The organism is uncultured Schumannella sp., assembly GCF_905479755.1.
Taxonomy (GTDB): Bacteria; Actinomycetota; Actinomycetes; order Actinomycetales; family Microbacteriaceae; genus DCRR01.
This window is the reverse complement of sequence record NZ_CAJQNT010000003.1, coordinates 57,672-113,443: the sequence shown is the minus strand read 5'-3', so window position 1 is coordinate 113,443 and position 55,772 is coordinate 57,672. Positions and strand designations below refer to the sequence as shown.

Genomic DNA, 55,772 nt, shown 5'->3' with positions numbered 1-55,772 from the left:
GGCGGGCACTTCGCGCTCGACGGCGAGCCCGACTTCGTGACCACCTGGCCGGCGCACTGCGTCGCCGGCACGCCCGGCGCCGAATACCACCCGGCGCTCGACGTGTCGCTCATCGACGCGCACATCAAAAAGGGGCAGGGGGTGCCCGCCTACTCGATCTTCGAAGGCACCACCGACGACGGGCAGACCGTGCCGCAGCTGCTCGACGCACACCAGGTGACCGACATCGACGTCGTCGGGATCGCCACCGACTACTGCGTGCGCGCCTCCGCGCTCGACGCGATCGGCGGCGGCTGGCGGGTGCGCGTGCTGACCGACCTGGTGGCGGGGGTCGCGCTCGCGTCCAGTGCCGCCGCGTTGGAGGAGCTGGAGGCCGCGGGCGCCGAGCTGGCGGTCGTGCGGTGAGTCGCGCATCCGTGGTGCGGGGTGGGATGCTGGAAGCATGATCGCCCGCATCCTGCTTCCCCTTGCCGTGCTCGGCGCGCTCGCGCTCGCTGTCGCCTTCGTGTTCGTCGTCTTCCTCTGACGTGCCGGTTGTTGAGCTCGCCGAGCTCACCGACCCGCGGCTGAACGACTTCGCGCGCCACACCGACGTCGAGCTGCGCGGGGCGCGCGGCACCGAGAACGGGATCTTCCTCGTCGAGTCGCTGCTCGTGCTGGAGCGGGCGCTGCGGGCGGGGCACACGCCGCGGGCGGTGCTGTCGCTCGCGTCGTCGGTCGATGACGCGCTGACCTTGCTCGGCTCGCACGCGGCGACGGTGCCGGTGTTCACCGGCCCGCCGGAGCTGCTCGCCGAGCTGACCGGGTATCAGGTGCACCGCGGGGTGGTGGCGTCGCTCGAGCGTCCGGTGCTGCCGACCCCCGAGTCACTGCTGGCGGGCGCGCGCCGCGTGGTCGTGATCGAAGACGTCGTCGACCCGACCAATGTGGGGGCGATCTTCCGTTCGGTGGCGGGCATCGGCGCGGATGCGGTGTTCGTCACGCCCCGCTGTGCCGACCCGTTCTACCGGCGCTCGTTGCGCGTCAGCATGGGGACGGTGCTGCAGGTGCCGTGGACGCGGTTGCCGTCGTGGGAGCTCGCGGCGCCCGTGCTGCGCGAGGCCGGGTTCGAGATCGCGGCGCTCGCGCTGACGCCCGAGGCGGTGGCGCTGCGCGACTACGCCGCCCGCGCGCCCGAGCGGGTGGCGCTGCTGCTCGGTACCGAGGGCGCGGGCCTGAGCCCCGAGGCCCTCGCGCACGCCGACGCCCACGTGCAGATCCCGATGCACCACGGCATCGACTCGCTCAACGTGGCCGCCGCCTCCGCCGTAGCCCTCTACGCCCTCGTCTGAAGGGCGCGCGGGATGCATCCCCGACGCCAGCGCGTGACGCACGCGGCACTCGGTTGGGCGCGGGATGCATCCCTGCCGGTCTGCCGGTCTAGACCAGGAGTTGGTGGTGGGCTAGTTCGCGGTACAACGGGGTGGAATTCACCAGCTCGGTGTGGGTGCCGGTGCCGATGACGCGGCCGTGGTCGAGCACCACGATCACGTCCGAGTCGACCACCGTCGACAGGCGGTGCGCGATCACCAGCAGCGTGCGACTCGTTGCCGCCGCCTCGATCGCATCACGCAGCAACTGCTCGTTGGCACCGTCGAGGGATGCGGTCGCCTCATCCAGCAACAGGATCGGCGCCTTGGTCAGCAGCGCCCGCGCGATCGCGAGCCGCTGTCGTTCGCCGCCGGAGAGCATCACGCCGTCCTCGCCGACCGCCGCATCGAGCCCCGCCGGGTCGCGGTCGAGCACCTCGCCGAGGTTGACGGTGCGCAGCACCTCGATGCAGTCCTCGTCGCTCGCCTCCGGGGAGGCCAATGTCAGGTTGTCGCGCAGGCTCCCGGCGAGCACCGGCGCGTCCTGCTCGACGTAGCCGATCTGAGCGCGCAGCTCAAGCCGGTCGAGCGCCCGCACGTCGACGCCGCCGAGGCGCACCACGCCGCCGGTCGGGTCGTAGAAGCGCTCGATGAGTGACAGGATCGTGCTCTTGCCCGCCCCCGAGGGCCCGACGAGCGCCACCCGCGCCCCGCGCGGCACCGCGAACGACACCCCGCGCAGCACCTCACGGTCGGCCTCGGCGCCCTCCAGCTCGGCGAGGGCGTCCTCCCCGATCACTTCGGCGATCGCCTTCTCGCGCTCCGACTTGTGCGCCTGCTCCGGGTAGCGGAACCGCACCTCCTCGAACGAGATCGCGGGCGCGGCGGCGAGGTCGGCGAGCGGCGCAGCGGGGGTGAGCGCCGCATCCCCCTCGTCCTCGCTCGGCAGCGCGATGACCTCCTGGATGCGTCCGAGCGCGCCGAGCGCCTGGTTGACCGAGTTGATCGCCCCGAAGGCCTGCCCGAGCGGCATGATCATCAAAAACAGGAACAGGATGAACGCCACCAGGTTCGCCACCGTCAGGTCGCCGCTCGCGACGCGGAAACCGCCGACGCCGAGCACCACCAGGAACGACACCTGCATCGCGATGCCCGCGACCGGCACGACGAGCGCCGAGATCTTGGCCAGCTTGACGCCCGCGCGGTAGGCGCCACGCGCATCCTCCTCGACGGTCACCATCTCGCGGTCGGTCGCGTTGGAGGCCCGCACCGTGCGAATCGCGCTGATCGCGCGCTCCACCGCCGAGGCCAGATCGCCCACCTTCTCCTGCTGCTGCTTGCTGGCGGTGCGGATGCGCTTGCCGAGCAGCGTGACCGTCGTCACCGCGACCGCGACGACGAGCACCGTCAACCCCAACAGCACCGGATCGATGAGCAGCATCGCGATGAGCGCGCCGAGGAACAGCACGGCGCCGCCGACCGCATCCAGGAGTCCCTGCGTCATGACCGCGTACAGCAGGGTGGTGTCGCTGCCGACGCGTGAGACGAGGTCGCCGGTGCGGCGCTGGTCGAATTCGCTGATCGGCAGGCGCAGCATGCGGCGCACCAACTGGCGCCGGGCCGAGAACACGACGCTCGTGCCGGTGCGCTGCAGCAGGTAGTGCTGGAAGCCGTTGATGAGCCCCGAGGCGACGACGAGGGCGACGAGCGCCCAGACCAGGGTTCCGAGGCCGCCGCCCGATTCGACGACGCCGATCACCTGGCTCACCAGCAGCGGCTGCGCGAGCGAGGCGCCGGCGCCGAGCAGGCTCAGCACGACGACGACCGCGAGCACCGCGCGATGCTCACTCAGGTACGGCAGCAGCTGGCGGAAGCTCGCGCGCGGCCCGGCGTCCTGGGCGGCGGGGCGGCGCAGGAGTCCGCGGCGTTCTGAAGCGGGGGAGGACATGGTGACTTCTTCCGAGAGGGGGGCGTGCCGGAGGCGGGCCGAGGTGCGCCGGAACGAGCTTAACCCGCAGGCACGGCGCTGCGCCGCGTCGACGGGGGCGCCACGTATGCTCAGGTTTCATGTCGGCTCCCGTGATTCGCGCCTCCCAGCTCGTCAAGAGGTACGGCGACCTCGCCGCCGTCGACGGCATCGATTTCGAGGTCGCGCCGGGCGAGAGTTTCGGCCTGCTCGGCCCGAACGGCGCCGGCAAGTCGACGACGATGCGGATGGTCGGGGCGGTTTCGACGCGCACCGGCGGCGAGCTGGAGATCCTGGGCCTCGACCCGAACGAGCACGGCCCCGAGATCCGCGCGCGGCTCGGCGTGGTGCCGCAGCAGGACAACCTCGACACGGATCTGCGGGTGCGCGACAACCTGCTCGTCTACGGCCGCTATTTCGGGCTCCCGCGCGCGCAGGTGGCGAAGCGCGCCGACGAGCTGCTCGCCTTCGCCCAGCTCACCGAGAAGGTGACGGCGAAGGTCGACGACCTCTCCGGAGGCATGAAGCGGCGCCTCACCATCGCGCGCTCGCTCATCAACGACCCGTCGATCCTGCTGCTGGATGAGCCGACCACGGGGCTCGACCCGCAGGCCCGCCACATCCTCTGGGATCGGCTGTTCCAGTTGAAGGAGCGCGGCACCACGCTCGTTGTGACCACCCACTACATGGATGAGGCGGAGCAGCTCTGCGACCGTCTCGTCGTGGTCGACCACGGCCGCATCATGGCCGAGGGGAGCCCGGCGGCGCTCATCCGCCAGCACTCCAGCCGCGAGGTGCTGGAGGTGCGTTTCGGTTCGCAGCGGAACGCCGAGGCGGCCCAGAAGCTTGCGGGCATCGGCGACCGGCTGGAGGTGCTGCCGGATCGCATCCTGATCTACTCCGCCAACGGCGAGGAGGCACTCGTCGAGCTGACGAGCCGGGGGCTGGCGCCGATCACGAGCCTGGTGCGCCGTTCGAGTCTCGAGGACGTGTTCTTGCGTCTCACCGGGCGGAGCCTGATCGAATGACGACCGCGACCGAGCAGGCGATCGCCGCCGCCGTGAAGCCCCGGCGCTTCGGCGCCTGGTACATCGCCGAGCACAAGCTGCGCGCGATGCGCGCCTACCGCTGGACGATCCTGGCGACCGGCATCGGCACGCCCCTGTTCTACGTGTTCGCGTTCGGGGTCGGCCTGGCCGTGCTGGTGGGCGCGAACGCGGGCCCGAGCGGGATCGACGGCGTCTCCTACCTGGTCTTCGTCGCGCCCGCGCTCATGGCGATGGCCGCGGTTCCGGTGGCGCTCGAGGAATTCATGTTCGGCATCTTCCTCGGCTTCAAATGGAACCCGATCTTCGCCGGCATGAACGCCGCGCCGATCACGGGGCGCCAGATCATCGACGGCATGTTCATCTTCGTGACGATCCGGCTCGCGATGACGAGCACGCTCTACTACCTCGTGCTGCTGCTCTTCGGGGCGGTGCAGCTCGGCTGGAGCGTGCTGATCATCCCGGTGGCGATGCTGACCGGGCTCGCCTTCAGCCCGATCGCGGCCCTCACCGCGTCGTTCCGCGAGGATCGCAGCCAGTTCGCGATCATCCAGCGGGTCGTCATCATGCCGCTCACCTTGTTCAGCGGCACGGTGTTTCCGTTGACCCAGTTGCCGATCTTCCTGCAGTGGATCGGGTGGCTCTCGCCGCTCTGGCACGGTTCGGAGCTCGGCCGCGAGCTCAGCTACGGCCCCAACGAGCCGATCTGGCTGACCGTCACGCACGTGACGTTCCTGGCTGCCGTCGCGATCGCCGGCTGGCAGGCCTGCGTGCGGATCTCGGTGCGGAGGCTCGACCGGTGAGCGCGCCGATGACGAGCTCCACCGGCCCGGGCATCCGGGCCCTGTACGCGGGTAACGCGCGCTCGGTGATGGCGCGCGGTCTGCTCGCCACCCGCTCCACCAACTGGGTGATCGTGCTCTCGGGCGTGTTCGAGCCGATCTTCTACCTGCTGGCGCTCGGCATCGGGCTGGGCTCCTACATCGGCGACGTCACGGATGCCCAGGGCACCCCGATCTCCTACGCCGCGTTCATCGCCCCCGCCCTGCTGGCCGTCGCGGCGATGAACGGCGCGGTGTACGACTCCACCTGGAACGTGTTCTTCAAAATGCACTTCGGCAAGCTCTACCAGGGGATGCTCGCCACCAGCCTCGGCCCGCTCGATGTGGCGCTCGGCGAGGTGGCGCTGGCGCTACTGCGCGGGGCCGCCTACGGCACGGCGTTCCTGCTGGTGATGCAGGTGCTGGGGCTGAACCTCGCCTGGACCGCGATCCTCGCCCTGCCCGCGCTGCTGCTGATCGCTTTCGGCTTCGCGAGCCTCGGGATGGCGATCACGAGCTACCTGAAAACGTTCCAGCAGATGGATTGGGTGCAGTTCTTCCTGCTGCCGATGTTCCTGTTCTCGGCGACGTTCTTCCCGATCACGGTCTACCCGGAGGTGGTGCAGTGGTTCATCATGGCGCTGCCGCTCTGGCACGGGGTGGAACTGGTGCGCGGGCTCACCACCGGCGCGCTCGGGCCGGAGATGCTCATCCACGTCGGGTACTACCTCGGCATGGTGGCGATCGGGTTGGTGTTCACGACGCGGCGGCTACGGGCCCTGTTCCTGGACTGAGGACGTCCGGAGTGAGCGAGCAGGCAGCCGCCGCGTCGTGAGCGCAACCTACGGGAGCGGCAGCGGCTCCTGGGCTGGGGCCTTCTCGCCGACCTCGTCGAGCGAGATGTCCTTCGTCTCGCGGGTGAGCAGCAGCGCGATGAGCGTCAGCGTCGCGGCCCCGCTCAGGTAGACGCCGACCCAGAACGGGCTGCCACCGCCCGCGGTCCACAGGGCCACAGCGACGAAGGGGGCGAGCGCGGCGCCGATGATCGAGGCCACGTTGTAGGAGATCCCGGATCCGGTGTAGCGCACGCTCGTCGGGAACAGCTCCGGCAGCAGTGCGCCCATCGGTCCGAAGGTGGCGCCCATCAGGATGAAGCCGACGATGAGCCAGACCTGCACGCCGACGAAACCGGCCGCCAGGAACGGAACCCACACCAGACCGAACACGATGATCGCGACCGTCACGACGATGAGGGTGCGGCGACGACCGAAACGGTCGGCCCAGGGCCCCGAGACGAGCGTGAAGATGCCGAAGAACACGACGCCGACGATCATCATCAGCACGAAGCTCGTGTAGTCGTAGCCGAGGCCCGGAAGGCCCGACTCGGGGGCGATCGGCGCGCGGCCGTAGCTGAGCGAGAACGTGGTCATCAGATAGAAGAGCACGTAGGTGGCGAGCATGATGAAGGTGCCGAGCAGCAGTTCGCGCCAGTTCGAGCGGAACACCGCCACGAGCGGCAGGCGCTGCAGCGTGCCGGCCTCCTTGCTGCGCGAGAACACGGCGCTCTCCACCAGGCGCAGGCGCACCCAGAGGCCCACGATCACCATGACCGCCGAAAACAGGAACGGGATGCGCCACCCCCAGTCGAGGAATGCCTCAGACGGCATGCTCGGGTCGCTGGAGGGCAGCAGCGCGGCGATGATCAGGAACAGCCCGTTGGCGAGGATGAAGCCGAGCGGCGCGCCCAGCTGCGGGAAGGTGCCGTACCAGGCGCGCTTGCCGGCCGGGGCGTTCTCGGTGGCGACGAGCGCCGCCCCGCTCCACTCGCCGCCGAGGGCGAAGCCCTGGCCGATGCGCAGGATGACCAGCAGCAGCGGGGCGATCCAGCCGACGACCGCGTAGGTCGGCAGCACGCCGATCAGGAAGGTCGCGATTCCCATCGTCAGCAGCGCGCCGACGAGGGTCGCCTTGCGGCCGTGGCGGTCGCCCAGGTGGCCGAACACGATCGAGCCGAGCGGGCGCGCCACCATCGCGGCGCCGAAGACGGCGAACGACGCCAGCAGCGACGTGGTCGGGTCTTCCGAGGGGAAGAACAGGTGCGGGAAGACGAGAACCGCCGCGGTGGCGTAGACGTAGAAGTCGTAGAACTCGATCGTGGTGCCGATGAGGCTGGCGAAGATGACGCGCGAACGCGGGTTGGCGGGCGCGGACGCCGCCGTGGTGCTGGTCACTGAAATGCTCCGAAACTGAGGGCGGGCGCGGTCGACCGATTCGGAGTTCGCGGGGTGCGGCGGTGACTCCAGAGGTCGCACCGTCGCGGGGTAGGTGGGGGCCGCTTCTGGCGGCCCCGTCGAGTGTACGCCGTTCGGCGGGGAGGGCTAGCCGCGCAGCTCGCGCAAGGTGAGCGCCGTCGTCACGGCGGCATGGGCGGCCTCGGCGCCCTTGTCCTCCTTCGAGCCTTTGAGCCCGGCGCGGTCGAGGCCCTGCTGCTCGTCGTCGAGGGTGAGCACGCCGAAACCGACCGGCTTGCCGGTGTCCAGCGCCACCCGGGTGAGTCCGTCCGTGGCGGCGGCGCTCACGTACTCGAAGTGCGGGGTGCCGCCGCGGATGATCACGCCGAGGGCGACCACCGCATCCGCTCCCGCATCGAGGGCGACCTTCGCCGCCACCGGCAGCTCGAAGCTGCCGGGAACCCGCACCTCAGAGACCTCCGCGTTCGCGGCGGCCAGCACGCGGTGCGCGCCCGCGAGCAGTCCGTCGGCGATCGCGTGATGCCACAAGCCCGAGACGATCGTCACCTTGAGGCCGGTCGCGTCGGGGATCGCGGAGGTTTCGAGGGAGGGGGCGCCGTGTCCGGCCATGGGTCAGTCCAATCCGTTCGTGAGGTGGGGGGGCAGCGCGTGGCCCATGCGGTCGCGCTTCGCGTCGAGGTAGCCCTCGTTGAACTCGCCGACACCGACGACGAGCGGCACCAGATCGGTGACCTCGACGCCGCGCTCGGTGAGCTGGCGAGCCTTCTCGGGGTTGTTGCTGAGCAGGCGCACGGAGTCGATGCCGAGGTCGTGCAAAATCGCGGTCGCGGCGCCGTAGTCGCGCGCATCCGCCGGGAGGCCGAGGGCCAGATTCGCGTCGAGCGTGTCGAGGCCGCCCTCCTGCAGGCGGTAGGCCTTCAGCTTGTTGATGAGACCGATCCCGCGGCCCTCGTGACCGCGCAGGTAGACGACGACGCCGCCCTCGGCGTCGATGCGCTCGAGCGCCTCCTGCAGCTGCGGGCCGCACTCGCACTTCAGCGAACCGAAGGCCTCACCCGTCAGGCACTCCGAGTGCAGACGCACGAGCGGCGGGGTGGTGCGGGCGGCCGGGTCGCCCGAAATCCAGGCCACATGATCGGCGCCCGTCGAGCGGTCGCGATAGGCGCGCACCCGGAACGAACCGTGGCGCGTCGGGATCGTGGTCTCCACCTCGAACTCGACGCGTGAGGTCTCGGGGATCTCGGGGATCGCCTCCGGGTCGCCCTCGCAGCGCCGCTCCTCCAGGAACCGGATCAGCTCCTCGATCGTGATGACCGGCACCCCGTCGCGCTCGCCGAGGCGGATCAGATTCGGCAGACGCATCATCTCGCCGTCCTCGTCGACGATCTCCGCGATCGCGCCCACCGGCCGCAGCCCGGCCAGCTTCATCAGGTCGACCGCCGCCTCGGTATGTCCGTCGCGCTCGCGCACGCCGCCCTCGACGGCGCGCAGCGGCAGGATGTGGCCGGGGCGCAGCACGCTCGCCGGCGTCGAATCCGGGTTTGCCAGGACGCGCAGCGTGTGGGCGCGGTCGCCCGCGCTGATGCCGGTGCTCAGGCGATCCGCCGCATCCACACTCACCGTGTAGGCGGTGCCGCGGGGATCCTCGTTCATGCTCACCATCGGCGGCAGGTTGAGCGCGTCGGCGATCTCGTTCGTCATCGGCGCGCAGATGAAGCCCGAGGAGTTCTTCACCATCCAGGCCACCCACTCCTGGCTGGCGCTTTCGGCGGCGAGGATCACGTCGCCCTCGTTCTCGCGGCCCTCATCGTCGGCGACGATGATCGGACGGCCCGCGCGGAGCGCCGCGACGGCCTCGGGGATGGTGGAGAGGCTCATGCCTGCACCTTCGATCGGAGGGATTCCACGGCGAGCAGGCGCTCGACGTGGCGAGCGAGAATGTCGCTCTCGAGATTGACGGGGGTGCCGGGGGCGGCGGCGCCGAGCGTCGTGGCGCTGAGCGTTTCCGGAATCAGACTGACCTCAAACCACGGGGATGCCTCCCCGGCGTCGCTGACCGCGCTGACCGTGAGCGAGATGCCGTCGATCGCGATCGAACCCTTGCGGGTGACGAGCGCCTCAAGTTCGGCCGGCAGCGCGACGCGCACGACGCTCCACCGTTCGCCCGGGGTGACGCTCACCACGTGGCTGGTGGCATCCACGTGGCCCTGCACGATGTGGCCGCCGAGGCGCGAGTCGACGGCCGCGGCGCGCTCCAGGTTGACGCGCGAGCCGGGGGCGATCAGCGCCAGCGTGGTCTGCGCGATCGACTCCGCCATGACGTCGGCGGTGAACCAGTCGGGGCCCTGATCGATCACCGTCAGGCAGACCCCGCTGACCGCGATCGAATCGCCGTGGCGCGCGTCGGAGGCGGCGAGCGGGGCCCTCACGGTGATCCGGGCGGCGTCGGCGCTCGGCTCCCAGGCGAGAACTTCGCCCTGTTCTTCGATGATTCCGGTGAACATGTCAGTGCTCCTGGGGGGTTGCGGTCGGGGTGGTCGGCGCGTGCGGCGTCGCCGCGATGAACAGGTCATCGCCGAGTTGTTCGACGGTGGTGATGTGCAGGCGGCGCGCGTCGCCGATGGTCGTGATGCCCAGGTCGCCGAGGGCGAGCTTCTCGCCGCCGAGCAGCGCGGGCGCCAGGTAGATCGAGAACTCGTCGGCGAGGCCCTCCGCGATGAGCGCGCTCGCGAGAGTCGGACCGCCCTCGACGTAGACGCGCCGGATCTCGCGCTCGTGCAGCTGGCTGAGCGCGGCACCCAGGTCGCGGGTGCCGGTCTCCAGCACGCCCGCCGGATGCTGATGCAGCTTCGCCGTTTTCGGGATTCGGCGCTCGCCGACCACCACCGGCAGCGGCTGGTGTGCGAGCAGTTCGCCGCCGTCACCGCGCGCCGTCAGGCTCGGGTCGTCGGCGAACACCGTGCCCGTGCCGACCAAGATCGCATCGGCCGCGGCTCGCTCCTCGTGCACGCGCTGGCGGGCGGCGGTGCCGGTGATCCACTGGCTGGTACCGTCGGCCGCCGCGGCGCGCCCGTCGAGCGTGGAAGCCCACTTGACCGTCACCCAGGGGCGCCCGCGGCGCACCGCGGAAAGCCACGGATGCAGCAGCGCCTCACCCTCGACCGTGAGCGGTCCGAGGGTCGCCGGCACCCCCGCGGCGGTCAGGCGCGCGGCGCCGCCGCTCGAGGCGTCGCCCGGATCGGCGACGGCGTAGTGCACGGCGCCGATGCCGGCCGCCAGCAGCGCCTCGCTGCACGGGCCGGTGCGGCCCGTGTGGTTGCACGGCTCCAGGGTGACGACCGCGGTCAGCCCGGCGGTCTCGACGCCGCGCGCCGCGGCGTCGGCCAGTGCGGCCACTTCGGCGTGCGGCGTGCCGGCACCGCGGTGCCAGCCTTCGGCGGCGATCTGGCCGCGGTCATCCAGCAGCACGCAGCCGACCTGCGGGTTGGGGCCGGTCGCGGGGCCGCGCCGGGCGAGCTCGAAGGCGCGCCGCATGGCGGCGTCGAGTGTTTCGCTGGGGGCGCTCTCGGTGTTCCGCATCCGGTCCTCGGTCTGTGTTCAGACGGTTCCGGGGGTGCCGAGAGTCGGCGGTTCGCGGGCGCGACGGGTGCGCTCGTGAACTCGTGCATCCTCCCATCCGGACTTTCACCGTCGGTACTGGAGTTTCACCAGTTCGGCCCGCCGAGTTGCCTCGGCAGGTTCGCGGACTTTGACCGCCGGCGCGGAATTTCACCGCCCCCGGAGCACGTGCTTCGTGTCCACAGCCTACAACGCGGCCCTCGCGCCCCGCATTCCCGCGCGTTCGCCGCCCCGCCCCGCGCCCGCCCCGTTGCGCACGTTTTTCCGGAGGTTTCGCGCGGCCCGCCCTCGCCCCGTGCACGTTTCTCCGGAGGTTTCGCGCGCCAGGCCCCTATTTCACGGTGCACCTGCATCCGGATGCGTCATAACCTCCGGAGAAACGACACACTCGCGCGCGGGTGGCTCCGGAGAAACGACACACTGGCGGCCGGGGGCGGCGAGTTTCGGTAGCAGCGCGCTACGGCAAGAGTGCGGGCAGCTCCGCGAGCGAGCGGATGACCGGAACACCCGCGCTCGCCGCCTCGGCCCGCTGCTCCGCCGTCGCGATGCCGGGGCGATCCAGCCACACGCCGAGGAGCCCGGCCCGCGCCGCGCCGATCGCGTCGGTGTGCAGTCGATCGCCGATGTAGGCCGCCTGCGAAGGCTCGACCTCGAACAGCTCGCACGCCCGCTCGAAGATCCGCGCGTCGGGCTTGGCCACCCCGAGCTCGCCGCTCGCGATGAACTGCTCGAACGCGCCCTCGAGCCCGATGGCCCGCAGCTTCGCCAGCTGGAAGGCGAGTTCGCCGTTCGTGATGATGCCGAGGTGCCGGTCGGCGAGGGCGGTGAGGCAGGCATCCACGTCGTCGTGGCGCGTCCACGAGCGTTCATACTCCAGAAGGTATGCATCGAACCAAGCGAGTGCGGCCTCGTCGTCGAGTATCACGCCGTGTGGCTCGAGAAAGCCGCGCGCCCGGGCGCGGCGCTGCTCGTGGAAGTCGATCTCGCCCGAAAGGTAGCGGTGGTAGTGGCGCTCCTCGAGATCATTCCAGCGCGTGAACTCGAGATCGGGTGCGGCCGCCGCGATCGCGGCCCCGAGCGTCGCGCGGTGCGCGTGCAGGCCGAGTTCGACCGAGCGTCGGTGCGCGAACAGGGTGTCGTCGAGGTCGAACAACACGACCCGGAGCTCGACCGGGGTCATGCGCGGCGCAGGAACCCGACAGCGTCGTACACGCGCGACAGGGTCGCATCGGCGATCGCCTCGGCCCGCTCGGCGTTGCCCGCGAGCACCCGGTCGAGCTCGGCCGGGTCGTCGAGCAGTTCGAGCGTGCGGGTGCGGATCGGGTCGAACGCGGCGACCACAGCCTCGGCGGTGGCACCCTTCAGATCGCCGTACCCCTTGCCCTCGAATTCGCTCTCGAGCGACGGGATGCTCGACCCGCCCAGCACCGACAGGAGCGTCAGCAGGTTCGAGACGCCCGGCTTGTTGGCGCGGTCGAAGCGGATCTCGCGGTCGGCATCCGTGACGGCGGACTTGATTTTTTTGGTGAGCACCTTCGGCTCGTCAAGCAGCCACAGGATGCCCTGCGGGCTCTCGCCCGACTTCGACATTTTCGAGCCCGGGTTCTGCAGGTCGTAGACCTTCGCCGTTTCTTTCAGGATCGAGACCTCGGGCACGACGAAGGTCGTGCCGAAGCGCGAGTTGAAGCGCTGCGCGAGGTCGCGGGTGAGCTCGATGTGTTGGCGCTGGTCTTCGCCGACCGGCACGACGGCCGCGTCGTACAGCAGAATGTCGGCGGCCTGCAGGATGGGGTAGGTGAACAGGCCCACGCTGGCGGCATCCGCGCCCTGCTTGTGCGACTTGTCCTTGAACTGGGTCATCCGGCTCGCCTCACCGAAGCCGGTGATGGTGTTCAGCACCCAGGCGAGTTCGGCGTGCGCGGAGACGTGCGACTGCACGAACAGCGTGGAGCGAGAGGGGTCGATCCCCGCGGCGATGTATTGGGCGGCGGTGCGCCGGGTCTGCTCGCGCAGGGCGGCCGGGTCTTGCGGGACGGTGATCGCGTGCAGGTCGACGACGCAGAAGACGGCGTCGTGGGTGGACTGCAGTTCCTTCCACTGGAGGAGCGCCCCGATGTAGTTGCCCGCGTGGAGCGAGTCGGCGGACGGCTGCATACCGGAGAACAAACGCGGAGCACTCATGCCCCCATCATCCCAGTTCCCGCGGCCCCCACTTCCCGCGGGAGGGGAAGGGGCCTAGAGGGCGTAGTCGACGACGACGGGGGCGTGGTCGGACCAGCGGGTGTCGTAGGCCGACGCGCGATCGATCGCGTAGGAGACCGCGGCGGCGGCGAGCTCCGGGGTCGCCAGCTGGTAGTCGATCCGCCAGCCGGTGTCGGTGTCGAAGGCCTTACCGCGCTGCGACCACCAGGTGTAGGGCCCGGGAGCGTCGGGGTGGAATCGGCGGTGCACGTCGACCCAGCCGAAGCCGGCGCCCTGGTTGTAGCCCTCCTCGCCCTCGGCGCCGAGGAAGCGGTCGAAGTAGGCGCGCTCCTCGGGCAGGAAGCCAGCGTTCTTGACGTTGCCCTTCCAGTTCTTGATGTCGAGCGTGCGGTGTCCGACGTTGAGGTCGCCGACGACCACCGACCGCGGATTGTGGGCGGCGAGTTCGGGCAGACGCTCGGCCATGGCATCCAGGAACTTGTACTTCTCGACCTGCTTAGGGGTGTCGACGGCGCCCGAGTGCACGTAGGTCGAGACGACCGTCACGAGCGTGCCGTCGATGTCGAAGTCGGCCTCCAGCCACCGCCCGGCCGAGTCGAAGTCGTCCGCCCCGAAGCTCACCCGATGGATGTTGGCGGCCCGCCTGCTGGCGATCGCGACGCCCGCGCGCCCCTTCGCGGTGGCCGCGTCGTGCAACACGTTCCACTCCGGGCCGAGCAGTTCGGTGATGTGCTCGGTCTCGGCACGCACCTCCTGCAGAGCGAGAATGTCGACATCGCGCTGGGCGAGCCAGTCGCCCATTCCTTTCCGGTAGGCGGCGCGGATTCCGTTGACGTTGACCGAGGCGAGGCGAAGCGGTTGAGGCATACCTCCGAGCCTAGTTCTGCTCGCTGACCTGCCGGCGGCTCCGGCGCCGGGCCAACCATCGCACCGCGCGGGGCAGGGTGCTCTCTAACTCGGCGCGGATCTCTTCCTCGAGTTCCAGACGCAGCCGCGCCTCCGCCTCGCGCCGTTCGCGCTCGCCGATCGGATCCAGCGGCACCCCGTCATCCGTGGCGGTGACCACGAGCCAGGCGGCCGCGATGAGGATCACCTGACAGATCAGGTTGAACCAGATCAGCAGACCGATGATGACGGCGAACGACGCCAGGAGGGGGTTCGAGGATGCCCCACCGAGCAGCGTGCTCCCGAGGATCTTGAGCACCGCGAGCCCGGCCGCCCCGAGCAGCGCGCCCTGCATGAGGGGGCGCGGCGGAATCTTCACGCCGGCGAGGATGCGGTACAGCGTCGCCAGGATCGCCGCGTCGAGCGCGAACATCAGCGTCAGACCGATGATGCGGGCGGCGACCGCCGCGACGCTCGAATCGGTCTCGACCCCGATCGCGGGGAAGATCCACTCGAGCGCCTGGGTGCTCGCGAACAACAGCCCGGCCGACAGCAGCACGGCCGCGCCGAAGGCGAGCGCGAGTCCCAGGTCGCGGAGTTTCAGCAGCAGGAAGTTCACCGGGGGCGAGGCGAGTTGGGCGATTTCGCGGACGGCATTTCGCGCCGAGCCGAGCCACGCGACCGCGGTGAACAGGGCACCGGCGAGGGCGAGGGCACCGGTCCAGCCGATTGCGGCCGCGTCGAGTAGTTCGTCGGGATCGATCGCGCCGCCCTCGCCGAGATCGAGAAGGCCCGGCACCGAGAGTCGAATCACGCGAAACAGCGAGTCGCGCAGTTCGGCGTTCGCGTCGAGCACGAGTCCGATGATCGAGAACCCGACCCAGACGGCGGCGAAGACGGAGAAGATCGCCTGATAGGAGAGCCCGTTGGCCAGCAGCGCGCCGCGCTGCTGCCCGAAGTGTGTGAGCACCCGAACCGGTTTCCACTCCTGCGCGCGCTCGGCGAATTCCTTCGCCCCGTCGATGGTGCGCTGCCCCCAGGCCTTCAGCCGTTGGGGGAGCCGGTTATCGTCGGCGTCCTCCGAATCGGTCATGCATCGAGCCTATCGAGCCCGTTCCGCGGCGCGCGGGAGGACTCGTGTTCAGGCAGCATTCAGAAATTGAGGATGTTTATTCGCCGTCTCGCGTCATATCCTGTTGGAAGGCCCGTCTCTCTGGGTATGGAGATGCAAGGGAACCGTCACTGCGGCGCTCTTGCGTGTGTTCCATTCCCGGGAGGCAACAGAGGGGCCGGGGGAGTGGTTCAGGGGGATGAACAGCCACAACGCGAAGCCATCGGCTTCGGACGGCGAGTACATCGAGCGAGCGCGCGCGGGGGACACGAGCGCATTCGCCGAACTGTGGAGCCGTCACTATCGTTCCGCTGTTCGGGTCGCCCGCCAGTTCACGTCGCTCGATGCCGATGACCTCGTTTCCGAGGCCTATGTGCGCATTTTTCAACGTGTCCTGGCGGGCGGCGGACCCACGGGGGCGTTCCGGCCCTACCTGTACACGACGATCCGCAATCTCGCGAGCAGCTGGGGGGCGGCCTCGCGCGACGTGCAAGTCGACATGATCGAGGACTTCCAGGACGAGCGGATTCCTGACGACCCCTCGGTGTGGGCGCTCGATCGCACGTTGACGGCGACCGCGTTCCGGACCCTTCCGGAGCGCTGGCAGACGGTGCTCTGGTACACCGAGGTCGAGGGAATGGATCCGCACGAGGTCGCGCCCATCATGGGCATGACGGCCAATGGCGTCGCGGCGCTGTCCTATCGCGCCCGTGAGGGCCTGCGGAAGGCGTGGCTGCAGGCGCACATCAGTGACACCGGGATGTCCGACGACTGCCGCTGGGCGATGTCGAAGCTCGGCGAGAACGCCCGTGACGGCCTCGGCAAACGCGAGAAGACACGGCTGGAGGCGCACCTGCCGGGCTGTGCGCGGTGCTCGATCGTGGCCGAGGAGGTCGACGAGGTCGGCTCGCGGCTCGCGCTCGTGCTGCTGCCGATGATGCTCGGCGGCGTGGCCGGCGGGTCGCTGCTCGCCGCGCTGGCATCGAACTCGGCACCGGTCAGCGATCTCGCGATCCCGCCGATGCCGGACGCCGTCGACGCGGTCGTCCAGTCGTCTCTCGCCGCGGCACCCGTGGTGGGCGGTCTGGCGTTGGGGGCGAGCGCGACGCCCGGCGTGCTGGTCAGCGGGATCGCGGTCGTCGCCGTGCTCGGCGGCGGGCTGGTGCTGTCGGGCTCCACCGGGATGAATCCGGACCCGGAGCCGCCGGCCTCGAGCGAGTCGAGTGACGCGGCCGCGAGCAGCCCGGGCGACGACATTCTGGCGTCCGGCGACGTTGTCGAACCCGAACCGGAGCCCGTCGACCCGAGCGACATCGGGATCGGGGAGACGAGCGACGGCGTGACCGGCACCGTGGAGAACGTCGTCGGCGGTGTCGGCGGTGTGGTCGAGGAGCTGGTCGGCGGCGTCGGCGAGGTCGTGAGCGAGGTCGTGACCGCGGACGTCACCCTGAGTCTCTCGGGCACCGCGACTCCGGGAGCCACGGTCTCGCTGCAGGCGGCTGGAGTGGTCTACGCGACGACGACGGTCGCGGCGAACGGGACGTTCACGCTGAGTGCGAGTGGCATCCCCGGCGACACCACCGGACTGACGATCGGCCAGACCGTCGATCGCGGCTACCTCGAGGGCCTGCTCGGCTCACGCGGTCTCGTGGGCACGCTACTGCGCCCGCTCGACTCGCTCGTCAACGATCTGATCGAGCCGCTCGTGGTGACCACGGCGCCGGTGCTGCCGGTCACGGTCCAGTCGAGCTGATTCCCGAGATTTCCGCGGAACCCGCGTCATAGTGCCGCGGGGCGGGCGTCTCTTTCACGGAGGGCCGCATTGGCGGTCCTCGGCTTCCGGATCCCTACGGAAGCGCAACGGAGTGGCCGGCTTCGCGACGATCCCAGCTGTCGCGCGGCCGGTCCCTCTGTGGCGACCGTCCGGGCGGGTTACGCCTTGCCGCGCAGGACCGCCTGCTTGACCTCGGCGATCGCCTTCGTGACCTCGATGCCGCGCGGGCACGCCTCCGAGCAGTTGAAGGTCGTGCGGCAACGCCACACGCCCTCCTTGTCGTTGAGGATGTCCAGGCGCACCTGCGAGCCCTCGTCGCGGCTGTCGAAGATGAAGCGGTGCGCGTTGACGATCGCGGCGGGGCCGAAGTACTGACCGTCGGTCCAGAACACCGGGCACGAGCTCGTGCACGCGGCGCACAGGATGCACTTGGTCGTGTCGTCGAAGCGCTCGCGCTGCGCGACCGACTGGATACGCTCCTTGCCGCCCTTCGGCTTGGAGTCGGCGATGAGGAACGGCTGGATCTGCCGGTACGACTCGAAGAACGGCTCCATGTCGACGATGAGGTCCTTCTCCAGCGGAAGGCCCTTGATCGCTTCGACGTAGATCGGCTGCGAGATGTCGAGATCCTTGATCAGGGTCTTGCAGGCGAGACGGTTGCGGCCATTGATCCGCATCGCGTCGGAGCCGCAGATGCCGTGCGCGCAGGAGCGGCGGAAGGTGAGCGTGCCGTCCTGTTCCCACTTGATCTTGTGCAGCGCATCCAGCACCCGATCGGTGGGGAACATGTCGACGTCGAAGTCCTGCCAGATCGGCTCGTCCATCGTCTCCGGGTCGAAGCGACGGATGATGAGCGTGACCGTGAACGACTGGATCGGTGCCTCGGGAGCGGGCGCGGGGGCCTCGGCGGTTGCGCTGGCCATCAGTACTTCCTCTCCATGGGCTGGTAGTTGGTGATGACCACCGGTTTCCAGTCGAGCGTGATGTGATCCGAGGCGTCGGGCGAGTGCGGATCGCCCGTGAGGTACGCCATCGTGTGCTTCATGTAGGTGGCGTCGTCGCGATCGGGGTAGTCGTCGCGCATGTGACCGCCGCGGCTTTCCTTGCGGTTGCGCGCCGAGTACACGACGACTTCCGCCAGGTCGAGCAGGAAACCGAGCTCGATCGCCTCGAGCAGGTCGGTGTTGAAGCGGCGGCCCTTGTCGTGGATGCCGATGTTCTTGTAGCGCTCGCGCAGCTCGAAGATCGTGTGGGTGACCTTCTCGAGCGACTCGTCGGTGCGGAACACCTGCGCGTTCTTGTCCATCTCGTCCTGCAGTTCCTTGCGGATCGCGGCGATCCGTTCGGTGCCGGTGGAGTCGCGGAGCCGTTCGACCAGGTCGGTCACAAAGCTCGCCGGGTTCTCCGGGAGCGGAACGAACTCGGCGGTCTGGGCGTACTCGACGGCGTAGTTGCCGGCGCGCTTGCCGAAGACGTTGATGTCGAGGAGCGAGTTGGTGCCCAGGCGGTTCGAGCCGTGCACGGAGACGCACGCGCACTCGCCGGCGGCGTAAAGGCCGGGCACGACGGTGTCGTTGTCGCGCAGCACCTCGGCCTTGATGTTGGTCGGAATGCCGCCCATCGCGTAGTGCGCGGTCGGCATGACCGGCACGGGTTCGTGCACCGGGTCGACGCCCAGGTAGGTGCGCGCGAATTCGGTGATGTCGGGGAGCTTCGTCTCGAGCACCTCGGCGCCCAGGTGGGTGCAGTCGAGCAGCACGTAGTCCTTGTGCGGGCCGGCCCCGCGACCTTCGGCGACCTCTTGCACCATGCAGCGCGAGACGATGTCGCGCGGGGCGAGGTCCTTGATGGTGGGGGCGTAGCGCTCCATGAAGCGCTCGCCGGAGGCGTTCCGCAAAATCGCGCCCTCGCCGCGGGCGCCCTCCGTCAACAGGATGCCGAGCCCGGCGAGGCCAGTCGGGTGGAACTGGAAGAATTCCATGTCCTCCAGCGGCAGACCCTTGCGCCAGATGATGCCGACACCGTCGCCGGTGAGGGTGTGCGCGTTCGAGGTGGTCTTGTAGATCTTGCCGAAGCCGCCGGTGGCGAACACGATCGACTTCGCCTGGAAGACGTGGATCTCGCCGGTCGCGAGTTCGTAGGCGACGACGCCCGCGGGCTTGCCGTCGTTCATCACCAGGTCGAGCGCGTAGTACTCGTTGAAGAAGTTGACGCCGAGCTTGACGCAGTTCTGGAACAGCGTCTGCAGGATCATGTGGCCGGTGCGGTCGGCGGCGTAGCAGGCGCGGCGCACGGGCGCCTTGCCGTGGTCACGCGTGTGGCCGCCGAAGCGGCGCTGATCGATCTTGCCCTCGGGCGTGCGGTTGAACGGCAGACCCATGTTCTCGAGGTCGAGAACCGCGTCGATCGCCTCCTTGGCGAGCACCTCGGCCGCATCCTGGTCGACGAGGTAGTCGCCGCCCTTCACGGTGTCGAAGGTGTGCCATTCCCAGCTGTCTTCCTCGACGTTGGCGAGGGCGGCGGCCATGCCGCCCTGCGCCGCACCGGTGTGCGACCGGGTCGGGTAGAGCTTGGTGATGACGGCCGTCTTGGCCTTCGGGCCGGCCTCGATGGCGGCGCGCATCCCGGCGCCACCGGCGCCGATGATGACGACGTCGAACTGGTGGTAGTGGACGCCGTCGATGACGTCCCCGTCGGTGAACTCCATGTCTTACTGTGCCTCGCAGAGCTCTTGGAGACCGGTCGACGCGGGGTCGCCGATGCAGGGATCGAAAGTGGTCAGAACGAGGGTGCCGAGAACCAGCAGCACGATCGTGGACACGAGGAGCGCGCCGAGCAGGACCTTCCGCAGGCGGCCGTGCGCGTAGTCGTTGACGAGCGTGCGCATGCCATTGGAGCCGTGAATGAGGGCCAGCCAGAGCAGCAGCAGGTCCCACACGATCCAGAACGGATCCGCGAGCTTGCCGGCGACGAACGCGAAGTCGATCGCCTTGACGCCCTCACCGAGGAACAGGTTGACGAGCAGGTGGCCGAAGATCAGCACGACGAGCAGGACGCCCGAGACGCGCATGTAGAGCCAGCCCCACTTTTCCCAGTTGACGCCGCGCCGGGCCGGCCGAGTGTTCGGCAGAGGAACCGTGGTCATCATTCGCCTCCGAACACGTGCATCAGGTGGCGCGGGGCGAAGCCGACGAGCAGCAGCACCCAGAGCACGATGACGATCCAGAACATCAACCGCTGGTGACGGGTGCCCCAGGAGAAGAAGTCGATCGCGATGATCCGCAGGCCGTTGAGCGCGTGCAGGCCGATCGCGGCGACCAGCCCGAGCTCGCCGATCCCCATGATGGGTGTCTTGTACGCGCCGATGACGGCATCGTAGGCATGCGGGTCGATGCGGATCAGTGCCGTGTCGAGGATGTGGACCAGCAAAAAGAAAAAGATCGCGGTCCCCGTGATGCGGTGCAGCACCCACGACCACATTCCTTCGCGGCCGCGGTAAAGCGTCCCAGCGGGACGTCGCGGGGCGGGAACGGGGACAGTGGGAGCCGCCGCGGGACGCGCAGCGGAACTCGACACGGACTCCTCCTCGGGGTCTCCGTCGCGGTCGACGGGTGGCACGCCGGTCGCATTGCTTCGGACGCGCCCAGTCTAGTGCGCTCGGAGAAGCGACCGCTTCTGAGGGCGACCTTACTTTGTCTCGACGTCGAGAGATCTCGTGGTCGTGCGGCGCGCCGCGATCACCTCGTCGTAGCGGCCGAGCAGTTCGTCGCAGACGCGGTGCCAGGTGCGGCCGATGACCTTGCGCCGCCCCGCCTCGCCCATGCGCGCTCGAAGCGCGCCGTCGGCAACGAGCGGTCGCACGGCCGCCGCGAGGGCCCCGTCGACCGCGGGGTCGTAAAGCAGCCCATCGGTGCCGTCGTCGATCAGGTCGATCGGTCCCCCTGCGCGCGGCGCCACAACGGCCAGCCCGCTCGCGTGCGCCTCCTGCAGGGTCTGGCCGAAGGTCTCCTCGGTGCCCGTGTGGACGAACACGTCGAAGCTCGCGTAGGCGGCCGACAACTCCTCGCCGCGGAGTTCGCCGAGATAGGTGACCGGCATCCCCTCGAGCGCGCGCGTGACGCTCGGCAGCGCCGGACCGCCGCCGACGATGACGATCCGGATTCCGGGGATGCCCGCGAGCTCGGCGAGCCGTTCGATGCTCTTCTCCGGCGCGACGCGGCCGACGTAGCCGAGGATCACTTCCCCGTCGGGCGCAAGCTCGGCCCGCAGCTCCTGCGCCCGAGCCGTGTAACGGTGCCCCGGGTGGTAGCGATCGGTGTCGACGCCGCGCCCCCAGCGCTCCAGGCGGGGAACTCCCGCCTCTTCGAGTGCCGCGATCGCCGTCGACGAGGGGGCGAGGGTGAGGTCCGCGCCCTCGTGAATCCAGCGCACGATGCGCCAGGCGAAGTTCGAGGCGACCGCGAGACGGTTGCGCCGGGCGTAGCCGGAGACGTCGGTCTGGTAGATCGCCACGCTCGGCACGCCCAGACGGTTGGCCGCGGCGATCGACTGGGCGCCGAGGAGGAAGGGCGAGGCGACGTGCACCACATCCGGTCGGAATCGCGCCAACAGGCCCGAGATCTGCGAATTGGGCAGCCCGACCGGGAACTGGCGGTAGGCGAGCGCGGGAACCTCGTGCACCCGGAACCCCGCGTAGCTGCGCGGCGACCCCGCCGCCGGCACGATCAGGATCGCCTCGTCGCCGCGGTCGGCGAGGTGCTCCATGAGTTTCACGACGCTGGTCGTCACTCCGTTGAGGGTCGGAAGAAAGCTCTCGCTCACGATCGCGACTCGACGTCCCATGATCCACCTCCCGGCTTTCCTTGACGCTAGGGAGCACGGGTAACCAGCGGGTGTACGCGGCCTGTCGATTTGCGTTAACACAAGATGCGTAGAGTGGTCCGCATGGCTGAGCGATCGTCGGCGTTGGACCGGTTCTACAGTGTGATCCCCGCGGGCGGAGTGGGCTCGCGGCTGTGGCCGCTGTCGCGCGCGGATGCCCCGAAGTTCCTCCACGACCTCACCGGATCCGGGCAGACGCTGCTGCGCGCCACCTGGGAGCGGTTGGCGCCCATCTCGGGGCCGCAGCGGGTCATGGTGGTAACGGGGCGCGCGCACCGTGCGGCGGTCGAGAGCCAGGTGCCTGAGCTGACCGACCCGAACGTCGTGCTGGAGAGCGAGCCGAAGGATTCCACCGCCGCGATCGGGCTCGCCGCCGCGATCCTCCGGCGCCGCGAGCCGGACGTCATCATCGGGTCCTTCGCCGCCGACCACGTGATTCACGAGCCCGCTAAGTTCCGCGCGGCGGTCGAGCAGGCGGTGCTGGCCGCCGACGCCGGGTACATCGCGACGATCGGCATCACCCCCGACGAGCCCGCCGTCGGGTTCGGCTACATCGACTGCGGCGAGGCGCTGTCGATCGAGGGTGCTCCCGACGCACTGCGCGTCGAGAGCTTCGTCGAGAAGCCCGACCTCGAGACCGCGCGGCGCTACGTCAGCGAGGGGCATCACCTTTGGAACGCCGGAATGTTCATCGCGCGCGCCGACCGACTGCTGGAAGAGATCGGCGCCACGCAGCCCGAGCTGCTGGCGGGCCTCGAGGAGTTGGCGGAGGCGTGGGACGACCACGCGCGCCGCGGACCCGCGGTCGACCGGATCTGGCCGAAGCTCACCAAGATCGCGATCGACTACTCGGTCGCCGAGCCCGCGGCGGCGGCCGGGCGCCTCGCGGTGATCCCGGGTCGTTTCGGCTGGGACGACGTCGGAGACTTCGCGTCGATCGCGAAGCTGCACTCGGGTGGGCGGCCTGCCAACCTCGCGATTCTCGGAGAGCACGCGCGCGTGCTCTCCGACTCCGCCAGCGGCATCGTCATCTCGACCACCGACCGGATCATCTCCCTCATCGGGGTGCAGGACATCGTCGTGGTCGACACGCCGGATGCGCTGCTCGTGACCACGAGCGAGCACGCTCAGCGCGTCAAGAGCGTCGTCGATGCGCTCAAACTGTCGGGCCGAGACGGTGTTCTGTAGCGCACGAATCCGCCGTTTCGAGCCGAAAACGTGTGTTGACGTCGTCAACATTTCCGAATCGTTTCGCGACCGTCGCAGATTTGTAACGCTTCGACCATCAGTGCGCCGAGTCTCTCCGTGGACCGCTCAGTTTTCGGTAGCGTGAGGAAAACGCCCGGCATCCTGCCGTGCGCGCATTCTTGGAGGACACCGTGACAATCACTTTCCGCAAGACCGGTCTCGCCGGTCTCGCCGTGCTCGGCTCGAGCGCACTCGTGCTCGCCGGCTGTGCGTCGGCCCCCGAGGAGGGCAACGGCGAAACGCCCGAACTCGACTTCCTGGCCTGCATGGTCTCGGACGCCGGTGGATTCGACGACAACTCGTTCAACGAGCTCGGCCTGACCGGTCTCGAGGCCGCGGTCGACGAACTCGGCATCACGGAGATCCACTCCGAGTCGGCCAGCGAGGACGACTACGCCCCGAACATCGAGAGCCTCGTCGGCGAAGGCTGCGAGATCATCGTGACCGTCGGCTTCCTGCTGTCGGCCGCCACCATCGAAGGCGCGCAGAACAACCCCGACGTGGAGTTCGCGATCATCGATGACGGCCTGGACGGCGACTTCGACGGCACGCCCGATGTCGAGAACGGCAAGCCGATTCTCTTCAACACGGCCGAGGCCGCGTTCCTCGCGGGCTACGCCGCGGCGGCCTACTCGAAGACCGGCGTCGTCGGCACCTTCGGTGGCATCCCGATTCCGCCGGTGACCATCTTCATGGATGGCTTCGTCGACGGCGTGGCGTACTACAACGAGGTCAAGGGCACGAGTGTCGAGGCCATCGGCTGGGACAAGGAAGCGCAGTCGGGCACCTTCACCGGTGGCTTCGCTGCCGGCGTTGAGGCGAAGACCTCGGCGCAGGGCCTGCTCGACCAGGGTGCTGACGTGCTGCTGCCCGTCGGTGGCCCGATCTACATCTCGGCCGCCGAGGCGATCCGCGACACCGGTGACGACACGATCGCGCTGATCGGTGTCGACGCCGACGTCTACGTGACCGACCCGTCGGTTGCCGATCTGCTCCTCACCTCGGTGCTCAAGGGCGTCGACGCGGGCGTGTACGACGTCGTGACCGCGGCGGCGACCGGCAACTTCTCGAACGAGCCGTACGTCGGCACGCTCGAGAACGGCGGCGTGGGCCTCGCCGAGTTCCACGACTTCGCGTCGAAGGTTCCGGCCGAACTCGCGCAGGAGCTCGAAGACCTCAAGGCCGCGATCATCGCGGGCGACGTGGTCGTGAGCTCGCCGTCGAGCCCGTAAGGACTCACGCGAAGTTCTGAACAGAACGAAGTGACGCGGGGAGGTCGGCTCTGGCCGGCCTCCCCGTGTTCGCTGTACTGGGAATAGATTGGGTGGCATGAAGCTCGAACTCCGAGGCATCACGAAGAAGTTCGGTGCCCTGGTCGCCAACGACCACATCGACCTCACCGTGGAGGCCGGCGAAATCCACGCGCTGCTCGGTGAGAACGGCGCCGGCAAGTCGACGTTGATGAACGTCCTCTACGGTCTGTATCGCGCCGACGGCGGCGAAATCCTGCTCGACGACAAGGTCCAGCACTTCGCGGGCCCCGGCGACGCGATGAATGCCGGGATCGGCATGGTCCATCAGCACTTCATGCTCATCCCCGTGTTCACGGTCGCCGAGAACGTCATGCTCGGCCACGAATCCACCAAGTTCGGCGGCGTGCTCGATCTCGAGGGTGCCCGCGAGAAGGTGCGCGAGATCTCCGCACGGTTCGGCTTCGACGTCGATCCGGATGCGCGCGTCGAAGATCTCCCGGTCGGCGTGCAGCAACGCGTCGAGATCATCAAGGCGCTGTCACGGGATGCCCGCGTGCTCGTCTTCGACGAGCCGACCGCGGTGCTCACGCCGCAAGAGACCGATGAGCTGATGGCGATCATGCGCCAGCTCAAAGAGACCGGCACCTCGATCGTGTTCATCACGCACAAGCTGCGCGAGGTGCGCGAGGTCGCCGACCGCATCACCGTCATCCGGCTCGGCAAGGTCGTCGGCGAGGCGGAGCCCACCGCCACCAACGCCGAACTCGCCTCGCTCATGGTCGGCCGCGCGGTCGACCTCATGGTCGACAAGGACCCGGCCGAACCGGGCGAGGAGGCGCTCGTCGTGCGCAACCTGTCCGTGATCGACGCCAACAATCAGTACGTTGTCGCGCACCTGAACTTTGAGGTGCGCACGGGGGAGATCCTCGCGATCGCGGGTGTCCAGGGCAACGGGCAGACCGAGCTGACGGAGGCGATCATGGGCCTGCAGCCCCGGGTCGAAGGCTCGATCACGCTCGGTGGCGAAGAACTCGTCGGCCGCACGCCGCGCAAGGTCCTCGATGCGGGAGTCGGGTTCGTGCCCGAAGATCGCCGTGAAGACGGCCTCATCGCCGGCTTCACGATCGCCGAAAACCTCATGCTCGACCGGTCGCACAGCGAACCCTTCGTCAAAAGCGGAACCCTGCAGCTCGAAACGCTCGCGACCTTCGCGCGCGAGAAGCTCGAGGAGTTCGACATCCGCGCACCCGGAATCGAGACCCACGTCGGCAAGCTCTCGGGCGGAAACCAGCAGAAGGTCGTGCTCGCGCGCGAACTCAGCAAAGAGGTCAAACTCGTTGTCGCCGCCCAGCCCACACGCGGCCTCGACGTCGGCTCGATCGAATTCGTGCACAGCCAGATCGTCGCCGCGCGCGACGCGGGCGTGCCCGTCATCGTCGTCTCGACCGAGCTCGACGAGGTCGTCGCGCTTGCCGACCGCATCGCCGTGATGTACCGCGGCGGCATCGTGGGCATCGTCCCCGGTGACACCCCCCGTGACGTGCTCGGCCTCATGATGGCGGGCGAAACCCCGAAGGAGGCCGCCGCGTGAGCAGCAGCCAGACCCCCGCCGAACCGGACGCCTCGGCAGCCGTCGTCACCGACGAGCCCTCGCGCACGCACCAGATTCTGCGCGAGATCGTGACCGGAAACGCGCTGCTCTCGTTCCTCGCCATCGTGCTGGCCCTGCTCATCGGGAGCATCCTGATCGCCGCGACCGACGACGCCGTGCAGTCCTCGCTCGGCTACTTCTTCTCCCGACCGGGCGACACCTTCGTCGCCATCGGGCAGGCGATCGGCGGAGCCTACGACGCGCTGTTCCGCGGGGCGATCTTCAACATCAACCGCACCTCGTTCGTCGACCAGATCAAGCCGATCACCGAGACGCTCACCTTCGCGACGCCGCTCATCGCGGCGGGGCTCGGCGTCGCGCTCGCCTTCCGCGTCGGCCTGTTCAACATCGGTGGTCGCGGCCAGATCATCATGGCGGCGGCCCTCGGCGGCTGGATCAGCTGGTCGTTCGATCTGCCGGTCGTCATCCACATGGTCGTCGCCGTCGCCGGCGCGATCCTGGGCGGCGCGCTCTGGGGCGGCCTGGCGGGGCTGCTCAAGGCGCGCACCGGGGCGCATGAGGTGATCGTGACGATCATGCTCAACTACGTCGCCTACTACCTGGTGTTCTTCCTGCTCCGCACGCCGGGCGCCCTGCAGGCACCCGGTTCCAACAACCCGAAGTCGCCCGCGGCGCTCGAGACGGCGGTGCTCCCGAACCTCAGCGACCTGATCGGTGTCGGCTCGTTCCGGCTACATCTGGGCTTCGTGCTCGTCATCGCGGCGACGATCTACGTGTGGTACCTGCTGAACCGCTCGAGCATGGGCTTCCGCTTCCGCGCCGTCGGCGAGAACCCGAACGCCGCGCGTGTCGCGGGCATCAACGTCAAGTCCGTCTACGTCGCCGCGATGCTGTTCGCCGGCGGTCTGATGGGTCTGGCCGGCGCATCCCAGGTCCTCGGGACGACGACCAGCGGATTCTCGGCGGGGGTGGATGCCGGAATCGGCTTCGACGCGATCACCGTCGCGCTTCTCGGGCGTTCGAAGCCGTGGGGGGTGTTCTTCAGCGGAATCCTGTTCGGGGCACTCAAGGCCGGCGGCTACACGATGCAGGCCTCGCAGGGCGTGCCGATCGACATCATCCTCGTGGTCCAATCCGTCATCGTGCTGCTGATCGCGGCGCCGCCGCTCGTGCGGTCGGTGTTCCGCCTCCCGGCGCCGGGCTCGGCCCCGCGCCGACGAGCCGCTCGCCTCGCGGAAGGAGCAGCCAAGTGACCACGACTGCGGCGCTGAACGCCGACCGCGAAGTTGCCCGCGTTCGCGACCTCAAGACGCCGATCGGGCTGGCGGTCTTCGCGATCGCGGCGCTCCTGATGGGCTTCGCCTTCCCGCGCGACGGGGAGACCACGTTCCGGCTCTCCACCGGCAGCGACTTCATCCAGCTCCCGGCCTTGGTCGTTCCGACCGTGGGATTCGTCGCCGCCGTCGCCGTGCTCATGGTGCTGATGGTGTTCGGGGCTCTCGCGTTCTCGTTCCTGCACCCGCGGGGCAAGTCGCCACTGTGGCTCGTGATCGTATTCGTCGCGCTCGCACTCTTCGCGTTCTTGACCTGGGCCGCCGCCGGCAAGACGATTCCGCTTCCCGGTCTGCTGATCGGGGCGCTCGCGCTCAGCACGCCGATCATCTTCGGGGCGCTCGGCGGTGTCGTGTCCGAGCGGGTCGGCGTCGTCAACATCGCGATCGAAGGGCAGCTGCTGTTCGGCGCGTTCTCGGCCGCCGTTGTCTCCTCGGTCACCGGCCAGCCGCTGCTCGGGCTGCTGGCGGCGATGATCGCGGGCATGCTCGTCTCGCTCGTGCTCGCCGTCTTCGCCATCCGCTACATCGTCGAGCAGGTGATCGTCGGCGTCGTGCTGAACGTGCTCGTGATGGGTCTGACGAACTTCCTGTACTCCACGGTGCTGACCGCCAACACGGCGCAGTTCAACTCGAGCGTGCGCTTCCCGTCGCTCGAGATCCCGATCCTGTCGCAGATCCCGATCATCGGACCGGTCTTCTTCCAGCAGACGATCATCGTGTACCTGATGTACATCGCGGTGTTCGGGGTCTGGTTCGGGCTGTTCAAGACCCGCTGGGGTCTGCGCGTCCGTTCGGTTGGCGAGCACCCCACGGCCGCCGACACGGTCGGCATCGACGTCAACCGCACCCGGTTCTGGAACGTGCTGCTCGCGGGCGCGATCGCCGGAATGGGCGGGGCGTACTTCACGCTCGACTCGGTGAGCGCCTTCGGCAAGGAGATGACCAACGGCATGGGCTTCATCGCTCTCGCCGCCGTCATCTTCGGGCGCTGGCATCCGATCCGGGCGACGCTGGCGGCTCTGCTGTTCGGCTTCGCCACCAGCCTGCAGAGCGTGCTCGGGATCATCGGTTCGCCGGTGCCGAGTGAGTTCATGCTGATGCTGCCCTACCTCGTGACGATCTTCGCGGTCGCCGGACTCGTCGGACAGTCGCGCCCGCCGGCCGCCGACGGCAAGCCCTACATCAAGAGTTGACGATGTCGGAGATCGACTGGGATGCGCTACGCTCGGCGGCTCGCGAGGCGGTGACGCACTCCTACTCGCCGTACTCGAAGTTCCCGGTGGGAGCCGCCGCCCTCGTCGACGACGGTCGGATCGTGACCGGCGCAAACATCGAGAACGCCTCCTACGGGGTGACGCTGTGCGCCGAGTGCTCGCTCGTCTCGGCGCTCTGGATGTCGGGCGGCGGAAAGCTGGTGGCGTTCGCGTGCGTGGACGGGCACGGGGACGCGCTGATGCCCTGCGGTCGTTGCCGACAGCTGCTCTTCGAGCATTCGGCCGACGGCATGCTGCTGGCGACGGTCTCCGGCATCAAGACCATCGACGAGGTGCTGCCCGACGCCTTCGGGCCCCGAACCCTTCAGGAGTATCGAGAATCATGAGCGTCGAACCGTTTGATGTCGTCGACCTGATCCGCACCAAGCGCGACGGCGGAGAGCTGACGACGCCGCAGATCGACTGGCTGATCGACGCCTACACGCGCGGCTACGTCGCCGACGAGCAGATGTCGGCGATGACGATGGCGATCTTCCTCAACGGGATGGGCCGCGACGAAATCCGCGACCTCACCCTCGCCATGATCGCCAGCGGTGAACGCCTCGACTTCTCCGGGTTGTCGAAGCCGACCACCGACAAGCACTCGACGGGGGGAGTCGGCGACAAGATCACCCTGCCGCTCGCACCGCTCGTCGCCTCCTTCGGCGTCGCCGTGCCGCAGCTCTCGGGCCGCGGCCTCGGTCACACCGGCGGAACGCTCGACAAGTTGGAGTCGATCCCCGGCTGGCGCGCGGCGCTCACCAACGACGAGTTCATGGCCCAGCTGGACGAGGTCGGCGCCGTGATCTGCGCCGCCGGATCGGGGCTCGCCCCCGCCGACGGCAAGCTGTACGCGCTGCGCGACATCACGGGCACCGTCGAGGCGATCCCGCTCATCGCCTCCTCCATCATGAGCAAGAAGATCGCCGAAGGCACCGCCGCGCTCGTGCTCGACGTCAAGTTCGGCTCGGGCGCGTTCCTGCAGGATGTGGAGCGCAGCCGCGAACTCGCCGAGACGATGGTGCGCCTCGGCACCGACGCGGGCGTCGCCACGCGCGCGCTGCTCACCAACATGAACGTGCCGCTGGGGCTCGCGATCGGCAACGCCAACGAGGTGCGCGAGTCGGTCGAGGTGCTCGCCGGCGGCGGACCGGCCGATGTGCGCGAACTCACCCTCGCGCTCGCCCGCGAGATGCTCGATCTCGCCGGAGTGCCGGATGCCGACGTCGAAGGGCACCTCTCCTCGGGCAAGGCGATGGATACCTGGCGCGCCATGATCCAGGCGCAGGGCGGCGACCCCGACGCGGCGCTGCCGACCCCCCGTGAGACTCACGTCGTGCGGGCCGAGCGCGACGGCGTGCTCGTCGAGCAGCAGGCGCTCCCGTTCGGGATCGCGGCCTGGCGGCTCGGGGCCGGACGTGCGCGCCAGCAGGACCCGGTCATCCATTCCGCGGGGATCGACCTGCACAAGAAGCCGGGCGACGAGGTGCGCGCGGGAGACCCGCTGTTCACCCTCGGCGCCGACGACGCGGCGCGTTTCGACCGCGCCCTCGAGGCTCTCGACGGCGCCTACCGCATCGGAGCCCCCGGCGACGAGGTCCTGACCGGCGGCCCCCTCATCGCTGACCGCATCGCCTAGCCGTTTTCAGGAGTTTGTGTGGCAGAAGTTGTGTGGAGTGACCCGCCGCACGACATGAGTCACACCACTCACACCAACTCCTGAAAAAGGTGCTGTCAGCCGATGCGGCGGAGGGCGGCGACGACGAGAGACCAGAAACGGTCCTGGTCGAGGCCGAGCGAGACCTGCGTGCGGCAGTCGTCCGGCGCGGGCATCCGCAGGTCGGCGACCGTCATGCCGAGCGTCAGGGTTCCCGACAACTCGACGTCGAGCGGCGCCTTCACGACGTGCAGCACGGCCGGGTCGATGACGTAGGCGACGGCGACCGGGTCGTGCACCGGCGGATACGTGAAGCCCTGCTCGCGGCGGTACGTGTCGGCGAAGAAGTCCAGCAATTCGAGGGTGAAGCGCGCGGGCGCGGTGTCGAGCTCGGTGATCGCGGCGCGCACCGCATCCGTCGCCAGCGCCTGATGCGTCACGTCGAGCCCGACCATCGTGAGCGGCCAGTCCTCGTTGAACACGATGTGCGCGGCCTCGGGATCGATGACGATGTTGAACTCGCTCGTCGCGTTCCAGTTTCCGACGTGCACGCCGCCGCCCATCAGCACGACCTCGCGCACGCGCGGCACGATGCGCGGTTCGAGTCGGGCAGCGAGGGCGATGTTGGTCAGCGCCCCGGTCGGCACGAGCGTGATCTCACCCGGCTCGTGCGCCATCACCAGGTCGATGATGAGCTGCGCTGCCGACCTCGGATCGAGCTCGAGCTCGGGCTCCGGCAGCTCCGGCCCGTCGAGCCCCGAGTCGCCGTGGATCGTCGGCGCATACTCGGTGCGCCGCACGAGCGGGCGCGCCGCCCCCGCCGCGAAGGGGATGCCGGTGATGCCCGCGACGCGCGCCACCGAGAGCGCATTGTGGGTCACATTCGCGAGCGACGCGTTGCCGGCGACCGTCGTGACGGCCAGCAGTTCGACCTCGGGACTGCCGTGTGCGAGCAGCATCGCGATCGCGTCGTCGTGACCCGGATCGCAGTCGAGGATGATCTTCCGTGCCGTCATGCTTCGAGCGTAATCCCGATGAGATCCGGGGGAATTTCCAGGCGACTCCCAACTACGCTGGGGGTATGAGCGATGCCGCGGAACTGTCGACTGTGAAGACCCTTCCGAAGGTCTCGTTGCACGATCATCTCGACGGCGGCCTGCGCCCCGCGACCATCCTCGAGCTCGCCGACGAGCACGGCATCGAGCTTCCCGGCGGCGCCCCCGTCGGTGACGCCGACGCCCTCGGCGCCTGGTTCGCCGAGAAGAGCGACTCGGGTTCGCTCGTCGAGTACCTGAAGACCTTCGACGTCACCGTCGCGGTGATGCAGACCGCCGACGGGCTCGAGCGCGTCGCGCGCGAGTTCGTCGCCGACCTGGCCGAGGACGGCGTCGTGTGGGGCGAGATCCGGTGGGCTCCCGAGCAGCACGTCAGCGCGGGTCTCAGCCTCGACGCGGCGGTCGAGGCCGTGCAAGCGGGTCTGGATGCGGGGGTCGCCGCCGCGAACGCGGCCGGTTCACACATCCGCGTCGGCCAGTTGGTGAGCGCGATGCGCCATCTCGACCGCGGCGTCGAGATCGCCGAGCTGGCGCTGCGTCACCGCGATCGCGGCGTGGTCGGTTTCGACATCGCGGGCCCTGAGGCGGGGTTCCCCCCGTCGCGGATGGGCGCGGCCTTCGACCTGCTGGCGCGCGAGATGTTCCCCGCGACGATCCACGCCGGCGAAGCGGACGGACTGGACAGCATCCGCGGAGCCCTCGTCGACGGCCACGCGCTGCGCCTCGGGCACGGCGTCCGGATCGCCGACGACATCACCGTGGAGTCGCGCGACGGCGACAACGACTACGTCAGCCTGGGTCACGTCGCGCAATGGGTACGCTACCGCAGCATTGCGCTCGAGACCAGTCCGAGTTCGAACCTGCAGACCGGCGCGATCGCCGCGTGGGGCACCGACCTCGCCGCGCATCCCTTCGACACGCTGTATCAGCTCGGCTTCCGCGTGACCGTCAACACCGACAACCGGCTGATGAGCGCCACCACGCTGACGCGCGAACTCGAGTTGCTGGTCGACACCTTCGGCTACGGACTCGACGACCTGCTCGCCTTCCAGCTCAACGCGGCCGAGGCCGCCTTCCTGCCGCTCGACGAGCGCCAGGACCTCATCGAGCTGATCGAGGGGGGCTTCGAAGCCGCGTGATGTCGCTTCCTCCGCTCCCGGATGCGGCGGTCGCGCTCGGCGCGGACGCCGCCGATTGGCGTGCCGCCGTCGCGGTCGTCGGGGCGGGACTGGTGGCGACGGGAGCCGCCAAGCCGGAGTACACGGCCTCCATGGTGCGCATGATCGAGGAACACGGCCCCTACGTCGTCATCGCCCCCGGCCTCGCGCTCGCCCACGCGCGCCCCGGCCCCGACGTGCTCGCCGACGGGTTCGCGGTTGCGTCGCTTGCCGAGCCGGTGAACTTCGGCCACCCGCACAACGACCCGGTTCGCGTCGTGCTCGGTCTGGCGGTCACCGCCAACGACCGGCACATCGGTTTCGTGGCCCAGTTGGCCAACACCTTCAACGATTCGGATGCGGTCGAACGCATCGCCGAGGCGACGAGTTCCGATGAGGTGCGCTCGATTCTCGGCGTGCCCGCGGTCGCCGCTCACCGGGCGGCAGGAGAGGAACTTTCGTGAAGATCGTCGCGATCTGCGGGGCGGGTGTCGGCACCAGCGGCATCCTCAAGGTCAACGCCGAGCGCGTGCTGGGGCGACTGGGCATCGAGGCGACCGTCGTCGCCACGGACCTGAATTCGCTGCACGCCGAGGCCGACGACGCGCAGGTGATTCTCACGAGCCCCGAGTTCGTGACCGCGATCGGCGCCACCTACGCGGATGTGGTCGTCGTCGAGAACTACTTCGACACCGCCGAACTCACCGTCAAGCTCGAGAAGGCGCTCGGCTGACGCACCGCGTGAGGGGCGCGGCGCCGCGATTGATCAGGGCATCGCAGCGCCGCGCGCGCCCGGTTACCAGCCGAACGCGTCCGCGAAACCGAAGTTTCGAGGATGCACTAGGCTAACCCAGATTTCGGGGGACGAATGACCGGCAAGAACCCCCACAATTCGGGGTACGAGCTCGCGTCATAGTTTCCGCGGTCGAGGGTCTCTCAACTGGGAGGATTGCGCCCCGTCAGGCACAATGACAGCACATGCTTCCCACCCCGCATGCGACGCGTCCGATCCGATCGGCCGCGATTCGCACCCTGCTCGCACTCGTGCGCCCGATCCTCCGCGCCCATCTGGCGCAGTATCGGCGCGACGTGCTGACGGCCCCGTTCCCGAGCGATGAGCCGGTGACCGTCGTCGAGGGGCCGTCACCGCGGCGGATGCTGTTCGTGGGAGACGTGGGGGCTGCCGGCTACGGTGTGCTGCGCCACGGCATGGCGGTCCCGGCGCGCGCCGCGGCCGCCATCGCGGCCTCCCGGTCGCGCGGGGTCGAGATCCAGGTGATCGCGTCCCCTGACCTCACGGCGGCGGGCCTGTCGGCGGCGGCCGACCACGACCTCGCCGACCTCGACGTCGCCGTGCTCATGCTCGGGATCCCGGATGTGCTCCTGGCGACGACAGCCGAAAGCTGGAGCGCGGATCTCGCCCGCGCGATCGCCGAGCTCCGAGACGAGGCGGGGCAGGCCTGCCACGTGATCATCGCTGGGATCCCGCCGGTCAGCGACTTCCGCCCGGTTCCCGCCCCCGCTCGCGCGATCCTCGACCGCCAGACGGCGGCCCTGAATCGCGCCAGCGAGCGACTTGCGGGCGACTGCCAGGCCGTGTCGTTCGTGCCATTCCCGGACCTGCGGCTCGGCACCGCGCTCGTCGAAGACTCGATCTCCTGGCCGAGCCTTCACCGCATCTGGGCCGAGGCGATCGCCAACGCGACCATCGCCGCCCTCGCGCGGATGGACCGCTCCGCGCGCTGAGCCGCGGCGATCAACGGAGCAGGTCGCGCATCCCCGACTCGAGGTGCGCGACCAAGGCCCGTGCCGCGGCGACGCGCTCCGATCCGCTGCCCTCGTACGAAACCGCATCCAGATAGCACTTGAGCTTCGGCTCGGTTCCGCTCGGACGCACGATCACGCGACCGCCGCCCGCGAGGCGGAAGCGCAGGATGTCGCTGCGCGGGTAGTCGCCGACGCCGACGAGGAAGTCCTCCAGGGCGGTCACCTCGATGCCGCCGATCTCGTGCGGGGGGTTGTCGCGCAGGGCCGCGCTCAGACGCGCGATCTCGCCGAGATCGGTCACCCGGATCGAGATCTGGCCCGAGGCGAAGCCGCCGAACTCGGCCGCGAACTGCTCGAGCCGGTCGGCGAGCGTTTCGCCGCGTTCGCGGAGTTCGGCCGCGAGGGAGAGCACCGCGAGCGCCGCCGAAATGCCGTCCTTGTCGCGCACGGTGTCCGGGTTGACGAGGTAGCCGAGGGCCTCCTCGTAGCCGAAGACGATGCCCGGCGCGCGCGAGATCCACTTGAAACCGGTGAGCGTCTCCGCGTGCTCCAAGCCGAAGTGCTCGGCGACCGCGCCGAGCGCGGGGGAGGAGACCAGCGAATTGGCGAGCGTGCCCCCGGAGGCGGTGCGGGCCGCATCCCAGCCGAGCAGCCAGCCCACCTCATTGCCGCTGAGACGCCGCCACCCGTCCGCGGTGGGGATGCCCACGGCGACCCGGTCGGCATCCGGGTCGTTGGCGATCGCCAGGTCGGCACCCACGGCGGACGCGCGCGCGAGCACCAGGTCCATGGCGCCGGGCTCTTCCGGGTTCGGGAACGCGACGGTGGGGAAGTCCGGATCGGGCTGGGCCTGCTCCTCGACCACGTGCGCCTCGGCGAAGCCGGCCGCCGCAAGCACGCGGGCGAAGGTGTCCAGGCCCACGCCGTGCATCGGCGTGTACGCGATCGTCAGCGGCGCGACGTGCCGGGCCACGTGCGCGGTGCGCTCCACATACGTTTCGATGATCGACTCGGGGGCGGTCGCGAACGCCGTCGACCGGCCGAGGTTCGCGATCGAACCCGCCGCGACGCGGTCGATCTCGGCCGCGATCAGCCCGTCGGCGGGCGGCACGATCTGGGAGCCGTCGTCGGCACCGCCGAGGTACACCTTGTAGCCGTTGTCGGCCGCCGGGTTGTGCGAGGCGGTCACCATGATGCCCGCGCTCGCGCGCAGCTCGCGCACCGCGAACGCCAGCACGGGGGTCGGCAGCATGCGCGGCAGAATCGTCGCCGCGACGCCGAGCCCCTGCAGGATCTCGGCCGAATCCTCGGCGAAGACACGCGAATTGTGGCGGCCGTCGTAGCCGATCACGACCGAAGGATTCGGCTCCCGCGTCTTCAGAAAGAACCCGAGCCCCGCGGCGGCCTGCGCCACCACGACCCGATTCATGCGCTGCGGGCCCGCGCCCATCGCGCCGCGAAGGCCGGCGGTGCCGAACTGCAGGCGCCCGTCGAAGCGCTCCGCGAGGTCGGCCGCGGCCGTCTCGCTTCCCGTGTCGACGAGGGCGAGGAGGGCATCCAGCTCGGCGCGCGTCGCCTCGTCGGGGTCTTGCGCCATCCAGTCGCGCGCCCGCGCGATGAGGTCCGTCGTGCCGCTCACAACTTCTCCACGATGCGCGCGAGCAGCTGCGTGATCACCGGCTCGGCGTCCTTGCCGGACTGCAGCACCTCGGCGTGGCTGAGCGGCTCGGCCGAGATGCCGGCGGCGAGGTTGGTGATGAGCGACATCCCGAGGACCTCCATGCCCGCCTGGCGCGCCGCGATCGCCTCCAGTGCCGTCGACATGCCGACGATGTGACCGCCAATGGTCTTCGCCATCTGCACCTCGGCCGGGGTCTCGTAGTGCGGGCCGCGGAACTGGCAGTACACGCCCTCGTCGAGGCTCGCATCCACCTCGTGGGCGATGTCGCGGAGGCGCCGCGAATACAGGTCGGTGAGGTCGACGAAGGTCGCGCCCTCCAGCGGTGAGTCCGCGGTCAGGTTGATGTGGTCGCTGATCAGCACGGGGGTGCCGGGCGTCCAGTGATCCTTGATGCCGCCCGCGCCGTTCGTCAGCACCATGATCTTCGCGCCCGCCGCCGCCGCGGTGCGCACCGAGTGCACCACGCGGCGAACGCCGTGGCCCTCGTAGTAGTGCGTGCGCGCGCCGATCACGAGGGCGTGCTTGCCCGAGGCGAGGCGGATGCTGCGCAACGTCCCCGAATGCCCGGCGACTCCCGAGGCGCTGAAGCCGACGATCTCGGACGCCGGCACGACCGCGACCGTCTCGCCGAGGAGCTCCGCGGCGGCACCCCAGCCGCTGCCGAGGGTGAGGGCGATGTCGTGGCGCTCGACGCCCGTCGCGGCGGCCAACTGCTCGGCGGCGGCGCGGGCGATCTCGAACGGGTCAGCGGCCTGGTCGTCGAGCGGATTGGTGGCGGGTCGTGCAGACATGACACTCACTTTACGGTGGCTCGCGGCATCCGGCCCATGCACAAGAATGGGGGCATGTCGTCGCACTTTGAGCGTACTCAGCGGATCGCCATTCTTGGCGGCGGTCCGGGCGGATTCGAGGCAGCCCTGGCGGGAGCCCAGCTCGGCGGGGAGGTGACCCTCGTCGAACGCGTGGGGGTCGGCGGGTCGGCCGTGTTGACCGATGTCGTGCCCTCGAAGACGCTCATCGCGACCGCTGAGGCGGCCAGCGCGATCGGCGAAGCCGCGGACCTCGGCGTGCAGTTCTTCACGCGAACGGATGCCGGCCGCGCCGTGCGCCCCGAGGTCACCGTCAACCTGGCGGCCGTCAACCAGCGGCTGCTGATGCTCGCGCGCCAGCAGTCCGAGGACATGCGGGCCCAGCTGATCCGGGCGGGCGTCAAGATCGTCGCCGGCGATGGGCGGCTCGACGGCCCCAACCGGATCGTCGTCTCCACCGGCAAGGGCAAGGCGCGCACCGACTTCGACTCGATCGAAGCCGACACGATCGTCGTGGCGGTCGGGGCGAGCCCGCGCGAGCTTCCCAGCGCGAAGCCCGACGGGGAGCGGATCTTCACGTGGAAGCAGCTCTACTCGCTCGACGCGGTGCCCGAGCACCTGATCGTCGTCGGATCCGGTGTCACCGGGGCCGAATTCGCTTCCGCCTACCGCGCGCTCGGTGCGCGGGTCACCCTCATCTCCAGCCGCGACCAGGTGCTTCCCGGTGAGGACGCCGACGCGGCCGCCGTGATCGAGAAGGTCTTCACGCGCAACGGGATGACCGTGCTCTCCAAGTCGCGCGCCGACCACATCGAACGCACCGCCGACGGCGTGCTCGTGACGTTGTCGGACGGCCGGACGGTCGAGGGCTCGCACTGCCTGATGGCGGTTGGCGCGATCCCCAACACGGCCGGAATCGGGCTCGAGGAGGCGGGCGTTCAGCTGACCGAGTCGGGGCACATCCGCGTCAACCGGGTGGCCCGCACCTCGATGCCGTCCGTCTATGCGGCGGGCGACTGCAGCGACTTCCTGCCGCTCGCCTCGGTGGCCTCGATGCAGGGGCGCAGCGCGATCTTCCACGCGATGGGGGATGCGGTGTCGCCGACCGAGCTGCGGAACGTCACCTCGAACATCTTCACCCAGCCCGAGGTGGCCACCGTCGGGTGGAGCCAGAAGCAGATCGAGGACGGGATCGCGCAAGGCGAGATCTACAAGCTCGACCTGCCGTCGAACCCGCGGGCGAAGATGATGGGGATCAAGGACGGATTCGTGAAGCTGTTCGCGCGCACGGGCTCGGGAACGGTGATCGGTGGGGTGATCGTGGGGCCGAAGGCATCCGATCTGATTCTGCCGATCGCGCTCGCGGTCGAGCACCGGCTCACGGTCGACCAGCTGGCGAGCGCGTTCAGTGTCTACCCCTCGCTCTCGGGCAGCATCACCGACGCCGCCCGCGCCATGCACATCGTCGACTGACTCCCGTTTTCAGGAGTTTGTGTGACGGATGTTGTGGGAGTTGTGTCGTTGGTCGACTCTGCCCCCACCAGTCACACAAACTCCTGAAAAAGGTAGGGGCGACGGGTCGTTCACAGCGGGGCAGCTTCCACCGGTTGGCGGATGGCGGGGCACGCGCCGCGACGTGACGCCACCATCAACGGGTGACGTCGGCGACCGAGATCATCACGGGGCTCGGCGGGGTTGCCACCCGTCAGCAGCTGATTCACGGCGGATGTGACGGTTTTGCGATCACCGCGGCCATCCGTGCCAACCAGATCCGCCGTGTCCGTCGCGCGCACTACGCGACGCACGACGCCCCGTGGGATGCGATCCTCGCCGCGCGGGTCGGCGGCCGCCTGGCGGGGGTGAGCGCCGCCCGCAGCTACCGGCTCTGGTCGGGCTTCGATCGTCGCCTGCACGTCGCGGTTGCGCCGAACGCATCGCGGCTTCGGATTCGCAACCCGCGCCTCGATGCGGTAAGAACGCCGGACATCGCCGATCGGGAGCTCGCACTGCACTGGGTGGATGCGCCGACGGCTCGCGAGTGCTGGAGGGTGCCGCTGCCGACCTGCCTGGTCCAGGTCGCGCAGTGGGCTGATCATGAGACGGCGATCGCGTGCATTGAGACAGCCGTGTGGCGCTACGGTCTCGACCCGAGTCGACTGGTCGAAACACTCGGTGCGACGACGTCGCTCGCGACGGCTCGGTTGGCCAGCATCCGCTCAGGAACGCAGGAAGGGCAGGAGTCGCTCATCTCGCAACGACTCGGGCGACTCGGGCTGGTGGTCGATCGTCAGGTCGAGGTGCCCGGCGTCGGCCGAGTGGACGCGTGGATCCGTGGCACCCGCGTGATCATCGAGACCGACGGGTGGGAGTTCCACTCCCGACGCGAGGCGTTCGAGCGCGACCGGGCGCGCGATCGTGCCCTGGCTGCGCGGGGCTTCGTCGTCATCCGGCTCACCTATGGCCAGATCACCACCGATTGGCCGACCTGCGAGCGAGAGATCCTCGCCGCGGTCGACCGTTTTCAGGAGATTTCGTGAGCAGAGTGACGGCTGAACGCAATCGAGGCGTCACGCATCACTCCAGTCACACAAACTCCTGAAAACGGTAGGGGTTAGTCGTTGATGGAGAGGAGGACGTGGCCGGCGGAGACGGTGACGCCGACGGCGGCGTCGATCTTGCCGACCGTGCCGTCGCGGTGCGCCGTCAGCGGCTGCTCCATCTTCATCGCCTCGAGCACCGCCACCAGGTCGCCCTTGACGACGCTGTCGCCCTCCGCGACGGCGATCTTGATGATCGTCGCCTGCATCGGCGCCTTCACGGCGTTGCCGGTCGCGGCCACGAGTCCGCCGCCGCCCGTGCGACGCTTCGGCGCGGGGGCCGCCGACACGGATCCTGCGGTCGGCAGGAGCTGCGTCGGCAGCGACACCGAGACGCGCTTGCCTTCGACCTCGACGACGACGCTGTGGCGCTTCTCGGGTGCCTCCGCGTCGGCGAGGATGCCGCCCCACGGCTCGAGGTCGTTCTCGAATTCGGTCTCGATCCAGCGCGTGTAGACGCCGAAGTGTCCGTCCGGCGCGGTGAACGCGGGGTCGCGCACGATCTTGCGGTGGAACGGCAGCACGGTCGGAAGGCCGGCCACCTCGAACTCGTCGAGCGCCCGGCGCGCGCGCTCGAGCGCGTCCTCGCGGGTGTGACCGGTGACGATGAGCTTCGCGAGCAGCGAGTCGAAGGCGCCCGAGATGACGTCACCCGTGGTGACGCCGGAGTCGACGCGCACGCCCGGGCCGCCGGGGAAGCGCAGCACGTGCACCGGTCCCGGCATCGGCAGGAAGCCGCGGCCGGGGTCTTCGCCGTTGATGCGGAACTCGATCGAGTGCCCGTGCGTCTCGGGGTCGTCGTAGTCGAGGATGCCGCCCTCGGCGATGCGGAACTGCTCGCGCACCAGGTCGATCCCGGTCACTTCCTCCGAGACGGGGTGCTCGACCTGGAGGCGCGTGTTCACCTCGAGGAAGGAGACGGTGCCGTCCTTGCCGATCAGGAACTCGCAGGTGCCGGCGCCGAGGTAGCCGACCTCCTTGAGGATCGCCTTGGAGGAGGAGTAGAGCAGGTCGCGCTGCTCGTCGGTGAGGTACGGCGCGGGGGCCTCCTCGACGAGCTTCTGGTGGCGACGCTGCAGCGAGCAGTCGCGCGTGGAGATCACGACGACGTTGCCCGCGGAGTCGGCGAGGCACTGGGTCTCGACGTGGCGCGGCTCGTCGAGGTACTTCTCGACGAAGCACTCGCCGCGGCCGAAGGCCGCGACGGCCTCGCGGGTGGCGGACTCGAACAGCTCGGGGACTTCTTCGCGCGTGCGGGCGACCTTGAGTCCGCGACCGCCGCCGCCGAAGGCGGCCTTGATCGCGACCGGCAAACCGACCTGGTCGACGAATTCGAGGACCTCGGCGGCATCCGACACCGGGTTGAGGGTGCCGGGGGCGAGCGGGGCGCCGACCTTCTCGGCGACGTGACGCGCGCTGACCTTGTCGCCGAGGCGTTCGATCGAGTCGGGCGAGGGGCCGATCCAGATCAGGCCGGCGTCGATGACGGCGCGCGCGAAGTCGGCATTTTCGGCGAGGAAGCCGTAGCCGGGGTGCACGGCGTTGGCGCCGGAGCGGCGAGCCACCGAGAGCAGCTTCTCGATGACGAGGTAGGTCTCGGCCGAGGTGGTGCCGTCGAGCGCGTACGCCTCATCGGCGAGCTTGACGTGTCGGGCATCCCGATCTTGGTCGGCGTAGACGGCGACCGTTGCGATACCGGAGTCGCGTGCGGCGCGGATGACGCGCACGGCGATTTCCCCCCGGTTCGCGATGAGGACCTTCGAGATGCGAGCCATAGTTCTTCAGCCTATTGGGCGCGGCGCGCACCGCCGTTGTCCGGTGCGAACAAAAACGGCTCGATCTGCGCTAGCGATTCCACAAGTCGTGCCACGCGTACCCCAGTTCGCGCACCATCGTGCGCAGCAACGGGATGCTGAGCCCGACGACCGCGTGCGGGTCGCCCTCGATGCGTTCGATGTACGCGGCACCTTTGGCGTCGATCGTGAACGCCCCGGCGACGAAGAGCGGCTCGCCGGTGGCGATGTAGGCCTCCAGTTCGGCGTCGTCGATGTCGGCGGCGAATCGGACGCGCGCGACGGCCGAGGCGCCGACCGCGGCAACGGGCGCGCCATCGCGCATCTCGATGAGCCAGTGACCGGAGTGCAGGTCGCCGGACTGGCCGCGTTGGGCATGCCAGCGCTCCCGCGCGACCTCGGGGTGGTGCGGCTTGCCGTGGATCGCTCCGCCGATTTCGAAGGCCGAGTCGCCGCCGAGGACGAGGCCCGTGAGCGGCGCGCCGGCGGCATCCACGGCGTGTTCGGCGACGGCTTCGGCTTTGAGGCGCGCGAGCAGTTGCACCATCTCGGGAGCCGCCAGCGGTGCACCCGCGGCGGCTTCCGCGGCGCGCACGGCGGCCTCCTCGTCGACGCCCGGGGCGATCGCGACGGGCTCAACGCCGACGGCGCGCAGCGTCGCGAGTCGAGCCGGCGAGGTCGAGGCGAGGTAGAGCGTGACGGGCGCGCTCAGGGATCCGGTCAGGACGACTCCTATGCTCAAGGAATGAGTTCCACGCGATCGACGCCGGCCACCCACGATTCGGCACCGCCCCGCGAGGTCGAACTCGACGTTACCAACATCGCCCACGGCGGGGTCGCGGTCGCGCGCCACGAGGGGCGCGTGGTGTTCGTCGCGGATGCGATTCCCGGCGAACGCGTGCTCGCGCGAATCACCGACGATTCGAAGGACAAGTTCTGGCGCGCCGACACGGTGCGCGTGCTGGAGGCGAGTCCGCACCGTCAGGCGCACGTTTGGCCCGAGGCCGACATTGACCGCGACCCGGCGATTCGTCCGGGCGGGGCCGAGTTCGGGCACATCACGCTCGCCCACCAGCGCGAGCTGAAGGCCTCGGTGCTGCGCGAAGCGCTCGCCCGGATGGCGAAGCTCGCCCGCGAGGTCGAGGTGGAGGCCCTGCCCGGCGCCGCGGACGGAACCGGATGGCGCACGCGCGTGCGCTTGCATGTCGCCTCCGACGGCACGGTCGGTCCGTTCGCGTCGCGGTCGCATCGCGTGATCCGGGTCGACTCGCTTCCGCTCGCCACCGAGGCGGTGCGCGAGGTGGCGCCGCTCGCCGAGCGCTACCCGGAGATCGGGAGCGCCCCTGCGGCGAAGCCGCGCGGTCGGCGGCGAGGTCCGGCGAGCGACGACGCACACATCGATGTGCTCGCGCCCAGTGTCGGCGGCGCGCGGCTGATCATCGGCGCGCAGGCCCGCAGCGTGATCCGCGAACGCGTCGGCGATCGCGAGTTCCGCGTCGACGACGCCGGCTTCTGGCAGGTGCACGAGGCGGCTCCGCAGACGCTCACCGAGGCGGTGCAGTCGGGCATCGTCGAGGAGTTGTTCGATGCGAAGGCGGCCAATCTCGACCTGTACGGCGGGGTCGGGCTGCTGGCGGCGGCGGTCGGCGACAAGTTCGGCAGCAGCGTGCGCATCACGAGTGTCGAGTCGGACGAGCGGGCCACCGAGCACGCCGCCGAGAACCTCGCCGACTGGCTCGGAGCCCACACGGTGACCGCGCGCGTCGAGCAGTGGGTGCGTTCCTTGGCGGATTCCTCGGCCGCCGAACGCGCCCGGCTCTCGGCGGCCACGGTGGTGCTCGACCCGCCTCGCAGTGGCGCCGGTCGCGCCGTGCTCGACGCCCTCACCGAACTGCGTCCGGCGCAGTTCGTGTACGTCGCCTGCGACCCGGTGGCTTTCGCGCGCGACGTGGCGAGGCTCGAGGATGCGGGCTACCGTCTCGATCGTTTGCGGGCCTTCGACCTGTTCCCGAACACCCATCACGTGGAGGCGGTCGGCACTCTCGTGCGGGTGTGACCCGTCCGGGGGCCGCCGCGGAGGCGGAGCATCGGGGTACGATTGCCAGACGAGCGATGCGTCGTTCAGAAAGGCGGGGAACCGTATGGACGTCTCGAAGACGATCGAGCGCGAAGACGGCGGAGCCTCGACTGCGTCGGTGCGGGTGGCCGTGGTGGATGACCACGAGGCCGTTCGACTGGGCTTGAAGGCCGCGTTCTTGGATGAGGGTCACGACTTCGTGCTGGCCGCGGGGACTGTCGCCGAACTCGTCGAGGGCCTCGATGGGCGCGAGGTCGATGTCGTCGTGCTCGACCTGTCCCTGGGCGATGGTTCGCTGGTGACCGAAAACGTGAAGGTTGCGCAGGGCCTCGGAGCGGCGGTGCTCGTGCACAGCATCGCCGATCGCGTGACGCTCGTGCGCGAAGCGCTCGCTGCGGGAGCCGCCGGGGTCATCCCGAAGGCGTCGTCGATGCGCACCGTGATCACGGCGGCGGCGACGGTCGCGCGCGGTGAGGTGCTCAACAACCTCGAGTGGGCGACGGCGATCGATGCTGACCGCGACTTCGCGAAGGCGCAGCTGGGTCGTCGCGAACGCGAGATTCTGCACCTGTACGCCTCGGGCTTGCCGCTCAAGCTGGCGGCCGAGAAGCTCGGCATCGGGTATTCGACGGCGCGCGAGTATCTCGACCGCATCCGCGTGAAGTACGTGGAGGTGGGGCGTCCCGCGCCGACGAAGGTCGACCTGCTGCGTCGCGCAGTCGAGGACGGCATTCTGCCGGGACTGGATGCCGACGGCGGCGATGCCCGCTAGCCGGGCTCCCAGCGAGGTTCTTGGCGGATCTCCCAGCCGGCAGGTCCGCAATCCGCTCAGTCGGGTGCGCGTGGAGCGCGCGATCGCCCGTTCGGCGGCCGGTTTCGGTGTCGCGTTCTTCCTGCAGTCGATCGGCGCGATTCTCGACCAGGCGCCGAATCTGTCGCGGACGTGGTTGATCTCGATCGTCTCGGCGCTCGTGGTGAGCCTCGTGATCGCGGGGATCGCCTCGATTCGCGGTCGCGCCCTCGCCTCGTCGAATGCGCTTTTCCCGCTCGTGTATCTGGTCGCCCTGATCAGTTGGCCGTTCGCCGTGATCGAGGTGGCGGCGGCACCGACCTCGAGCTTCTGGCTGTACTTCCTGTTGACGGTGGCGACCGTCATGGCGACCCTCGCGCTGCCGCTGCTGTGGGCGACCGTGTACCTGTTCGCCGCGCCGATCCTGTACGGCATCGTGCGGGTGACCCCGGCCGGGGGCGGGGTGTCGATCGAGCTGGCGCTGCTCGATTCGATCTACGCGATCCTGCTGGGCGGATTCGTCACCATCGTGGCCACGATCTTGCGGGGTGCGGCGCGGGCGGTCGACCGCGCCCAGGCGACCGCGCTGGAGCGCTACGGGCACGCGGTCCGCGAGCACGCGACGGAGGCGGAGCGCGTGCAGGTGGATGCGATCGTGCACGACAGCGTGCTCACCACGCTGTTGACGGCGGCGCGCGCTTACACCGCCGAGTCGAAGGAGCTCGCCGCGACGATGGCGGGCAACGCGATCGGGTTCTTGCGCGACGCCGTCGCGGTCGGTCGCGACGCGGAAGCCCTGGTGAGCGGTCCGGCGCTCGCGAGCCGGATCGAGGCGGCAACCTCGAAGATGTCGCCGGCGATCCGGATCAGCGTCTCGGATGTGCGGGCGAGTTCGATCCCGCTGACGGCGGCGGAGGCGTTGTTCAGCGCTGCCGTGCAGGCGGTCGTCAACAGCCTGCAGCACGCGAGCGACGACGCGACCCGCTGGGTGGAGATCCGCGGGGACGTCACGGGCCGCGTCACGGTTGAGGTCGGCGATTCGGGCCCCGGGTTCGTGATCGACCAGGTGCCCACCGAGCGTCTCGGGGTGCGGGTGTCGATTCTGGAACGCGTGACGAGCGCCGGCGGCCGCGCCGAGATCATCTCGGCGCCGGACACGGGGACGCTGGTCCGTCTGTCCTGGCCCGAGCCGAGCGGCGCGGTGGAGGCCGAGGGTCCGCAGGAGACCGAGCGCGCCGAGGAGGTGGCGCCGTGATCGGCGTTCCCCGGTATCTGATCGTCGCTCTGGCGGCGCTGTTCTCGACGTATCACGTGGTGCTGGCGTTCTATTCGCTGACCGGGAACTTCGTCGCGGGGGCCGCCCCGATGTTCGCGAGTCATGCGGCGCCGGTCATTGTCGCGATCGGGCTGTACGCCCTCGCCACGGTGGTCGCTCTCGCCCCCGGGCGTTCGGCCGCCCTGCCGCTGTGGGCGGCGGCGTTCGCGGTCGCGGTCGCGTTGTCGGCGACGCTGCTCGTCGCCTCCGTACTCGACCCGATGCGGCCGGGCGGGAACGGCTACGCGACCTGGTACGTGGCCGCGGTCGGCACGCTGATGGCGATCGTGTCGGTGCGTCGCCGTCCCGGATTCGCCTGGGTGGGCGTCGGTCTGCTCGTGGTGCAGACGGTGCTCTGGAGCGGCCCGGCGGGCCTGGCAGGCCTCGGCGTCATCGGGAGCGTCAGCTGGGTGGCGGTCGCCCACATCATCACGAGCACGCTCGCGAAGGCCGCCCGTGATTCGCAGCGCTTCGCGCGCGCCGAGCGTGAGGCGACCGAGTGGCAGGCGGCGCAGGAGGCGCACCTCAACGAGCGGCAGTTTCGGCTCGGCCAGACGAGCTTGATGGCGTTGCCGATGCTGCGCTCCATTCAGCGTTCCGGGGGAGAGCTGACGCCGGAGCAGCGGGCCGAGTGTCTGCACCTGGAGGGGGCGATCCGTGATGAGATTCGCGGGCGGCGTCTGCTGAGCGACGCGGTGCGTGAACAGGTGATGCTGGCGCGCCGTCGCGGGACGACGGTCACGTTGCTGGATGAGGGCGGAATCGACGACCTGCCGGAGGCCGAACTGACCCGCGTGCTGGATGAGCTCGCGCGCGCCCTGCGGTCGGTCACGGCCGACAAGGTCGTGATCCGCACGGTGCCGGAGGGCTCGGACATCGCGGTGACGGTCGTCGGGCTGCGGACCAGTGACGACGGCAGCGCGAGCCTGCTGGCGCAGGAATCCCTCGAGGATGATGAGGTCGCCCTGTGGCTGGAGATCCCGCGCGTGGCGGCGCCGGTCACCGCGGACTGAGCCGGACGACGAGTCGAGGGCCCGGAAAAGGAGTCGAGGGTCGGACACTCCGTCCGACCCTCGCTCACGTCCGAGTCAGGACGACAACCCGAATGTCGTCCTGACTCGCCCCCATGCCTTCGGCGTCTTACCCTAGAACGCCGAAGGGGTGAGATGTATCAACAGGGATACATCGTCTGGCTCAATTTTCGGTTCCCGACGACGGATTCGGTAGTCACCATTTCGGCTGACTTTCGGGGTACATTTTGGCGCCGATGACTGAGTTTCCGGGCATCACGCGGGGGGCCGGCCCCACGATTCACAGCTCATTCCCCGAAAACTGCCTCGCACGCAACGGAAAACGTGGTGAATCACCGATGTTGCAACTGATTCTGTTGACTCAGCGGCGCGGGAACTGCGTCCACTCGCCCCGCGTCAGCGGCCGGCGCAGGCCTCGCTGCGAACGCTGCCACCCGTTCTGACCCGTCGCGACGGGCCGATCCTCGCTCGCGAGCTGCTCGAGCGCCGCCCCGAGCACCGCCGTGACGGCCGCGATTTGCTCGGGCGAGGGATTGCCGCCGGTGATACGGATCTCGGGCGCCGGACGCTCGGTCTCGCTCACAGCGGGATGTTTCCGTGCTTCTTGGGGGGGAGCTCGGCCCGCTTCGTGCGCAACGCCCGCAGCGCCTTGACGACAACGATGCGGGTCGCGGCGGGCTCGATGATCCCGTCGAGTTCTCCGCGCTCGGCCGCCAGGTACGGCGAGGCGACGTTGTAGGTGTACTCGTTGGCGAGGCGCGTGCGCACCGCGTTGACGTCTTCGCCCGCCTCCTCGGCTTTCTTGAGGTCGCCGCGGTACAGGATGTTGACCGCGCCCTGGCCTCCCATGACCGCGATCTCGGCCGTCGGCCAGGCGTAGTTGAGGTCGGCGCCCATCTGCTTGGACCCCATCACGATGTAGGCGCCGCCGTAGGCCTTCCGCGTGATGACCGTGACGAGCGGCACGGTCGCCTCGGCGTAGGCGTAGAGCAGCTTCGCGCCGCGACGGATGACGCCCGTCCACTCCTGGTCGGTGCCGGGGAGGTAGCCGGGCACATCGACCAGGGTCAGGATCGGAATCGAGAACGCGTCGCAGAAGCGCACGAACCGCGCCGCCTTCTCGCCGGCGTCGATGTTGAGCGTGCCCGCCATCTGCTGCGGCTGGTTGGCGATGATGCCGATCGAGCGGCCTTCGACGCGCGCGAAGCCGATCACGATGTTGGGGGCGAACAGCGCCTGGATTTCGAGGAAGTCCTCGTTGTCGACGATGTGCTCGATGATCTCGCGCACGTCGTAGGGCTGGTTCGCCGAGTCCGGGATGATCGTGTTCAGGCGCCGGTCGGCGTCGGTGATCTCGAGCTCGGTCTCGCTCTCGTAGACGGGGAGCTCGGCGAGATTGTTGTCGGGGAGGAACGAGACGAGCGCGCGCGCGAAGTCGAGCGCGTCCGTTTCGTCGTCGGCGAGGTAGTGCGAGACGCCGGTGCGCTGGCTGTGCGTGTAGGCGCCGCCGAGCTCGTCCATTCCGACGTCTTCGCCGGTGACCGTCTTGATGACGTCGGGGCCGGTCACGAACATCTGGCTGGTCTTGTCGACCATGATGACGAAGTCCGTGAGCGCCGGGCCGTAGACCGCACCGCCGGCGGCGGGACCCATGATGATCGAGATCTGCGGGATGACTCCGGAGCTCGCGGTGTTCAGGCGGAAGATCTCGCCGTACTTGCCGAGCGCGACGACACCTTCCTGGATGCGCGCGCCGCCGGAGTCGAGCATGCCGATGATCGGCACGCCGGTGCGCAGCGCCAGCTCCATCACCTTGATGATCTTCTCGCCCGCGACCTCGCCGAGCGAGCCGCCGAAAATCGTGAAGTCCTGGGCGTAGACCGCCACCTGACGACCGTGGATGGTGCCGGTGCCGGTGACGACCGCGTCGCCGTAGGGGCGCTTGTTCTCCATGCCGAAGGCGTGGGTGCGGTGGCGCACGAACTCGTCGAGCTCGACGAAGGAGCCCTGGTCGAGCAGTTCGGTGATCCGCTCGCGCGCCGTCTTCTTGCCCTTGGCGTGCTGTTTGGCGATGGCGGCTTCGCCGCTCGCGGTCACCGCCTCGTGGTATCGGGCCTTGAGATCGGCGAGCTTGCCTGCAGTTGTGTACAGGTCGGGGGTCTGATCTTCGGCGCTCACGCCGTTCAGCCTAGCGAGCGCTGCGCGGCACGTCGCCTTGAGGGAATCCCCCAAGTGTCGACCGATTCCTGGTGACCTTTCCACGGATGCCGAACCCGAGCATCCGCGCGAGGCCCCAGCCGGTGACCCGCCACATCGCTTCGAGCACGATGCGGGCGTTCATCTTGGAGGAGCCGTGGACGCGATCGTGGAACGTGATCGGGATCTCGGCGAGGCCGAATCCGGCCGCGTCGACGCGGCGGGCGAGGTCGATCTGGAAGCAGTAGCCGTGCGACTGCACGACCTCGTCGACGGCGGCGTGGAGCGCGGTGGCGCGGTAGACGCGGAAGCCCGCGGTCGAGTCGCGCACCGCCAGGCCGAGGAGGAGGCGCGCGTAGGTGTTGCCGGCGCGGCTGAGCAGGCTGCGATAGCGCGGCCAGTCGGCGATTCCGCCGCCCTCGATCCAGCGCGAGCCGATCACGAGGCCGAGCGCGTCGTCGTCGAGGAGCCGGTCGCGCAGCGCGGGAAGCGCGCTCGCCGGGTGCGAGCCGTCGGCATCCATTTCGATGATGATGTCGGCGGCGAGGTCGGGGTCGCCGAAGACGGCGGCGAATCCGGCGAGATAGGCGGCGCCGAGGCCTTCGCGGCCCGCGCGATGGAGGACGCGAATGCGGTCGTCGCCTGCGGCCAGTCGGTCGGCGAGCTGGCCGGTGCCGTCGGGGCTTGCGTCGTCGACGACGAGCAGCCGCGCCTGGGGGAGCGCGTCGAGCGCCGCGCCCGCGACCGCGGCGAGGTTCTCGGCCTCGTTGAAGGTGGGCATGACGATGACGACGCGCGCGGGCGCGTCGAAGGCAGGCGAAGCCGTCATGGTTCGTTTACTTTACGCGGGCGCGCGCGGCTCCTCGTGCGCGCGCGAAGTCGCTCTAGGCTGGCGCTATGACGAGTTGGCGGGCGTGTCGCGCCGTCGTGCCGGAGCTGATCTGGCGCGACGAGAGCCCGTCGACCAACGCCGAGCTGGTCGCGCGGGCGATGACGGACCGGCTCGACGACGGCACCGTCCTCATGACCGACACGCAGACGGCGGGACGCGGGCGTCTCGACCGCAGCTGGGTGGCGCCGCCGGGTGCCGCGCTGGCGATTTCGGTCTACCTGCGTCCGCGCGATTCTGCCGGCGCCGTGCTGGGGCTCGACCGCTTCAGCTGGATTCCCCTCGCCGCGGGTGTCGCGATGCGCCAGGCGCTCGCCGCCGCGCTTCCGCGCGTCGAGGTGGGGCTCAAGTGGCCGAACGATGTGCTCGTCGACGGCCGGAAGCTGTGCGGGATTCTCGCTGAGCTCGTCCCCTCGGGGGACGCCGCGGTGCTCGGGCTCGGCCTCAACACCACGATGACGACGGCGCAGCTTCCCGTTCCGACGGCGACCTCGCTCGCCGTGCTCGGGGTGGAGGTGGACGACCGACTCCTCGATGACCTGGTGGCCGAGTACCTGCGCGGGCTGCGCGCGCTCGTCGAGGACTACGCGCGCGTCGGCGGGGATGCCGAGGCGAGCGGGCTGGCGGATCGCGCGAGGGAGGCGTGTTCGACGCTCGGGCGCGCGGTGCGCGTCGAACTGCCGGGAGACGACGTGCTCGAGGGAACCGCGGTCGGGCTCGACTCCGCGGGCAGGCTACGCATTGCGCCCGCCGACGGCGGGGCGGTCGTCGCGGTGGCCGCCGGCGATGTGACGCACGTGAGGCATCCCTCATGACGACGGCCGAACCGGAGGTGGTCGTCGCGCGGCTGCGCTCGCACGGGCGTGCGCTGTTCTGGCCGAGTCTGCTGCTGATCGCGGTCGCCGGTGCGACGAGTTTCTTCGCCGGCAATTTCCCGGAGCCGTGGTACGACATCGTGCTGTTCGCCGCCGCCGGGCTTCTCGTGATCTTCGGGGTGTTCGTGCCGCTGGTCTCGTGGCTCAATCACAGCTACGTCATCACCACGCGGCGTATTGTGGCGCGTCGCGGGGTCGTGGTGCGCACGCGGCAGGAACTGCTGCACTCGCGCAGCTACGACGTCAGCGTCCGCCAAGCGGGATTGCAGTTCATGTTCGGCAGCGGCGACGTGCGCATCAACACCGGGTTGGAGCATCCGTTCGTTTTGCGCGATGTGCCGCACGCGGCGGTCGTGCAGTCGGCGCTGCACGATCTCATGGAGGAAAGCCTCAACCCCATCGCGGCGAGGCGTCAGCAAGGTGAAGCGGGCTGAGGTCCGGTTGGTCATCGTGGCCCGGGTGGTTGGGCAGAATAGGGCATTGTGAAGCTTTCGGTTATTGGATGCGGTTATCTCGGCGCGGTTCACGCGGCCAGCATGGCGTCGCTCGGTCACACGGTCGTCGGCGTGGATGTCGACGCCCACAAGATCGAGATGCTCGCGAGCGGCCGGGTGCCGTTCTACGAGCCCGGCTTCGACGAGCTGCTGCGTGAGCAGCTCGCGTCGGGCCACTTGACGTTTTCGACCGACTTCGCGGTCATCGCCGATGCCGAGGTGCACTTCCTCGCGGTCGGCACCCCGCAGCGCGCCGACGGTCACGGCGCGAACCTCGCGTATGTCGACGCGGCGTTCGAGTCGGTGCTTCCGCACCTGGCTGAGGGCGCGCTGATCGCTGGCAAGTCGACGGTGCCGGTCGGCACCGCGGCGCGTCTGGACGCGATCGTGCGGGAGAAGGCGCCGCACGCGGCCCTCGCCTGGAACCCCGAGTTCTTGCGCGAAGGCTTCGCGGTCGAGGACACGCTGCGCCCCGACCGCCTGGTGTATGGCGTCCGTCCCGGTGACGAGGGGGCCTCCGCGGTCGCCCAGCTCGATGAGGTTTATGCGACCGCGATCGAGAGCGGCATTCCGCGTCTGGTCATGGACTTTGCGACCGCCGAGCTCGTGAAGGTGAGCGCGAACGCCTTTCTCGCGACGAAGATCTCGTTCATCAATGCGATGGCGGAGATCGCCGAGGTCACCGGCGCCGATGTCACGCAGCTCGCCGACGCGATCGGCCACGACGCGCGCATCGGTCGTCGCTTCCTGAATGCCGGGATCGGCTTCGGCGGCGGATGTCTGCCCAAGGACATTCGCGCGTTCGCGGCTCGCGCCGAAGAGCTCGGCGTCGGGCGCGCGGTCGGCTTCTTGCGTGAGGTCGACGAGATCAACCTGCGTCGGCGGGATCGTGTCGTCGAACTCGCGTTGAATGCCTTCGACGGCGACGTGACGGGCCGCAAGATCGCGGTGCTGGGTCTCGCCTTCAAGCCCGACTCGGACGACGTGCGCGACGCCCCCGCTCTGGATGTGGCGTACCGGTTGCACGATCTCGGTGCCGACGTGCGGGCGACCGACCCGGAGGCGATCGAGACGGCGCGCCGGGTGCACCCGGAGCTGAACTACGTGCCGCAGATCAGCGACGCCCTGGCGGATGCGGAGCTGGTGATCGTGGCGACCGAGTGGCGGCACTTCCGCGAGCTGGATGCGGCCGAGGTCGGGTCACGCGTCGCGCGGGCCCACATGATCGACGCCCGCAACTGCCTCGATCCCGTGGCGTGGCGCGCGGCGGGTTGGACGTTCCAGGGGCTCGGCCGCCCCTAACACCGTCTCCCGGGGCCCGCTGGCGGTGCTCTCGGTGTCGTCGGGGAACAGCGCCGGCGCGGTGTCGCCGCGGTGCGGCGCGAACACCCACGCCCGGTACAGCGCGAAGCGGAACGCGGTGCCGAGGCCCAGGCCGACGACGTTGCTCGCGATGTTGTCGGCGAGCAGGCTCGTGAAGCCGAGCGCGTAGTGCGACACCCACAGGCATGCCAGGCCGATCAGCATCCCGCCGACGCTGACGAGCGCGAACTCGACGCCCTCGCGCACGAGCTGCCGACCGCGGTGCTCACGGAAGGTCCAGAGCCGATTGCCGATCCAGTTCGTGGCGATCGCGACCGTCGTCGAGATGACCTTGGCGATCACGGGCCCTTCGTGGAGTTCGTCGGGGCTCAGGATCGTGAGGCGCAGCAGGTTGAAGATACCGGTGTCGATCACGAGCCCGATGGCCCCGACGAGGCCGAAGCGCGTGAACTGCCCGAACAGCTTTCGCACGCGGCTTGCCTCGCTTCGGGGTTCGCGCCCGATGCGGGCAACTAGGGTCGTAGAGGCGGCAGTCTAACCGGACTGCGTGGGGCGATCCTGGAGGTTGATCGGTGAGAGTCGGCGTGATCGGCGGCGGGCAGTTGGCACGCATGATGGTGCCCCCGGCGGTCGCTTTGGGGATCGAGATCCGCGTGCTGGCTGAGGCCGAGGGGATGTCGGCCGAGATCGCCGCGACGGCGGTCGGCGACTATCGGGATGCCGCGACGGTGCTGAGCTTCGCCTCCGATGTCGATGTCGTCACCTTCGATCATGAGCATGTTCCGCAGCTCGTGCTGACCGAACTGGGGGAGCGCGGCGTCTCGGTGCATCCGGGCCCCGAGCCGCTCGCGGTCGCGCAGGACAAGCTGTGGATGCGCGAGCGACTGACCCAGCTGGGCGCCCCGGTTCCCGACTGGGCGGCCGTGCACGATGAGGCGGAGGTGGCCGACTTCCTGGCGGCGCACGGCGGTGCCGCGGTCGTGAAGACCCCGCGCGGCGGCTATGACGGCAAGGGCGTGCGGGTGGTGCGCAACGCGGACGCGGTCGCCGACTGGTTCGCGGTCGTCGACGAGCACGCCTCCGGGGGAGCTCTGCTGGTGGAGGAGCTGGTCGATTTTCGACGCGAGCTCGCACAGTTGGTGGCGCGTCGCCCGAGCGGTGAGCTCGCGGCGTGGCCGCTGGTGGAGACCGTGCAGCGCGATGGCGTGTGCGCCGAGGTCACGGCGCCCGCGCCGGGGGCCCCGGCCGAGCTCGTCGCCGAGGCCGCGACGCTGGCGGAGTCGATCGCGACCGGTCTCGGCGTGACGGGCGTGCTCGCGGTGGAGCTGTTCGAGACCGCCGACGGGCGGCTGCTGGTCAACGAGCTCGCGATGCGCCCGCACAACACCGGCCATTGGACAATCGACGGTTGCGTGACGAGCCAGTTCGAGCAACACCTGCGTGCGGTGCTCGATCTGCCGCTCGGCGCCACGACGCCGCACGCGGCGTGGAGCGTCATGGTGAACGTGCTCGGGGGGCCCGTGGGCGCGTCGATGCCGGAGCGCTACGCGGGCGCGCTCGCCGCCGAGCCGGGCGTCAAGTTCCACTCTTACGGCAAGCCGTCGCGCCCCGGTCGCAAGGTCGGGCATGTGACGGCGGTCGGTGACGACCTGGAGGCCGTCCGCGCTCGTGCGCGCGCCGCGGCAGGGTTCTTCGAGGGCTGAGTCGTAGCATGGGCGACGTGCCTGAAGTCAAGCCGCTCGTTGCCGTCGTCATGGGGTCCGATTCGGACTGGAACGTGATGAGGGACGCCGCCGCGGCGCTCGCCGAGTTCGACATCCCGCACGAGGTCGAGGTCGTCTCGGCCCATCGCACGCCGCACCGGATGATCGAGTTCGGAACGCAGGCGGCCGGTCGCGGCCTGCGGGCGATCATCGCCGGCGCCGGCGGAGCCGCGCATCTGCCCGGCATGCTCGCCTCGGTGACGACGCTTCCGGTGATCGGCGTTCCCGTGCCGCTCGCCAAGCTCGACGGTCTCGATTCGCTGCTGTCGATCGTGCAGATGCCCGCCGGAATTCCGGTCGCGACCGTGTCGATCGGGGGCGCGCGCAACGCCGGGCTGCTCGCGGCCCGCATGCTCGGCGCCACTGATCCGGCGCTTGAGGCCCGACTCGCCGAGTACGCCGCGAGCCTGGAGACCCTGGTCGCCGAGAAGAACGCGAAGCTCCAGCGCGAGCTGTGACGCGGACTCCGGCGTGACCAGCACCAGCCCCGTCCGGAATCCGGATGTTCGTTCTCCGGAGGTCATGACGCGTCGCGCGTGGTGGCTCGTCGGGCTGAATCTGCTCGTGCCCGGCTCGGCGCAGGTGCTCGCGGGCAGTCGACGGCTCGGCCGTTTCGCGCTCGGGGCGACGTTCGTCGGCTGGGTGCTCGTTGTCGCGGTGCTGGTGCTCGCTCTCGTCCAGCGCGGCTGGCTGCTGGCGTTTCTCACCCAGCCGATCGTGCTCGCGGTCGGCGTGTCCACCCTGATCTTCTACGCCCTGCTCTGGGTCGTCGTGACCCTGGACACGCTGCGCCTGGTGCGCATCGTCCGTGTGGCGCCATCGGCCCGCGCGCCGGTCGCGCTCCTGGCCGTCGCCGGACTCGTGGTCGCGACCGGCGGTGCGAGCTACGGCGCCGCCAGCGGCGTCTCGGCCCTCGGTGTGCTCAGCACCGTCTTCGGCGGCGGCACCGTGATCGCCGAACCGATCGACGGCCGGTACAACATCCTCCTTCTCGGCGGTGACGCGGGTGCCGACCGCCTCGGTCTGCGCCCGGACTCGATCTCGGTCGTGAGCATCGAGGCAGCGACCGGGCGCTCGGTCATCTTCGGTGTGCCGCGCAACCTCGAAGACGTGCCGTTCCCGGCGGACTCGCCCCTGGCCGACGTCTTTCCCGATGGCTACTCGTGCGGGAGCGAGTGCCTCATCAGCTATCTCTACACCTACGGCGAAGAGCACGCTGATCTCTATCCGGAGGCGGAGGAGTCCGGCAGCAGCCCCGGGATCGAGGCGATGCGCGACGCGGTGTCGGGCGTCCTGGGACTGGAGCTGCAGTACTACGTCCTCGTCGACATGGCGGCTTTTGAGAACCTGATCGACGCCCTCGGCGGCATCGACATCGACGTGCAGGAGCGACTTCCGATCGAGGGCGGCCTCAACGAGGACGGCTCGCTGTTCGGGGTCGAGGGGTGGATCGAGGTCGGCCTGCAGCACATGGACGGCTACACCGCCCTGTGGTATGCCCGGTCGAGGCACTCGACCGACGACTACGACCGGATGCAGCGCCAGCGCGAGGTCCAGGCGGCGATTCTCGAGCAGATTGAGCCCGCCAACGTGCTGCTGCGCTTCAACGAGTTGGCGGCGGCGGGCGCCGCGCTCGTCACGACCGACATCCCCGGCACCATGCTCGCCCACTTCGCGGAGCTGGCGTTGGACGCGCGGGAGTTCGACCTGGTCACCTACGACTTCGTGCCGCCCGAGGTGGAGACGTGGCAGCCCGACTTCGACGCGATTCGCGCGGTCGTCGACGAACTCACGACGGCGGTGACGCCGAGTCCCACGCCGGTGCCCTGAGACGGCTCAGAGTTCTGAGTGGAGTCGCCAGACCTGCTCGGCGGAGTCGCGCCAGCTGTATGCCGAGA

Annotated in this window: 54 protein-coding genes and 1 riboswitch (2 of these 55 cut by a window edge); of the genes, 29 read left to right on the top strand and 25 right to left on the bottom strand. The window is 69.5% G+C overall.

From position 1 onward, the window contains the following. Both QZ258_RS00700 and QZ258_RS00695 read left to right on the top strand, forming a co-directional pair. A protein-coding gene (locus QZ258_RS00700) for an isochorismatase family protein (protein ID WP_294178103.1) crosses the window boundary here: on the top strand, positions 1–405 show its 3' portion. Its footprint begins 174 nt before the window's first position; only the last 405 of its 579 coding nucleotides appear in the window; its start codon lies beyond the left edge, outside the window; the stop codon is at positions 403–405. A 122-nt stretch (positions 406–527) separates the two neighbouring features. Beyond that, positions 528–1,331, top strand: a complete 804-nt coding sequence (locus tag QZ258_RS00695; protein ID WP_294178101.1) for an RNA methyltransferase — start codon at positions 528–530, stop codon at positions 1,329–1,331. A gap of 88 nt (positions 1,332–1,419) precedes the next feature. Here QZ258_RS00695 and QZ258_RS00690 read toward each other — a convergent pair whose 3' ends face one another. Further along, a complete protein-coding gene (locus QZ258_RS00690; RefSeq protein ID WP_294178097.1) occupies positions 1,420–3,297 on the bottom strand; it encodes an ABC transporter ATP-binding protein in 1,878 nt (625 codons plus the stop codon). Positions 3,298–3,416: 119 nt separating this feature from the next. Here QZ258_RS00690 and QZ258_RS00685 point away from each other — a divergent pair, with 119 nt between their 5' ends. The 3 genes from QZ258_RS00685 to QZ258_RS00675 are packed head-to-tail and all read left to right on the top strand — an operon-like array spanning position 3,417 to position 5,976. Next, the gene (locus QZ258_RS00685; RefSeq protein ID WP_294178095.1) at positions 3,417–4,343 is read left to right on the top strand and encodes an ABC transporter ATP-binding protein; all 927 of its coding nucleotides are present in this window, start codon (positions 3,417–3,419) and stop codon (positions 4,341–4,343) included. Further along, complete coding sequence (locus QZ258_RS00680; protein WP_294178092.1) at positions 4,340–5,164, top strand: ABC transporter permease; 825 nt, start codon at positions 4,340–4,342, stop codon at positions 5,162–5,164. Before QZ258_RS00685 ends, QZ258_RS00680 begins: the two co-directional genes overlap by 4 nt. Positions 5,165–5,172: 8 nt before the next feature. Beyond that, complete coding sequence (locus QZ258_RS00675; protein ID WP_294178299.1) at positions 5,173–5,976, top strand: ABC transporter permease; 804 nt, start codon at positions 5,173–5,175, stop codon at positions 5,974–5,976. 48 nt (positions 5,977–6,024) lie between these two features. On the opposite strand, the gene QZ258_RS00670 is transcribed toward QZ258_RS00675, so the two are convergent. The 9 genes from QZ258_RS00670 to QZ258_RS00630 all read right to left on the bottom strand — a co-directional run bounded on the left by QZ258_RS00670 (position 6,025) and on the right by QZ258_RS00630 (position 15,232). Further along, positions 6,025–7,419 carry an MFS transporter gene (locus QZ258_RS00670; RefSeq protein WP_294178297.1) on the bottom strand — a complete coding sequence of 465 codons (1,395 nt, stop codon included), beginning with the start codon at positions 7,417–7,419 and terminating at the stop codon, positions 6,025–6,027. A gap of 141 nt (positions 7,420–7,560) precedes the next feature. Next, entirely contained in the window at positions 7,561–8,043 is a 483-nt protein-coding gene (gene ribH / locus QZ258_RS00665) for a 6,7-dimethyl-8-ribityllumazine synthase (RefSeq protein WP_294178090.1), read from the bottom strand. Positions 8,044–8,046: 3 nt separating this feature from the next. After that, positions 8,047–9,312, bottom strand: a complete 1,266-nt coding sequence (gene ribA / locus QZ258_RS00660; RefSeq protein ID WP_294178088.1) for a GTP cyclohydrolase II — start codon at positions 9,310–9,312, stop codon at positions 8,047–8,049. Continuing rightward, complete coding sequence (locus QZ258_RS00655; RefSeq protein WP_294178086.1) at positions 9,309–9,938, bottom strand: riboflavin synthase; 630 nt, start codon at positions 9,936–9,938, stop codon at positions 9,309–9,311. The genes ribA and QZ258_RS00655 overlap by 4 nt, the downstream gene beginning before the upstream one ends. Position 9,939: 1 nt before the next feature. Beyond that, complete coding sequence (gene ribD / locus QZ258_RS00650; RefSeq protein WP_294178083.1) at positions 9,940–11,013, bottom strand: bifunctional diaminohydroxyphosphoribosylaminopyrimidine deaminase/5-amino-6-(5-phosphoribosylamino)uracil reductase RibD; 1,074 nt, start codon at positions 11,011–11,013, stop codon at positions 9,940–9,942. Between the two features lie 81 nt (positions 11,014–11,094). Continuing rightward, a riboswitch (FMN riboswitch) is annotated at positions 11,095–11,222 on the bottom strand. Positions 11,223–11,509: 287 nt separating this feature from the next. After that, positions 11,510–12,232 (bottom strand): HAD family hydrolase, encoded by a 723-nt coding sequence (locus tag QZ258_RS00645; protein WP_294178082.1) that lies wholly within the window; start codon positions 12,230–12,232, stop codon positions 11,510–11,512. Continuing rightward, positions 12,229–13,233 carry a tryptophan--tRNA ligase gene (trpS, locus tag QZ258_RS00640; RefSeq protein ID WP_294178080.1) on the bottom strand — a complete coding sequence of 335 codons (1,005 nt, stop codon included), beginning with the start codon at positions 13,231–13,233 and terminating at the stop codon, positions 12,229–12,231. The genes QZ258_RS00645 and trpS overlap by 4 nt, the downstream gene beginning before the upstream one ends. 54 nt (positions 13,234–13,287) lie before the next feature. Then, on the bottom strand, positions 13,288–14,121 hold the full coding sequence (locus QZ258_RS00635) for an exodeoxyribonuclease III (RefSeq protein WP_294178079.1): 834 nt from the start codon (positions 14,119–14,121) through the stop codon (positions 13,288–13,290). A gap of 10 nt (positions 14,122–14,131) precedes the next feature. Next, positions 14,132–15,232: a YihY/virulence factor BrkB family protein gene (locus QZ258_RS00630; RefSeq protein ID WP_294178078.1), complete on the bottom strand. Its 1,101-nt coding sequence runs from the start codon at positions 15,230–15,232 to the stop codon at positions 14,132–14,134. 217 nt (positions 15,233–15,449) lie between these two features. Here QZ258_RS00630 and QZ258_RS00625 point away from each other — a divergent pair, with 217 nt between their 5' ends. After that, positions 15,450–17,003: a sigma-70 family RNA polymerase sigma factor gene (locus tag QZ258_RS00625; RefSeq protein ID WP_294178077.1), complete on the top strand. Its 1,554-nt coding sequence runs from the start codon at positions 15,450–15,452 to the stop codon at positions 17,001–17,003. Between the two features lie 179 nt (positions 17,004–17,182). On the opposite strand, the gene QZ258_RS00620 is transcribed toward QZ258_RS00625, so the two are convergent. The 5 genes from QZ258_RS00620 to QZ258_RS00600 form a co-directional block, all read right to left on the bottom strand. Continuing rightward, complete coding sequence (locus QZ258_RS00620; RefSeq protein ID WP_294178076.1) at positions 17,183–17,947, bottom strand: succinate dehydrogenase iron-sulfur subunit; 765 nt, start codon at positions 17,945–17,947, stop codon at positions 17,183–17,185. Continuing rightward, the gene (gene sdhA / locus QZ258_RS00615) at positions 17,947–19,731 is read right to left on the bottom strand and encodes a succinate dehydrogenase flavoprotein subunit (protein WP_294178075.1); all 1,785 of its coding nucleotides are present in this window, start codon (positions 19,729–19,731) and stop codon (positions 17,947–17,949) included. The genes QZ258_RS00620 and sdhA overlap by 1 nt, the downstream gene beginning before the upstream one ends. Before the next feature lie 3 nt (positions 19,732–19,734). Next, positions 19,735–20,169: a succinate dehydrogenase gene (locus QZ258_RS00610; RefSeq protein ID WP_294178071.1), complete on the bottom strand. Its 435-nt coding sequence runs from the start codon at positions 20,167–20,169 to the stop codon at positions 19,735–19,737. Then, the gene (gene sdhC / locus QZ258_RS00605) at positions 20,169–20,600 is read right to left on the bottom strand and encodes a succinate dehydrogenase, cytochrome b556 subunit (protein ID WP_294178067.1); all 432 of its coding nucleotides are present in this window, start codon (positions 20,598–20,600) and stop codon (positions 20,169–20,171) included. The genes QZ258_RS00610 and sdhC overlap by 1 nt, the downstream gene beginning before the upstream one ends. A 111-nt stretch (positions 20,601–20,711) precedes the next feature. Beyond that, positions 20,712–21,866 carry a glycosyltransferase family 1 protein gene (locus QZ258_RS00600; protein WP_294178065.1) on the bottom strand — a complete coding sequence of 385 codons (1,155 nt, stop codon included), beginning with the start codon at positions 21,864–21,866 and terminating at the stop codon, positions 20,712–20,714. Between the two features lie 102 nt (positions 21,867–21,968). On the opposite strand from QZ258_RS00600, the gene QZ258_RS00595 reads away from it, so the two are divergent. The 7 genes from QZ258_RS00595 (at position 21,969) to QZ258_RS00565 (ending at position 30,244) form a co-directional block, all read left to right on the top strand. Beyond that, positions 21,969–23,093, top strand: coding sequence for a mannose-1-phosphate guanylyltransferase (locus tag QZ258_RS00595; RefSeq protein WP_294178063.1), 1,125 nt, complete (start codon positions 21,969–21,971; stop codon positions 23,091–23,093). A 191-nt stretch (positions 23,094–23,284) separates the two neighbouring features. Beyond that, complete coding sequence (locus QZ258_RS00590; protein ID WP_294178062.1) at positions 23,285–24,385, top strand: BMP family protein; 1,101 nt, start codon at positions 23,285–23,287, stop codon at positions 24,383–24,385. Between the two features lie 97 nt (positions 24,386–24,482). Next, complete coding sequence (locus QZ258_RS00585; RefSeq protein WP_294178059.1) at positions 24,483–25,997, top strand: ABC transporter ATP-binding protein; 1,515 nt, start codon at positions 24,483–24,485, stop codon at positions 25,995–25,997. Continuing rightward, positions 25,994–27,271, top strand: a complete 1,278-nt coding sequence (locus tag QZ258_RS00580) for an ABC transporter permease (RefSeq protein WP_294178055.1) — start codon at positions 25,994–25,996, stop codon at positions 27,269–27,271. Before QZ258_RS00585 ends, QZ258_RS00580 begins: the two co-directional genes overlap by 4 nt. A gap of 14 nt (positions 27,272–27,285) precedes the next feature. Then, complete coding sequence (locus QZ258_RS00575; RefSeq protein ID WP_294178295.1) at positions 27,286–28,545, top strand: ABC transporter permease; 1,260 nt, start codon at positions 27,286–27,288, stop codon at positions 28,543–28,545. A 2-nt stretch (positions 28,546–28,547) separates the two neighbouring features. Further along, positions 28,548–28,952, top strand: a complete 405-nt coding sequence (locus QZ258_RS00570) for a cytidine deaminase (RefSeq protein ID WP_294178053.1) — start codon at positions 28,548–28,550, stop codon at positions 28,950–28,952. Beyond that, the gene (locus tag QZ258_RS00565; protein WP_294178052.1) at positions 28,949–30,244 is read left to right on the top strand and encodes a thymidine phosphorylase; all 1,296 of its coding nucleotides are present in this window, start codon (positions 28,949–28,951) and stop codon (positions 30,242–30,244) included. Before QZ258_RS00570 ends, QZ258_RS00565 begins: the two co-directional genes overlap by 4 nt. A 95-nt stretch (positions 30,245–30,339) precedes the next feature. Here the strand turns inward: QZ258_RS00565 and QZ258_RS00560 are convergent, their stop codons facing one another. Further along, positions 30,340–31,278 carry a nucleoside hydrolase gene (locus QZ258_RS00560; protein ID WP_294178050.1) on the bottom strand — a complete coding sequence of 313 codons (939 nt, stop codon included), beginning with the start codon at positions 31,276–31,278 and terminating at the stop codon, positions 30,340–30,342. A 65-nt stretch (positions 31,279–31,343) separates the two neighbouring features. Between QZ258_RS00560 and QZ258_RS00555 the strand changes: the two genes are divergently transcribed. The 4 genes from QZ258_RS00555 (at position 31,344) to QZ258_RS00540 (ending at position 34,220) form a co-directional block, all read left to right on the top strand. Beyond that, positions 31,344–32,456 (top strand): adenosine deaminase, encoded by a 1,113-nt coding sequence (locus tag QZ258_RS00555; RefSeq protein ID WP_294178048.1) that lies wholly within the window; start codon positions 31,344–31,346, stop codon positions 32,454–32,456. Beyond that, positions 32,456–32,938, top strand: coding sequence for a PTS sugar transporter subunit IIA (locus tag QZ258_RS00550; RefSeq protein WP_294178046.1), 483 nt, complete (start codon positions 32,456–32,458; stop codon positions 32,936–32,938). Before QZ258_RS00555 ends, QZ258_RS00550 begins: the two co-directional genes overlap by 1 nt. After that, on the top strand, positions 32,935–33,207 hold the full coding sequence (locus QZ258_RS00545; protein ID WP_294178044.1) for a PTS sugar transporter subunit IIB: 273 nt from the start codon (positions 32,935–32,937) through the stop codon (positions 33,205–33,207). Before QZ258_RS00550 ends, QZ258_RS00545 begins: the two co-directional genes overlap by 4 nt. Before the next feature lie 245 nt (positions 33,208–33,452). Beyond that, a complete protein-coding gene (locus QZ258_RS00540; protein WP_294178042.1) occupies positions 33,453–34,220 on the top strand; it encodes a GDSL-type esterase/lipase family protein in 768 nt (255 codons plus the stop codon). 10 nt (positions 34,221–34,230) lie between these two features. Here QZ258_RS00540 and QZ258_RS00535 read toward each other — a convergent pair whose 3' ends face one another. Together QZ258_RS00535 and QZ258_RS00530 are read right to left on the bottom strand one after the other, a co-directional pair. After that, positions 34,231–35,838, bottom strand: coding sequence for a phospho-sugar mutase (locus tag QZ258_RS00535; RefSeq protein ID WP_294178293.1), 1,608 nt, complete (start codon positions 35,836–35,838; stop codon positions 34,231–34,233). 38 nt (positions 35,839–35,876) lie between these two features. Next, positions 35,877–36,713, bottom strand: coding sequence for a purine-nucleoside phosphorylase (locus QZ258_RS00530; protein WP_294178039.1), 837 nt, complete (start codon positions 36,711–36,713; stop codon positions 35,877–35,879). A gap of 54 nt (positions 36,714–36,767) precedes the next feature. Here QZ258_RS00530 and QZ258_RS00525 point away from each other — a divergent pair, with 54 nt between their 5' ends. Both QZ258_RS00525 and QZ258_RS00520 read left to right on the top strand, forming a co-directional pair. Beyond that, positions 36,768–38,204, top strand: a complete 1,437-nt coding sequence (locus tag QZ258_RS00525) for an NAD(P)H-quinone dehydrogenase (RefSeq protein ID WP_294178037.1) — start codon at positions 36,768–36,770, stop codon at positions 38,202–38,204. A gap of 182 nt (positions 38,205–38,386) precedes the next feature. Then, positions 38,387–39,268, top strand: a complete 882-nt coding sequence (locus QZ258_RS00520) for a DUF559 domain-containing protein (RefSeq protein ID WP_294178035.1) — start codon at positions 38,387–38,389, stop codon at positions 39,266–39,268. 74 nt (positions 39,269–39,342) lie between these two features. Here the strand turns inward: QZ258_RS00520 and QZ258_RS00515 are convergent, their stop codons facing one another. Next, a complete protein-coding gene (locus QZ258_RS00515; protein ID WP_294178034.1) occupies positions 39,343–41,103 on the bottom strand; it encodes a biotin carboxylase N-terminal domain-containing protein in 1,761 nt (586 codons plus the stop codon). 70 nt (positions 41,104–41,173) lie between these two features. Further along, positions 41,174–41,863, bottom strand: a complete 690-nt coding sequence (locus tag QZ258_RS00510) for a nucleoside triphosphate pyrophosphatase (RefSeq protein WP_294178033.1) — start codon at positions 41,861–41,863, stop codon at positions 41,174–41,176. Between the two features lie 3 nt (positions 41,864–41,866). Here QZ258_RS00510 and QZ258_RS00505 point away from each other — a divergent pair, with 3 nt between their 5' ends. The 4 genes from QZ258_RS00505 to QZ258_RS00490 all read left to right on the top strand — a co-directional run bounded on the left by QZ258_RS00505 (position 41,867) and on the right by QZ258_RS00490 (position 46,316). Beyond that, positions 41,867–43,177, top strand: coding sequence for a class I SAM-dependent RNA methyltransferase (locus QZ258_RS00505; RefSeq protein WP_294178032.1), 1,311 nt, complete (start codon positions 41,867–41,869; stop codon positions 43,175–43,177). Positions 43,178–43,262: 85 nt separating this feature from the next. Then, the gene (locus QZ258_RS00500) at positions 43,263–43,970 is read left to right on the top strand and encodes a response regulator transcription factor (RefSeq protein ID WP_294178030.1); all 708 of its coding nucleotides are present in this window, start codon (positions 43,263–43,265) and stop codon (positions 43,968–43,970) included. 64 nt (positions 43,971–44,034) lie between these two features. Then, the gene (locus QZ258_RS00495) at positions 44,035–45,243 is read left to right on the top strand and encodes a sensor histidine kinase (RefSeq protein WP_294178028.1); all 1,209 of its coding nucleotides are present in this window, start codon (positions 44,035–44,037) and stop codon (positions 45,241–45,243) included. Beyond that, entirely contained in the window at positions 45,240–46,316 is a 1,077-nt protein-coding gene (locus tag QZ258_RS00490) for a hypothetical protein (RefSeq protein ID WP_294178026.1), read from the top strand. The genes QZ258_RS00495 and QZ258_RS00490 overlap by 4 nt, the downstream gene beginning before the upstream one ends. A gap of 379 nt (positions 46,317–46,695) precedes the next feature. Here the strand turns inward: QZ258_RS00490 and QZ258_RS00485 are convergent, their stop codons facing one another. Genes QZ258_RS00485 through QZ258_RS00475 form a run of 3 tightly spaced genes read right to left on the bottom strand, consistent with a single transcriptional unit; the run spans position 46,696 to position 49,359 of the window. After that, positions 46,696–46,917 (bottom strand): acyl-CoA carboxylase subunit epsilon, encoded by a 222-nt coding sequence (locus QZ258_RS00485; RefSeq protein WP_294178024.1) that lies wholly within the window; start codon positions 46,915–46,917, stop codon positions 46,696–46,698. Beyond that, the gene (locus QZ258_RS00480) at positions 46,914–48,512 is read right to left on the bottom strand and encodes an acyl-CoA carboxylase subunit beta (protein ID WP_294178023.1); all 1,599 of its coding nucleotides are present in this window, start codon (positions 48,510–48,512) and stop codon (positions 46,914–46,916) included. Before QZ258_RS00480 ends, QZ258_RS00485 begins: the two co-directional genes overlap by 4 nt. A 10-nt stretch (positions 48,513–48,522) precedes the next feature. After that, complete coding sequence (locus tag QZ258_RS00475) at positions 48,523–49,359, bottom strand: polyprenol monophosphomannose synthase (RefSeq protein WP_294178022.1); 837 nt, start codon at positions 49,357–49,359, stop codon at positions 48,523–48,525. A 68-nt stretch (positions 49,360–49,427) separates the two neighbouring features. On the opposite strand from QZ258_RS00475, the gene QZ258_RS00470 reads away from it, so the two are divergent. Genes QZ258_RS00470 through QZ258_RS00460 form a run of 3 tightly spaced genes read left to right on the top strand, consistent with a single transcriptional unit; the run spans position 49,428 to position 52,090 of the window. After that, positions 49,428–50,234 (top strand): biotin--[acetyl-CoA-carboxylase] ligase, encoded by an 807-nt coding sequence (locus QZ258_RS00470; protein ID WP_294178020.1) that lies wholly within the window; start codon positions 49,428–49,430, stop codon positions 50,232–50,234. Then, positions 50,231–50,728 carry a PH domain-containing protein gene (locus QZ258_RS00465; protein WP_294178018.1) on the top strand — a complete coding sequence of 166 codons (498 nt, stop codon included), beginning with the start codon at positions 50,231–50,233 and terminating at the stop codon, positions 50,726–50,728. Before QZ258_RS00470 ends, QZ258_RS00465 begins: the two co-directional genes overlap by 4 nt. A gap of 48 nt (positions 50,729–50,776) precedes the next feature. Next, a complete protein-coding gene (locus QZ258_RS00460) occupies positions 50,777–52,090 on the top strand; it encodes a UDP-glucose/GDP-mannose dehydrogenase family protein (RefSeq protein WP_294178016.1) in 1,314 nt (437 codons plus the stop codon). On the opposite strand, the gene QZ258_RS00455 is transcribed toward QZ258_RS00460, so the two are convergent. After that, positions 51,989–52,582 carry a GtrA family protein gene (locus tag QZ258_RS00455; RefSeq protein WP_294178014.1) on the bottom strand — a complete coding sequence of 198 codons (594 nt, stop codon included), beginning with the start codon at positions 52,580–52,582 and terminating at the stop codon, positions 51,989–51,991. The two genes, QZ258_RS00460 and QZ258_RS00455, sit on opposite strands and share 102 nt — an antisense overlap. Before the next feature lie 101 nt (positions 52,583–52,683). Here QZ258_RS00455 and QZ258_RS00450 point away from each other — a divergent pair, with 101 nt between their 5' ends. Genes QZ258_RS00450 through QZ258_RS00440 form a run of 3 tightly spaced genes read left to right on the top strand, consistent with a single transcriptional unit; the run spans position 52,684 to position 55,704 of the window. Continuing rightward, complete coding sequence (locus tag QZ258_RS00450) at positions 52,684–53,814, top strand: 5-(carboxyamino)imidazole ribonucleotide synthase (protein WP_294178013.1); 1,131 nt, start codon at positions 52,684–52,686, stop codon at positions 53,812–53,814. An 8-nt stretch (positions 53,815–53,822) separates the two neighbouring features. Continuing rightward, positions 53,823–54,332 carry a 5-(carboxyamino)imidazole ribonucleotide mutase gene (gene purE, locus QZ258_RS00445; RefSeq protein WP_294178012.1) on the top strand — a complete coding sequence of 170 codons (510 nt, stop codon included), beginning with the start codon at positions 53,823–53,825 and terminating at the stop codon, positions 54,330–54,332. Between the two features lie 13 nt (positions 54,333–54,345). Continuing rightward, on the top strand, positions 54,346–55,704 hold the full coding sequence (locus QZ258_RS00440) for an LCP family protein (protein ID WP_294178010.1): 1,359 nt from the start codon (positions 54,346–54,348) through the stop codon (positions 55,702–55,704). A gap of 6 nt (positions 55,705–55,710) precedes the next feature. On the opposite strand, the gene QZ258_RS00435 is transcribed toward QZ258_RS00440, so the two are convergent. Further along, positions 55,711–55,772, bottom strand: partial view of a glycosyltransferase family 1 protein gene (locus QZ258_RS00435; protein ID WP_294178008.1) — the 3' end only. Its footprint extends 1,075 nt past the window's final position; 62 of the gene's 1,137 nt are visible here — the last part of the coding sequence; its start codon lies beyond the right edge, outside the window — the gene reads right to left on this strand; it ends in the stop codon at positions 55,711–55,713.

Bases quoted from the DNA above. Each gene is read 5' to 3' on its own strand.
- QZ258_RS00470 (WP_294178020.1), top strand. From the start codon at position 49,428: ATGACGAGTTGGCGGGCGTGTCGCGCCGTCGTGCCGGAGCTGATCTGG.
- QZ258_RS00610 (WP_294178071.1), bottom strand. From the start codon at position 20,169: ATGACCACGGTTCCTCTGCCGAACACTCGGCCGGCCCGGCGCGGCGTC.
- QZ258_RS00540 (WP_294178042.1), top strand. From the start codon at position 33,453: ATGCTTCCCACCCCGCATGCGACGCGTCCGATCCGATCGGCCGCGATT.
- QZ258_RS00600 (WP_294178065.1), bottom strand. From the start codon at position 21,866: ATGGGACGTCGAGTCGCGATCGTGAGCGAGAGCTTTCTTCCGACCCTC.
- QZ258_RS00645 (WP_294178082.1), bottom strand. From the start codon at position 12,232: ATGACCCCGGTCGAGCTCCGGGTCGTGTTGTTCGACCTCGACGACACC.
- QZ258_RS00680 (WP_294178092.1), top strand. From the start codon at position 4,340: ATGACGACCGCGACCGAGCAGGCGATCGCCGCCGCCGTGAAGCCCCGG.
- QZ258_RS00465 (WP_294178018.1), top strand. From the start codon at position 50,231: ATGACGACGGCCGAACCGGAGGTGGTCGTCGCGCGGCTGCGCTCGCAC.
- QZ258_RS00630 (WP_294178078.1), bottom strand. From the start codon at position 15,232: ATGACCGATTCGGAGGACGCCGACGATAACCGGCTCCCCCAACGGCTG.
- QZ258_RS00535 (WP_294178293.1), bottom strand. From the start codon at position 35,838: ATGGCGCAAGACCCCGACGAGGCGACGCGCGCCGAGCTGGATGCCCTC.
- ribA (WP_294178088.1), bottom strand. From the start codon at position 9,312: ATGAGCCTCTCCACCATCCCCGAGGCCGTCGCGGCGCTCCGCGCGGGC.
- QZ258_RS00675 (WP_294178299.1), top strand. From the start codon at position 5,173: ATGACGAGCTCCACCGGCCCGGGCATCCGGGCCCTGTACGCGGGTAAC.
- QZ258_RS00530 (WP_294178039.1), bottom strand. From the start codon at position 36,713: ATGTCTGCACGACCCGCCACCAATCCGCTCGACGACCAGGCCGCTGAC.
- QZ258_RS00500 (WP_294178030.1), top strand. From the start codon at position 43,263: ATGGACGTCTCGAAGACGATCGAGCGCGAAGACGGCGGAGCCTCGACT.
- QZ258_RS00525 (WP_294178037.1), top strand. From the start codon at position 36,768: ATGTCGTCGCACTTTGAGCGTACTCAGCGGATCGCCATTCTTGGCGGC.
- QZ258_RS00685 (WP_294178095.1), top strand. From the start codon at position 3,417: ATGTCGGCTCCCGTGATTCGCGCCTCCCAGCTCGTCAAGAGGTACGGC.
- QZ258_RS00655 (WP_294178086.1), bottom strand. From the start codon at position 9,938: ATGTTCACCGGAATCATCGAAGAACAGGGCGAAGTTCTCGCCTGGGAG.
- QZ258_RS00585 (WP_294178059.1), top strand. From the start codon at position 24,483: ATGAAGCTCGAACTCCGAGGCATCACGAAGAAGTTCGGTGCCCTGGTC.
- QZ258_RS00620 (WP_294178076.1), bottom strand. From the start codon at position 17,947: ATGGCCAGCGCAACCGCCGAGGCCCCCGCGCCCGCTCCCGAGGCACCG.
- QZ258_RS00690 (WP_294178097.1), bottom strand. From the start codon at position 3,297: ATGTCCTCCCCCGCTTCAGAACGCCGCGGACTCCTGCGCCGCCCCGCC.
- QZ258_RS00475 (WP_294178022.1), bottom strand. From the start codon at position 49,359: ATGACGGCTTCGCCTGCCTTCGACGCGCCCGCGCGCGTCGTCATCGTC.
- QZ258_RS00550 (WP_294178046.1), top strand. From the start codon at position 32,456: ATGTCGCTTCCTCCGCTCCCGGATGCGGCGGTCGCGCTCGGCGCGGAC.
- QZ258_RS00595 (WP_294178063.1), top strand. From the start codon at position 21,969: ATGGCTGAGCGATCGTCGGCGTTGGACCGGTTCTACAGTGTGATCCCC.
- trpS (WP_294178080.1), bottom strand. From the start codon at position 13,233: ATGAGTGCTCCGCGTTTGTTCTCCGGTATGCAGCCGTCCGCCGACTCG.
- QZ258_RS00570 (WP_294178053.1), top strand. From the start codon at position 28,548: ATGTCGGAGATCGACTGGGATGCGCTACGCTCGGCGGCTCGCGAGGCG.
- ribD (WP_294178083.1), bottom strand. From the start codon at position 11,013: ATGCGGAACACCGAGAGCGCCCCCAGCGAAACACTCGACGCCGCCATG.
- QZ258_RS00635 (WP_294178079.1), bottom strand. From the start codon at position 14,121: ATGCCTCAACCGCTTCGCCTCGCCTCGGTCAACGTCAACGGAATCCGC.
- QZ258_RS00625 (WP_294178077.1), top strand. From the start codon at position 15,450: ATGAACAGCCACAACGCGAAGCCATCGGCTTCGGACGGCGAGTACATC.
- QZ258_RS00515 (WP_294178034.1), bottom strand. From the start codon at position 41,103: ATGGCTCGCATCTCGAAGGTCCTCATCGCGAACCGGGGGGAAATCGCC.
- QZ258_RS00565 (WP_294178052.1), top strand. From the start codon at position 28,949: ATGAGCGTCGAACCGTTTGATGTCGTCGACCTGATCCGCACCAAGCGC.
- purE (WP_294178012.1), top strand. From the start codon at position 53,823: ATGGGCGACGTGCCTGAAGTCAAGCCGCTCGTTGCCGTCGTCATGGGG.
- QZ258_RS00560 (WP_294178050.1), bottom strand. From the start codon at position 31,278: ATGACGGCACGGAAGATCATCCTCGACTGCGATCCGGGTCACGACGAC.
- sdhA (WP_294178075.1), bottom strand. From the start codon at position 19,731: ATGGAGTTCACCGACGGGGACGTCATCGACGGCGTCCACTACCACCAG.
- QZ258_RS00505 (WP_294178032.1), top strand. From the start codon at position 41,867: ATGAGTTCCACGCGATCGACGCCGGCCACCCACGATTCGGCACCGCCC.
- ribH (WP_294178090.1), bottom strand. From the start codon at position 8,043: ATGGCCGGACACGGCGCCCCCTCCCTCGAAACCTCCGCGATCCCCGAC.
- QZ258_RS00555 (WP_294178048.1), top strand. From the start codon at position 31,344: ATGAGCGATGCCGCGGAACTGTCGACTGTGAAGACCCTTCCGAAGGTC.